This is a genomic window from Streptomyces fulvoviolaceus, assembly GCF_000718165.1.
Lineage (GTDB): Bacteria > Actinomycetota > Actinomycetes > Streptomycetales > Streptomycetaceae > Streptomyces > Streptomyces fulvoviolaceus.
The window spans coordinates 1-55,945 of the sequence record NZ_JOEY01000032.1 but is presented as its reverse complement, the minus strand read 5'-3'; the positions used below and the strand labels follow the sequence as shown (position 1 = coordinate 55,945).

Here is a 55,945-nt window from a genome sequence, read left to right as displayed (position 1 = left end):
AGGGCACGCCGAGCCGGGCGAGCGGATAGGCCGCGGCGGCCTCCGCCTCCCGGCCCTCGTACAGGGCCTGCGCGAACTTGGTCTTCACGACGGCCGGGGCGATCGAGTTGACCCGCACCGTGGGCGCGAACTCGTGCGCCAGCTGCAGCGACAGGTTGATCATCGCGGCCTTGCTGATGCCGTACGCGCCGATGAAGGGCGAGGCGGAGACGCCCGCCACGGAGGCGATGTTGACGATCGCGCCGCCGTTGTCCTTCTGCCAGGCGTGCCAGGTCTTCTGCGCGAAGCCGAGCGCCGAGACCACGTTGGTCTCGAACACCTTGCGGGCGACGTTCAGGTCGAGGTCGGCGATCGGCCCGAACACCGGGTTCGTACCGGCGTTGTTGACCAGGAAGTCGACGCGGCCGAAGGCCTCCACGGTGCGCGCGACGGCCTCGGCCTGGTGGTCCAGGTCGTGCGCCTTGCCGGCGATGCCGATGACACGCTCGGCGCCGAGCTTGTCGACGGCCTCCTTGAGGGCGTCCTCGTTGCGGCCGGTGATGGCCACACGGTCGCCGCGCGCGAGCAGCGCCTCGGCGACGCCGTAGCCGATGCCGCGGCTGGCGCCGGTGACGAGGGCGACCTTGCCGGAGAGTTCAGGCAGTGCAGTCATGTTCCCGTTTCCCTAGTCGAGCGGTCCGCCGGCCACGTACAGCACCTGGCCGGAGACGAAGCCGGCGGCCTCGTTGGTGAAGAAGGCGATCGCGTTGGCGATGTCGTCGGGCTCACCCACGCGCGCGACGGGGATCTGGGTGGCGGCCGCGGCCTTGAACTCCTCGAAGCCCATGCCGACCCGGGCGGCGGTCGCGGCGGTCATGTCGGTGGCGATGAAGCCGGGGGCGACGGCGTTGGCGGTGATGCCGAACTTGCCGAGCTCGATGGCGAGGGTCTTGGTGAAGCCCTGCAGACCGGCCTTGGCGGCGGAGTAGTTGGCCTGGCCGCGGTTGCCGAGCGCGGAGGACGAGGACAGGTTGACCACGCGGCCGAAGCCGGCGTCGACCATGTGCTTCTGGACGGCCTTGGTCATCAGGAACGAGCCGCGCAGGTGCACGTTCAGGACGGTGTCCCAGTCGGAGACGCTCATCTTGAACAGCAGGTTGTCGCGGAGCACGCCCGCGTTGTTGACCAGGATCGTCGGGGCGCCGAGTTCGGCGGCGACGCGCGCGACGGCCGCCTCTACCTGGGCCTCGTCGGAGACGTCCGCGCCGACGGCGATCGCCTTGCCGCCCGCCGCGGTGATCTTCTCCACGGTGTCCTTGCAGGCGGCCTCGTCGAGGTCGATCACGGCGACCGCGCGCCCCTCGGCGGCCAGTCGTACGGCGGTGGCGGCGCCGATTCCGCGCGCTGCGCCCGTGACTACGGCGACCCGCTGCTCAGTGGTGGACATTGCCGATTCTCCTCGCCCTCGAGAAAGTGCGACCGTTTGGTGAGCGACCGCTTAGTACCTTCAGCAGTCGTGACGCTAGAAGCCCTGGCACGCGGTGTCAACGCCACACGTGACTGTGTGATCCATTACCTGACCAGGAGGTCGAGCAGCCGTCCCGTCTCGGCCGCCGGATCGGTGGTCAGCCCGGTGTGCACGGGCCCTGGCTGGACGATCGTGGAGCGGGGCGCGACGATCCAGCGGAAGCGCCGCCCGGCGTCGTCGCCCGCGGCCTGCCCGGCCGCGTCGCCGCCCGCGCAGACACCCTCGACGGCACGGAGCGCCGCGTGCACGCCGGCCACGTCCGCGTCCGGGTCCAGGGCCCGCAGCCGGGCCTCGTCGAGATGGGTGCGCACGCCGACGTAGGACCGGGCGCGGCAGTACACGAGCACCCCGGCGTTGATGCACTCGCCGCGCTCGATCCGGGGCACGACCCTGAGCAGGGCGTACTCGAAGACGTCCCGGTCGTCGCTGCGACCGCCTCGGATGATGTGACGCTCGTTCACTTGATCCCCTCGATCCGCTCGTGGGCGACAGCCGCTCGCGCGAGCAAGGGCCGCGCATAGGCCCGTCGGAGCTCGTCCGGTGTGTCGAAGCCGGGCTCGTCGGCCAGCCACACGTCCGGGATCTCGGCGGTGACCTCGGCGAGGAGTTCCTCGGTGACGAGGGGCGCCAGTTCCCGGGCGGCCCTGGTGACATCCGGCGCGAAGGGTTTCAGGACGTGGTCCGAGGCGTCGTAGGGACGGGCGGCGGAGGCCTCCGCGCCGGGCCAGTTGTGGTGCCAGATCATGGTCGCGCCGTGGTCGATGAGCCACAGCTCGCCCTGCCACCTCAGCAGGTTGGGGTTACGCCAGGAGCGGTCGACGTTGTTCACCAGCGCGTCGAACCAGACGATCCGGCCGGCCTCTTCGGGAGTCACCGAGAAGGCGAGGGGGTCGAAGCCGAGGGCGCCGGAGAGGAAGTCCATACCGAGGTTGGTGCCGCCGCTGGACCTGAGCAGCTCCTTCACCTGCTGGTCGGGCTCGCCGAGTCCCAGGTCCGGGTCGAGGTCGAGCGTCACGAGCCGGGGCACACGGAAGCCGAGCCGCCGCGCGAGTTCCCCGGCCACCACCTCGGCGACCAGCGTCTTACGGCCCTGCCCGGCGCCGGTGAACTTGATGACGTACGTCCCGTGGTCGTCGGCCTCGACGAGCCCCGGCAGCGAGCCGCCCTCACGCAGGGGCGTGATGTAGCGGGTCGCGATGGCTTCCTTGAGCATCGCCCCAGGTTACTGGGGGGTCTCTGAACAACGGGCACTCCGGGCCCGTACCTGAGGGCAGTTCAGAGGTAACCGTCGAAGGGGACGTCAGCATGGCCAGCGAATCGCTTCATCCCGCCTCCGCTCCCAGTCGCCGTACCGTCGTGGCGGCGGTCGGCGCTGCGGGGATCGCCATCACGCTGAACGCGTGCTCGTCGGACGACGGGGCCTCCTCATCCTCCGGCGCCTCCCTCGCGAAGACTTCCGACATCCCGGAGGGCGGCGGCAAGATCTTCAAGGACGAGGGTGTGGTGGTCACCCAGCCCACGGCGGGCGAGTTCAAGGCCTTCTCGTCCAAGTGCACCCACCAGGGCTGCGCGGTGACGGGGGTCACCAACGGGGTCATCACGTGTCCGTGCCACAAGAGCGAGTTCTCGGTGACGGACGGCAGCGTGAAGAAGGGGCCCGCGACCCAGGCACTGCCCGAGGAGAAGATCACCGTGAACGGGGATTCGATCGCCCTCGCGTGAGATGTCAGGCACGTCCCGTGCGCCGCGGCCGCTTGAAGCAGGACAGCACTTCGTCCGTGGTCGCGAGCGTGGCGACCAGAGCGAGGGTGTGGCGGATCATCGCGGGGGTGTAGTCGGAGGGCACCCCCGCGATGGCATCCGTCGGCACGACGGCGGTGTAGCCGCGGTTCACGGCGTCGAAGACGGCGTTCGGGATCGCCACGTTGGCCGACACACCGCTCACGATCAGCGTGCGGCAGCCCAGGTTGCGCAGCAGCGCGTCGACCTCGGTGCCCTGGACGGGCGACAGCCCGTGCAGCCGTCGTACGACGAAGTCCTCCTCGGTGACCTCTATGGGGGCCGCCACCCGGACCGCGGTGGTGCCGGACAGCTGCTGGACGGGGAGGCGTCCGGCGGCACGGAAGAGGCGGGCGTTGCGGCTCGCGCCCCGCCCGTCGGGGCGGCGTTCGGCGATCGCGTGGATCACCTGGACCCCGCTCTCGTGGGCTGCGGCGACCAGCCGCGCGACATTGGCGAGGGCGCCCGAGGAGCGTGCCTCGCGGGCGAGTTCGGGCAGCGCGCTGTCCGGGCCGACGACGCCCTGCTGGCACTCGACGGTGAGCAGGACGGTGCTCTCCGGGGCGAGCAGTTCACTGAGTTGTTCGTACGACGGCACGGTTCCCCCTTGTCGCCCACGGCGTGGAGCCGGTGACAGTAGCCACCATTGCGCCGGGACGGAAGACGACCCATTCTTTTTCTGACGTGATGTCAGAGGATCTCCTCTGACACGACGTGGGAGAAAGAGGGGGCCGCATGACCGTCACTCAGCGCCGGGGCCGGAAGATCATGATGTCGTCCGGTGAACTGGACGAGTTCCTCACCAGCCAGCGCACCTGCCGGGTCGCCACCCTGTCCGCCGACGGCGCTCCGCACGTGAGCACGCTCTGGTTCGCCTGGGACGGCACCTCGATGTGGCTGTACTCCGTCGTGCGCAGCAAGCGCTGGACCGATCTGCGCCGCGATCAGCGGGTGGCCGTCGTGGTCGACACGGGCGAGGAGTACGACGAGCTGCGGGGCGTCGAACTGTCCGGGACGGTGGAGTTCGTGGGCGAGATCCCGCGCACCGGCGAGCTGCGTGCGGAACTCGACGTACCGGAGACGCTGTTCGCCCGGAAGAACTTCGGTCTGGAGGAGATGCCGCACGACGGGCGGCACGCCTGGGTACGGCTGACGCCGTCGAAGATCGTCTCCTGGGACTTCCGCAAGCTGGGGTCGGCGTAGCTCAGCCGAGCTGCTCGCCCACGGCCTGAAGCGCCTTGACCGCCGCCCTGATCGACGGGCGGCGGTCGGCGTCCGCGCGCCAGACGACGTAGACATGGCGGCGCACCCGCTGCTTCAGCGGAACCGTGACGACCCCCGCGGGCACCGGGTGGCGGCCCAGCAGGGGGGCGATGCACACGCCCAACCCGGCGGCGACCAGGCCGAGTTGGGTGTGCGTTTCGGCGGCACGGTGGCCGACGATCGGCTCGATGCCCTTGGAGCGCAGCGTGAACATCAGCCACTCGTGGCAGAACTCACCCTCGCCCCAGGTGATCCACTCGTCCTCGGCGAACTCGGCGAGGTCGACCTCGGCGCGGTCCGCGAGCGGGTGGCCGTCCGCCAACGCCACGTCGGCGGGGTCGTCGAGGATGGGCGCCTTCACCAGGCCGTCCGGCAACGGCATCGGCTTGTTGTACCAGTCGAGGACGACGGCGAGGTCGAGGTCGCCGCGGATCACACCGGCGATGCCGGTCTCGGGTTCCAGCTCGCAGGAGCGCACCCGCAGGGCCGGGTGCTGCGCACGCAGGGCGGCGAGCGCGGTGGGGAACAGCCCGCGCGCGGCCGTCGGGAACGCCGAGAGCCTCAACTCGCCGACGACCTGCCCTCGTTGCGCCTCCAGGTCGGACTGGGCGAGCTCGACCTGGGACAGGATGCGCGCGGCGTGCTCGGCCAGCAGCCGGCCCGCGTCCGTGAGCCGTACTCCCCGGCCGTTCTTGGCGAGGATTTGCTGTCCGACCTCCCGCTCCAGCTTGGACATCTGCTGGGAGACGGCCGACGTCGTGATGTGCAGCCCCTCGGCCGCGCCGCTGACCGAGCCGTGCCGGGCGAGGGCGTCGAGGGTGCGCAGGCGCTCCAGGTTCAACATGTAAGCAATACTACGAGATACCGCGTTTGGAATCTCGATTGTGCTACGAGGTTGGCTGCGAGATCGTCTTCCCCATGAGCACCGTCGCCCCTCCCCGGACCCCCGCCCGCAGCGCCTCCCGCCCCCGCCGCACCCTCGACTGGCGTATCCGCTTCGGCGTGCTCTCGCTGATCTGGGGCTTCAGCTTCCTCCTCATCAAGGTGGGAACCGACGGCTACGCCCCCTTCCAGGTCACGCTCGGCCGACTGGTGTTCGGTACGGCGGTGCTCGCGGCCGCGATGGTGGTGAAGCGGGAGCGGTTCCCTCGCGGGGCGCGGACGTGGGGGCATCTGGCGGTCGCCGCGTTTCTGCTCAACTCGCTGCCGTTCTCGCTGTTCGCGTATGCCGAGCAGACGATCCCGTCGACGCTGGCGGCCATCTGCAACGCGACCTCGCCTCTCTGGGGGATGGCTCTGTCCCTCGTCGCTCTTTCCGAGGACCGGCCGACACGGCTGAAGGTCGCGGGGCTCGGGATCGGCTTCCTCGGGGTTCTGACGGTGCTGGGTGTCTGGCAGGGGTTCCACGGCCTCGACGTCACGGGTACGGCGATGGCGCTGGCGGCCTCGCTCAGCTATCCGATCGGGTGGATCTACGTCCGTCGGACGCTGGCCGGAGCCGGTCGGTCGCATCTGTCGATGACCGGGGCGCAGTTGTTGGCCGCGACGGTTGAACTGGCTGTTGTGACGCCCCTGTTCGCCGGTGCGCCGGCCCGCTTTCCGGTGCTGCCGTTGCTTGCGATCGGTGCACTGGGTGCCTTTGGCACGGGGCTGGCTCTGCTCATCCAGTACGGGCTGGTTGCCGAGGTCGGGCCTACTACGGCCCAGATGGTCACGTACTTCATTCCGGTCATCGCCACGGGGGCGGGTGTTGCCCTGCTGGGCGAGTCGCTGAGCTGGTCGACTCCGGTCGGGGCGGTTGTCGTTCTTGCGGGGGCGGCGCTCACTCAGGTGAGGCGGGGCGCCTAGGGGGGTGGGTGTGTGTGGATTGTCGGCTGCTGCGGGTCGGATGTGGCTGGTCGCGCAGTTCCCCGCGCCCCTTGAGGGCACTGTCGCCGGGCCCGTTTTAGGCGCCGGGCCCGCTACCCAACCTCAGGGGCGCGGGGAACTGCGCGACCAGCCACGACTCACCCGCAGCCGGCACACCGGACCTCCAACGAAGCACTCAAACGTAACGCCGCGCCGGCGAAGGCCCCACCGCCGCCGCCACCGCGTTCGCCAGTGAACCGACCTCGTTCTCCTCCAACGTCGCCACGGTGATCCGAATCCCGGGCGGTGCGCCCATACGGAACCGAGCCCCGGGTGCGACCGCCCACCCCGCATGCAGCAGTCGCGCGACCGCCCCGGTCTCGTCCGGGACCGGGATCCACACGTTCAGGCCGCTGCGGCCGTGGGCCTCGACCCCGCGTTCGGCGAGCGCGTCGATCAGCAGGTCCCGGCGTGCGCGATAGGCGGCCGCCACGGCCGACGTGTCCAGCACGCCGTCGGCCCACAGGCGCGCTACCGCCCGCTGGGTGATGCGGCTGACCCAGCCGGGGCCGAGCCGGTGCCGGCCGCGTACGCGGTCGACGGTGACGGGGTCTCCGGTGAGGACGGCGAGCCGTAGGTCGGGGCCGTACGCCTTGGCCACCGAGCGAACGAAGGCCCAGTGGCGGGTGATGCCCGTGAGGGGGTGCAGCGGGAGGTCGACGATGCCGTGGCCGTGGTCGTCCTCGATGAGCAGGGTTTCCGGGTGCCCCCGGAGTACGGACCGCAGGGCACGCGCGCGCGTGGCGCTCACCGCGGCGCCGGTGGGGTTCTGCGCCCGGTCGGTGACGATCAGGGCACGTGCCCCGGCCTCCAGGACTCGCCGTACGTCGTCGGCGAGTGGCCCCTCGTCGTCCACGCCCACAGGGACCGTGCGCAGCCCCAGCGCCGGGACCAGGTCGAGGAGGCTGCCCCACCCGGGGTCCTCCACGGCGACCGTGTCCCCCGGCTTGAGATGGGCCGCGAGGACCCGCTCGATCACGTCGAGCGATCCGGAGGCGACCGCGAGCGGCCCGTCCGGGACACCCTCGGCATCCAGGCCGGCCCGCGCGAGACGGGCCAACTCCGGGTCCACGGGCGCGTCCCCGTAGAGGACCGGCTCCCGGTCGTTCTGCTCGGCGGCCGCCGCGAACGCGGGCGCGAGCGGCGGCAGCAGCGCCGGATCCGGGTTGCCGTTCGAGACGTCCCGTACGCCCTCGGGCGCCTCGACCCGGATCGACTCGCGCCCCGTGGTCGCCGGCTTGGCGCGCACCCGGCTGCCCCGTCGCCCGGCGGTCTCGATGACCCCGCGCTCGCGCAGGATGCGGTACGCGGCCGCGACCGTGTTGGCGTTCACTCCGAGCTCGACCGCCAACTCCCGCATGGGCGGCAGCACTTGACCCGGCTGCAGCTCGCCCGCACCCACCGCGCGCTCGACGCTCGCCGCAATCTCTGCTGCGCGTCGCCCTTCGATCCGGTATTCTCCTAGCACAAAGAAGATTATGCACTAGTGCAATGGAGATCGCAATGCAGGGGACGACTGAGATCACATCAGCGCCTACCGCCTACACCCCGACCGACCGCACCGTCCCCACGCGCTCCCCCGACCGGGCCTCCCACGACAAGGAACTGGTGCACTCGATACTCGACGAGGCCTACGTCTGCCATCTCGGCTTCGTCCGCGACGGTGCACCGGTGGTGCTGCCCACGCTGTTCGGCCGGGTCGGCGAGCGGCTCTACGTCCACGGCTCGACCGGTTCGCGCCCGCTGCGCATGACGGGCCAGGCCGACCCCGGGCTGCCGGTGTGCCTGACGGTCACACACGTCGACGCGCTGATCCTGGCCCGCTCCGCCTTCCACCACTCGATGAACTACCGGTCCGTGGTGGTGCACGGCACGGCGTACGACGTGACGGACCCCGAGGAGAAGCGCCTCGCCCTCGACGCGCTGGTCGACCACGTCGTACCGGGCCGCTCGCAGGACTCCCGGCCGGCCAACAAGAAGGAGCTGGCCGCCACCGCGGTGATCCGCCTCGACCTGAACGAGGTCTCCGCCAAGCTCCGCACCGGCGGCGTCAACGACGAGCCCGAGGACCTCGCCCTCCCGCACTGGGCCGGCGTCGTCCCGCTGCGCAAGGGCTACGGGACCCCCGTAGGAGACCCCCACCTCGCTCCCGGCACCGACCTCCCCGACTACCTGGCGGTCCCGTGATGCTCATCCATCCCTGGGACGCGCCCCGCGACGACGCCGAGTGGCAACAGTGGCTGTCCGTCCACGACTTCGGGCAGCTCGCCGTCAACGGCCCGCCGGGCGAGCCGCCGTTCGTCCAGCCCCTGCACTTCGCCTACGACCCCGAGCGCGGCGAAGCCCTCACGCACCTCGCGCGGCCCAACCCGCTGTGGAGCGCACTGGAGGCGGACCCGGTCGTCCTGCTGAGCGTGGTCGACGACTACGCGTACGTCACCGGGCCCTGGCAGGCCGAGCCGGACGGCCCGTCCGAACACGGCACGCCGACGAGCTTCTACGCGGCCGTCCAACTCCGCTGCCGGGCCCACCTCGTGGACGACCCGGCCGAGAAGGCCGAGCTCCTCAACCGCCAGGTCGGCCACTTCCAGCCGGAGGGCGGCTCCGCCGAGGTGGCGGTGGGCCAGGTGCCGTACGGGCGGATGTTGTCGGGGATCCGCGGGGTACGGCTCGAAGTGACCGGTGTGCGGGCGAAGTTCAAGTTCGGGGGCAAGCGGTCCGCGGACGTGCGGGGCCGGATCGCGGACGGGCTGGCGGGGCGCGGTGGTCCGCATGACGCGGCGGCACGCGAGCACCTGATGCGTCGCGGCGGAGCGTGAGAGAAGGGGCCCTTCCCACTTCTCGGGCTTTCGAAAGAAGGGCCCCTCTCCGTCATACGAGCACCGGCTCCTGCTCCTCCCCCGCCGCGCTCCGCGCCTCCGTCACCGCGAGTCCCGCGACCGCTCCGAGCATCAGCAGGGTGCCGACCAGCGTGGTCGGCGTGAGCCGCTCCCCGAACAGGACGACGGCGAGTACCGCGGCGCTCACCGGCTCCAGCAGCATGATCACGGACACGGTGGCCGACCGGACGACGACGGCGGCCGCGAAGTAGAGGGCGTACGCGAGAGCCGTGGGGACGGACGCCAGATAGGCCAACAGCACGAGGAGCAGGGCGGGTTGCGTGGTGTGCGGCACCAGACCCTCGGCCAGGGCGAACGGCAGCAGGCAGAGGCTGGTCACCGCGAACGCCCCCACGGACGTACCGGAGGCGTCGCCGTCGTGGCCCCATCGGCGCGTGAGCAGGGTCATCACACAGCACCCGGCCGCCGACAGCAGGCCGAGCGCAACGCCCCACGGGCGTACGGACGCGTCCTCGCCGCCGAGCACCAGCACCCCGAGCCCGGCGAGCGCCCCGGTGACGGCGACGATCCCGCCCCGCCCGAGCCGCTCCCCCAGGGTCAGCCGCGCACCGAGCGCGATGAGGACGGGACCGGCGCCGAGCGTGACGACGGTGGCCACGGCGAGTCCGGTGGCCTGTACGGCCGCGAAATAGGCGGTCTGGAACACCGCGAGCCCGACGCCCGTCACACCGACCCGCAGCGCCTTGCGACGAAGCGGTTCGGTTACGGCCGTACGGGCGCCCGGACGCAGGACGCGCGCCGCGAGCAGCAGCACGAGGCCGGTCGCGCAGCGCCAGAAGGACAGGGCGACGGGGCCCAGGTCACTGACCTGGTAGGCCAGGGAGGCGACCGCGCCCGCGGTACCCCAGGTGGTCCCGGCGATGATCAGGTAGAGGAGGCCTCGCCCGACGGGCAGGCCTGAGACAGCATTCGACACGTGTTCTCTCCGCAGGCGCACAAGGTGCGCAGAAGTTCGGAAAGGACGCCCGCTCGGCGGGGTCCGTGGACTTCTTCTGCGGGCAGCACCGCTCAGCCCGGCGACATGCCGGGCGTGGTTGCCGGAGGGCCCGCCTCAGGCGGCCGGCGGCGGGAGAACGAGTGCGCGGGAATGCATGATCGGCAGCCTAGGCGGCGGTCTCGCGGGCGGACAACTGACTTTCGGGGCCACCGCTCGCAACCGGCTCCGGGGAGCTCTTGGCAGGAGCCGACGACTGCGCGATGAAGGCGCCCGCCAGGACCACCACGCCGCCCACGATCTGCGGCGCCGAGAGGTGCTCGCCGAGCAGGAACCAGGCGAGAACGGTCGCGATGACCGCTTCGAGGCAGGCCACGACGCCGGCGACCTGCGGCGAGAGCCGGCGCACCGACAGCACGCCGGTGACGTAGGCGAGGACCGTGGCGATCAGCACGATCCAGCCGAGCAGGAGGCCGGCCGCGACCGGGGTGCCGTTCATGTCCGCGCTGTCCGCGAGGAGGGACCAGTCCATGGTCCACGGGCGGGCGACGACGGTGAGCACGAGCGTGCCGACGAGCAGACCGTACGCGATGACGCCGAGCGGGTCGGGGGCCTCGGCCCCGGAGTCGCTGCCCTGGTCGGACAGGACGAAGTAGCCGACCTGGCAGCAGGCGGCGCCGAGCGCGAGCAGCAGGCCGAGGGCGTCGAAGCTCAGCCCCGACCAGACCTCGACGACACAGGCGAGCCCGCCGACCGCGAGGACCACGCCGACGGCGGCGGCCCGTGTCACCGGCCGCCGCTGCACGAACCGCACCCAGCCGAGCACGAGGGCGGGCGCGAAGTACTCGACGAGCAGCGCGACCCCGACCGGGATGCGGGAGATCGAGGCGAAGTAGAAGGCCTGCACACCGGCCACGCCGAGCAGTCCGAAGCCGGCGAGCAGGGCGGGCCGGCTGCGCAGCAGGGCGCGGTGGCGCACGGCGAGCGGCAGCATCACGAGGGCGGCGCCCGCCACCCGCAGCCACACCACGTGGAGCGGGTCGAGTCCCGCCTCGATCAACGGCTTGGCCGCGACCCCGGATCCGCCGAAGGCGAGCGCGGACACCAGCGCCAGGCCGAGCCCCACGCTCTTGCCCGCACCACCCTGACTGCTCTCATACGTCTGCACCGGCACATGATGACAGGCGATGACATGACCGTCACCCCCGTTGACACCTGTCTCAACGGCTGGACCACGGCGGCTCTCCCCACAGGCTGCGCGGTGAGCGGTCGTCGATCCGGGCGAACACCTCGTGCGCGTCGATGCCGGCACGGCCGAGCACCTCGACGGCGCGGGACTCGGAGTCCACGAGGATCGCCGCGAGCAGGTCGATACCGCGGGCCGGGCCGCCACCCCGCCGGGCGGCACGCGCACCGGCGTACCCCATCGCGCCCGCGGCCAGCGGGGAGAAGCCCTCGGCCGAGGTCACGACGGGCACGGCGCCGGAGTCCTCGACGGTGCCCTGCCAACGCAGTCCGTAGCCGATGCTGCGCTGCACGAGATAGCCCAGCAGCCGGGCCATCTGCGGTGTGCCCTCGAAGACGGCGGACACCTCGGGGTCGGACTCCAGGAGCGAGTGCAGCAGATGGGCCGTGTCGATCTGCCGGTCCCCGTCCCTGAGCGCCCGGCGGCGGGCACCGGAGACCACCGCTGCCAGCTCTTCACTGAGCCCGGCAGCGCCGTCCGCGCCTGTTGGCGGCACTCCGCCCTGGTCACGGGCGGACTGCCGGGGGATACGGGGTTGCACATCCCCTACCCCATCAGCCCCTTCGGCTCGGGTCATCCCCGGGGGGAAGCATTTTCGCGTCCCACACAGAGTGGACCCCGGCCGCGAAAATCTCCTCCTTGCGGATGAGATCACACCCCTTTCCCCGCTGAGGCGCGCGCCGCCTTGCCGTGCGCCCCGCGCGCAACCGCAGTGCGCCTCGGCTCGTCCAAAAAAGACGTGGAGAGCAGGTGCTGGCTGGTGGCTCTGCCGGCCGTCGACGGCAAGCAGTACGTCTACCGGGTGTACGCCCCGGAGGACGCGCTGCTCGCCGACCTGTTCTGGGAGGCGTGGCACTGCCACGACGAGAGCGCCTTCCCGCGTGCGTGGGATCTGTTCGACGCGGCGGTGATACGGCGGGTCGCCTGAACGGCCGGCCGGGCCCGTCTCCCCACCTCTCCACACTTTCTGACGGTTCATCAGCATTGAATGTTCCAGGCCCTGCGGCTACGTTCCGCGACACCGAAGCCCGAGTCGAAGAGGTGGTCGCATGGCCGAGATCAGCGCGGAGGCACGTATCGGGGCACCGGCCGAGAAGGTGTGGGCCCAGCTCACGAACTGGCCCGCGTACGGGGACTGGAACGCCACCCACACCAGCTTCCCCAAGGGCGGCCCCACGGCCCTCGAAGTGGGCGGGACCTTCCAGGAGAACATGAAGCTCATGGGGTTCCCGGCCGAGGTCGAGTGGACCATCGCGGAGCTGGAACCGGCACGGGTGTTCGCCATCCAGGGCAAGGGCCCGATGGCCGTGAGCGTCGCCACGCGCTACACGCTCACACCGGACGGCGACGCCACCACGGTCCGCATCGACGGCGAGTTCACGGGCGCCGCGGTCTCGCTGATGGCGGGCAAGCTCAAGGACTCGGGGACCGCCGCGCTCAACGAGTCGCTGCGCAAGCTGGCCGGGCTGGTGTCCTGACCCACGGGCACACGAAGGACCGACGGACACACGAAGGCGCCCCGCGGATCACTCCACGGGGCGCCTCTCACCGCCGTACGACATGACTGCCGTACGACTGCTGTCAGCCCTCATCGGCAAGGATGAGGTACAGCTTCTTACGGGCTTCGTTGATGACGGTGAGCGCCTTCTCGCGCTGCTCCTTGCTGCCGGTCTTCCAGACCTGGCCGAAGGCCTCCATCAGACCGAAGCCGGCCTGCCGGATCTCGCCGAGAGCCTCGAAGTCGATGCCGCGGGAGGCTTCCTCCCAGGGCGCGTCCGGGCCCTCGTCGGCCGCGGTACGGCCGGCGTCCGTGAGCGAGAAGAGCTTCTTGCCGCCCTCGCTCGCGCTGATGATCAGGCCCTCGTCCTCCAGCAGCTGGAGGGTGGGGTACACCGAGCCTGGGCTGGGCTTCCACGCCCCGCCGCTGCGCTCGGCGATCTCCTGGATCATCTCGTAACCGTGCATCGGCCGGTCCTTGAGCAGGGCCAGGATCGACGCGCGCACATCGCCGCGCCGCGCCCTCCCCCGCGGTCCGCCGCGGCCCCTCGGGCCCCAGGGGCCCGGACCGAAGCCCGGTCCGCCGAAGCCGGGACCACCCGGCCCGCCCGGCCCGAAGGGGCCGAAGGCGCCACGCAGAGCCTCGACGCCATCTCGGCCCCGACGACCCGCACCACCGTGTCCACGTTCGAATCCATGGGAACGCATCGCAATCACTCCATTCCATCGTTGATCTGTCGCGATGCGTCAACGATATATCGGAACAGTTCGCAAGGCAAGCCCCCTGGCTCAGGGCTGCGGCTCCGAAATGGGTCCAGCGGCCCGGAATTGGCCTTGTCCTGCGGCTTCACCGAACCCGTAGCGTCGCGGGCATGCAGATCCGAATCGTCGACGCCTTCACCGACCGCCCCTTCGCCGGCAACCCGGCCGGCGTCCTTCTCCTCGACGCCTTCCCGGACGACAACCGGCTCCAGAACATCGCCCTCGAGGTCAACCACGCGGAGACGGCCTTCGCCCACCGTCTGCCCGAGGGCGGCGAGGCCGACTGGGCGCTGCGCTGGTTCACCCCGGCGACCGAGGTGAACATGTGCGGGCACGCGACGCTCGCGACGGCCCACGTCCTGCACACCACCGGCGCCCACGAGGGCCCCGTACGGTTCGCCACCCGCAGCGGCGTCCTCATCGCGACACCCGGCGAGGACGGCTCGATCACCCTGGACTTCCCGACGGCCCCGCTCACCCCGGTCGAGCTCCCGGACGGGGTCGCCGAGGCCTTGGGCGCCGAGCCACTGACCGCCTTCGACACCGGCCCGAACATCGGCGACCTGCTGGTCGAACTCGCCGACGAGAAGACGGTCCACGCCCTGAACCCGGACCACAAGGCACTGGCCGCCCACTCCGAGCGCGGCATCATCGCCACCGCCCGCGCCGAGGACCCCGCGCTGGGCTACGACTTCGTCTCCCGCTGCTTCTTCCCGAACGTCGGCATCGACGAGGACCCGGTCACCGGCAGCGCCCACACGGCGCTCGCCCCCTACTGGTCCGAGCGCCTCGGCCGCACCGAACTCACCGGCCTGCAGGCCTCGCCCCGCTCCGGCCGCGTCCGCACCGAGCTGCGAGGCGAGCGCACGCTGCTCGGCGGTCGCGCGGTGACCGTCATCGAGGGCGAGCTACTGGCCTGAGACATGCCGCCGGCGGCTCACGCCGTCGGCAGCCAGCCCACCTTCCCGGCCAGCAGCGCGTAGCCCACGAACGCCCCGATGTCGAGCAGGGAATGCGCCACCACCAGGGGACCCACCCGACCCCAGCGCCGGTACAGGTACACGAACACCACACCCATGACCATGTTGCCGACGAAGCCGCCGATGCCCTGGTAGAGGTGGTAGCTACCGCGCAGTACGGAACTGGCCACCAGCGCGGTGCCCGGCGTCCAGCCCAACTGGTGCAGCCGGCGCAGCAGATAGCCGACGACGATCACCTCTTCGAGGATCGCGTTCTGCATCGCCGAGAGGATCAGGACGGGGTACTTCCACCACACCTCGGGCAGCGCCTCGGGCACCACGGTGAGGTTGAAGCCGAGGCCCCGGGCGGCCAGGTAGAAGGCGATTCCGGTGCTGCCGATGACGGCCGCGACTGCGGCTCCGCGGCCGAGGTCGGGCCAGGGCCGGGTGCGGTCGAAGCCGAGGGTCCTGAGGCCCTGCCCCTCACGCAGCAGGAAGTGCGCGACGAGCATGACGGGCACCAGGGCCGACGCGATCCCGAAGAGCTGCCAGGCAAGATCAAGCCACGGACGGCCCGGCGCGGCCGAGGCGTTGAGGGTCGCCGCCTGATCCTTGAGACCTCCCGGTTTGGTGACCGATCCGACAAAACTGATCAGGGCGGACACACCGCTCGCACCTAGCGAAAGCCCCAGAACGAGCAGCGTCTCGTCACGAAGAATCCGTCGCGAGGGCCCCTCCTGGGGAAAAGAATCGGCCACCGGCCCCGCCTCGTCCTGCACACCTGCCTCCAGTTGAGCAATCCCGCCTCATCCCCACCGTCGCCCCGCTAGGGTCTCGAAAGAAGTTACGAAGATCGTGCGCGACAGGCCGTCGGGGGGACGGACGCCGTACGGGGCGTACCTCCCCTTTTCCTGCCATATACGGCCGCGTTCCGGCACGAGCGTCGACAGGGAGGGGCTCCACCGTCATGGGACGTCACAGCTTGCCCGATCAGTATGGGGCGGGCGGCAGCGACCCCCGTCCACGCGCGCGCCGCCGCACCGTGGCCGTCGCGACGGTGCTCGTCCTCGCCGTCGCCGGCGGTACCGCGGCCGCCGTCCAGGGCGGACTGCTCTCCTTCGGCTCCTCCTGCCAGGACGACCCGGTGCGGCTGAAGGTCGCCGCCTCCCCGGACATGGCTCCGGCCCTGGAGACCGCGGCGAAGCGGGCCCACGACCAGAACCTCACCTCCGACGGCCGCTGCCTCGACGTCACGGTGACCGGGCACGAGTCGTACAAGGTCAGGGACACCCTCATGGCCGGGAAGAAGCCGGACGCGCAGGTCTGGGTGCCGGACTCCAAGGTGTGGGTGGACCAGATCTCCGAGGACGCCGGCGCGACGGAGGTGGCCCGGGTCGGCACCATCGCCTCCACCCCGCTCGGGATGGCGATGGTGCCCAAGGCAGCGAAGTCGCTGGGCTGGCCGAACAAGACGTACAACTGGATCGAACTGGCCGGCGCGGCCCTGCAGGGCGACTCCCTCAAGCTCGGTGCGGCCGATCCCGCGCGCAGCGCGACCGGGCTGCTCGCCCTCACCCAGCTCACCAGCGCCGCAGGTCAGGTCGAGGGCGGGGACACGCAGGCCGCGGCCATGATGAAGACGCTCTCGCAGCGCACCTCGGACAGCGACACCCAGGTGCTGGACACGCTGCCGCGCGACTCCTCGGGCACGGAGCAGGGCAATCCGAAGCGCAATCAGGCACTGATCCTTTCCGAACAGGCGGCCTTCGCGTACAACTCGTCGGCCGACGGCGGGGGCAGCCTGGACTTCTTCTATCCGAAGGACGGCTCACCGCGACTCGACTACCCGTACGCCCTCGTCGACGAGCAGAAGCTCACGACCGACGAGAGCCGGGCCGCGATCCGGTTCATGACCTTCCTCGGCCGGCCGGAGCAGCAACAGCTGCTGACGGACCAGGGGTTCAGAACCTCCGACGAGCAGGTGTCGCGCACGCTGGTCGCCAAGGCCGGCGGCAAGAACCCGCAGCCGTACACGGACGCCGCCGTCGAACCCGCCTCGGCGGCCTCGCTCCAGGAGGCCCTCGGCACCTGGACGATCACAGTGCAGAGCGCGCGGATCACCACGGTCGTGGACGCCTCCTCCTCCATGTCGGAGTCCGTGCCGGGCACCGGCCGGTCCCGGATGGACGTCACCAAGGCCTCGCTCCTGCAGGCCCTGGCCACGTTCACGCAGGAGGACCAGATCGGCCTGTGGGAGTTCTCCACCGAGCTGGACGGCGACAAGGACTACCGCGTCCTCGTGCCGACCGAACGACTCGGCGACAGCACGAGCGACGGCACCCAGCGGGACCGCCTGTCGGCGGCGTTCGGCAGCCTCGAGCCGGTCCCGAACGGCGCCACCGGCCTGTACGACACCACCCTCGCCGCGTACAAGGCGGCCACGTCCTCCTACGCCGAGGGCAAGTTCAACGCGCTGGTCGTCCTGACCGACGGCGTCAACCAGGACCCGGGCAGCATCTCGCGTTCGGCCCTGATCAGTCAGCTGGAGAAGCTCACCAACCCCGAACGCCCCGTGCCGCTCATCGTGATCGCCGTGGGCCCCGACGCCGACAAGGCGGAGGCCGAGCAGATCGCGCGGGCGACCGGCGGCTCCGGCCAGCAGGTCAACGACCCGGCGCAGATCCACACGGTCATCCTCAAGGCGATCGTGGCGGCGGGAGCGCAGGGCAACCAGGGCTGACCCATCGGTTCACCCCAGCGGCACCGGTTCCGGCAGTCCCACCGGCCAGGTGTGCACCGGCTCGCCCTGGTGCATCAGCTCGCTGTAGCGCCGGGTCGTGGCGGCCAGTGCCGCCTCCCGCGAGAGCCCCGACTCCAGGGCCCGGTGGAAGGTGGCGGCCTGCCAGGACGCGCCGTTGGCCCGGCGCCGGCACCGCTCCTCGATCACCCCGAGGTACAGGTCCCGGTCGGCGGCCTCGACGCCCCATGCCTGGAGCCCGGCCTCGGCGAGCGGCAGCAGTTCGTCGCGTACGAGGCTCACGGCGTCGACCTCGGTCGTGCCGCCGTACCGGCCGCGCCGGGGCCAGGTGAAGCGGGCGTCGATGCCGTGGCGGCAGGCGGCGTCGAAGTTGGCGGCGGCCGCCGCGAACGGCAGCCGGGTCCACACCGGCCGCGGCTCCTCGGCGAGGGCGCGGACCAGGCCGTAGTAGAAGGCCGCGTTGGCGATGACGTCGGTGACGGTGGGGCCGGCGGGCAGCACGCGGTTCTCGACGCGCAGGTGCGGGACGCCGTCGGCGATGCCGTACACCGGGCGGTTCCAGCGGTACACCGTGCCGTTGTGCAGGACGAGTTCGGCGAGTTTGGGGACGCCGCCCTCGTCGAGGACCTCCAGCGGATCCTCGTCGTCGCAGATCGGCAGGAGGGCCGGGTAGTAGCGCGCGTTCTCCTCGAAGAGGTCGTACGCCGAGGAGATCCACCGCTCGCCGAACCAGGTGCGGGGCCGCACTCCCTGGGCCTGGAGTTCGGGCGGGCGGGTGTCGGTGGACTGCTGGAACAGCGGGGGCCTGGACTCGGACCACAGCTCGCGGCCGAACAGGAAGGGCGAGTTGGCGCCCACGGCGACCTGGGCGGCGGCGACGGCCTGGGCGGCGTTCCACACGTCGGCGAAGCGGGCCGGGGTCACCTGGAGGTGCAGCTGCACCGAGGTGCAGGCGGCCTCCGGGGCTATCGACTTCGAGGTGCAGGTGAGGCGCTCCACGCCGGCGATGTCGAGGAGGAAGTCCTCGCCACGGGCGGCCACGATCTGGTCGTTGAGCAGGGTGTAGCGGTCGACGTCGGAGAGGTTGGAGGAGACCAGGTCGTCCCGGTCGAGGGTCGGCAGAATGCCGATCATCAGGATTCCGGCGTCGAGCTCGCCCGCCTTTCGATGGGCATATGCCAGCGAGGTGCGGAGTTCCTCGGCGAGCCGGTCGAATACCCGCCCGCCCAATCGGTGTGGGGCTATGTTGACTTCCAGGTTGAACATGGCGAGTTCTGTTTGGAAATCTCGACTTGCGATGCGCTCGAGTACTTGCGCATTCAGCATTCTCGGCATCCCGTCGGTGCCGACGAGATTCAATTCGATCTCCACCCCCATGAGGTTCTTCGGCCGATCGAACCGCTGCTCCGCCAGCAGCCGCTCCAGTCCCGCCAGGCACTGCCGGAGCTTGTCGCGGTAGCGCTGGCGATCGGACAGATCGAACCGACCTGCCACGACCTTCTCCCCCATCGAAGCGTCCCTCCTCGGATGGGCGGACCACAGGGCCTGTCCGGCCCCCGGATCCGGCCCTGGCGTCCCGGGTCAGGTGGGATGATGCCCAGCCGGGACGATCGATAACGTCCCGCTCCGGTCCGGTGCCCGCTACTCTGTCGGACGTGACCGGAGGCACATTCACGGGGCATGGGGCCCGGTGCAGTTTCGAGTGCCCCGGGGAACTCGTGAAAAACGCCGACGAGAATTGGCCGACCGCCTGCGTGGCATTTTTCGAGGTCATCGCCGCACACCCCGCTCGGAATCGGGATGATTCCCACGAATCGCCGACCGAATGGACCCTTGCCCGACTCATGAGAAACGGCTAGACGAAACACTGTCTGAACACATGTCGTATAAACTCCGCGAACAAGCCAGAGGGGTGGCGCTCGCGGTCCTGGATCCAGCCGTCAGGTGACGTACGGCAGATCTCACCCGTACCTCGCGCCACCGGACCCGACCCCCGCCTCTCTGACCCCGTGAGCTGACAGCGCCGTCCGCCCCCGCCCCGCCCTCGCGCCACCGTGCCTGTCGAATGAGAGGCGACCCACCATGCCGCTGCATGTACCCCCGGCTCCCACGCCCGCCCTTCGCTCCGTCCTGACTGCGCTCGGTTCACCCACCGCGGTCCGCGAGGCCCGAACACCCTCCCTGTTGCGCGCCCAGGGACCCGCCACGCCCGAACTCCCGCTGCCCGTACACGTACTGGACGAGATCACGCCCGCGGGCACCTCCGCCACCCGGCTGGCCGGGTGGCGTTTCCTGATCCGCTGCGGCGACCGCGCGGTGGCCGCGGCCGAGACCATGCTGACCCCCGACGGCTGGGCGTTCTCGCACTTCTTCGAGGGCCCGTACATCGCGTCGACCGAGCGTGCGCTGCGCCACGCGGAGAACATGAAACAGCCCTACCAGCCCCGTCTGCTGTCGGTCCCGGGCCTCTACATGCTCACGCTCTGGCTGCACGGCGACTGCACCTCGGACGGCGCCTCCGGCCACCCCGCCGCCACCGACCTGCTCGTCCCGCTGGCGCCGGCACCGCCCGGCATCGCCGCCCACCGCCCGCACCGGGTCGCCGAACTGCTCCCGGTACTGACCCATCGGGTGACTCCCGCACCGCTGCTCGGCTCGCCCGCCTGAGATCCCACGTCGCGTCGCCTCTCGTACCCCGCCCCGAATTCCGGGTAGCGGGGTACGACGCCGTTTCCGGCTTCATTAGGCTCATGCTGAGATTTCGAGAACTCCATTCGCTCGTACGAGCGCTTTATGGCTCGTACGAGCCAATCCGTGCCCTGCTCCCCGAACGAACTAGCCCCATCCGGCCACCGCGAACCACCCGAAGTGACAGTCCAGTTGAGATGAACCGTCCGGGCGGGTGACGCGTCATCAACCTGTGAGAAGCGGTGCTGCTAAATCCCTGCGGATTGACGCCCGTGGGGCAACACTGGGTTCGGACCGACTTATCACAACGGGGGGCGGCCATGAACAACGCTTCAAGCCGCGGGACAGACACGACAGCCATCTCACAACTCACGACAGAGCGAAAGATCCCATCAATGTGCCAGCACCAGCCACCGTGTCCGACAGCCGACTCCGCCGACCGGGAATCCGCCCGACTTCTGGCGGCCCACCCGGAACAGGGATGGAGCCTGCTGTGCAACGGCGTTCTGCTCTTCGAGGACACCGGTGAGCTCCTGCCCGACGGCCAGATCATCGCCCCGCACCGCCCGCTCGTGCAGGTGATGACGGCCGCCTGAGCGGCACCGGGCGCGGCTCGACCCACCGCCCGGGTACACGAGGGGCCGGCTCGCAGCGACGACTGCGCACCGGCCCCGACGCATGTCCGGGGGCGGTCACTCCCTGTAGCACCTTGAGCCACACGCCGTTCCCCGCGTCGGCCTCTTCCCAGGGCCACTGGTTTTCCGGAAGACTCCTGGAAGTTTCGGAGAGGGGTCCGGTGCGGTAGGACCGTCGACGGAGGTGGGGGAAGTGACAGCAGAGGAGACCCGCAGCAAGGTCACCATCACGGAGATCGCCCGGCAGGCCGGGGTCTCGGTGCCGACCGTGTCGCGGGTCGTCAACGGCCGGTCCGACGTGTCGCCGCGGACCCGGGCCAGGGTCGAGGACCTGCTGCAACGACACGGCTACCGCAAGCGCCCCGCGGCCCCCGGCACCCGCGCCGCGCTGCTCGACCTGGTCTTCAACGACCTCGACAGCCCCTGGGCGGTGGAGATCATCCGGGGTGTCGAGGAGGTCGCCCACGCGGCCGGCGTCGGCACCGTGGTCTCCGCGATCCACGGACGCTCCGGCGACGCCCGCGAATGGATGCGCAACCTGCGCGCCCGGGCCTCCGACGGGGTCATCCTCGTCACCTCGGACCTGGAACCGGTCCTCCACGACGAACTGCGTGTCCTCGGCGTCCCGTTGGTGGTCGTCGACCCGGCCGGCTCCCCCGCCCTCGACGCCCCCACCATCGGCGCCGCCAACTGGGCGGGCGGCCTCGCGGCCACCGAGCACCTGCTGTCGCTGGGCCACCGCAGGATCGGCCTCATCGCCGGGCCACCCCGACTGCTGTGCTCCCGGGCCCGTTTCGACGGCTACCGCGCTGCCCTGGAGGGCGCCGGCCTCACGGTCGACGACTCCCTGGTCGTCCCCGGCGACTTCCACCCCGAGTCGGGGTTCGACGGCTGCAACGCGCTCCTGGACCTGCCCGAACCGCCGACCGCCGTGTTCGCGGCCAGCGACCAGATGGCCCTCGGCGCGATCGAGGCGCTCAGGCGACGCGGTCTCAGGGTGCCGGAGGACCTGAGCCTGGTGGGTTTCGACGACCTTCCGGAAGTCCGCTGGTCGGCTCCGCCACTCACCACCGTGCGCCAGCCGCTCGCCGACATGGGCAAGCTCGCCGTCCGTACGGTGCTCCGGCTGGCCCGCGACGAACAGCCCGACTCGCCGCGCGTGGAGCTGGGCACGGAACTGGTGGTGCGGTCGAGCACCGCACCACCAGCCACTCGATGAGCGCTACTTGAGCGCTTCCCGGATCGCGTAGTACGCCGGCTTCGGCTGAAGCTCCTCGTCCCAGGGCAGCGCGGCACCCTGCCCCTCGAAGAACGCCGGGATCCACGAGTACTTGTCGGTGTAGTCCCAGACCGTGATTCCGACGCACCGGCGCACCGCGAGGCATGCCTCGGTCAAGTCGCCGTACCACTCGGCCTGTTGGGCCAGTTTCTCCTCGGTCGCGGGCAGGATCATCCGGATGTCGACCTCGGTGAGCGAGGTGTCGAGGCCGAGCTTGGAGAAGCGGCGGAGGTTGTCCTCCAGGGTGGTCGGATAGCCGTACTGGAGTGCCAGGTGGGCCTGGAGGCCGATGCCGTCGAGCGGGACGCCCTGCGCCTTCAGCTCCTTGGCCAGGTTGTAGTAGGCATCGCTCTTCGGGCCGACGGCCTCGATGTTGTAGTCGTTGAGGTAGAGCTTGACCTTCGGGTCGGCCTGGCGGGCCCAGCGCAGGGCGTCGGCGATGTAGCCGGGGCCGAGCGTGTTGTAGAAGATCGTCTCGCGGTAGGTGCCGTCCTCGTTGAAGGCCTCGTTGACGACGTCCCAGGCGAAGACCTTGCCCCGGTAGTGCCGTACCTCGGTCTGGATGTGGTTCTTCAGTACGGCCCTCAGCTCGTCGGCCGTCCAGGTGCCGCTCGTGAGCCAGCCGGGCAGCTGGCTGTGCCAGACGAGCGTGTGCCCGCGCACCTTCTGGTGGTTGGCCCGGGCGAGGTTGACGATCTCGTCGCCGTTGGTCCAGTCGAAGACGCCCTGCTGGGGCTCGGTGGCGTACCACTTCATGCCGTTGCCCGGCGTGATCTGGTCGAACTCGCTGCCGAGGATGGCCTTGTACGGCTCGTCGACGAGCTCCGGGTTGTCGGTGGCGCTGCCGAAGTAGCGGCCGTGGCGCTGGGCGAGGTCGGCGAGGGTGGGCTGCTGCTGCCCTGCCTGGGCGGTGGGGCCGGTGGCGACCCCCGCGGCGACCAGGACGGCGGCGAGAGCGCCGGCGAGTCTCAGACGGTTCTTGCGCATGGTGCGACTCCTCACGTGCGGTTGTGTGGGCGAGCCGTACGTCCGCGGGCGCGGGTCATCCCTTGGTGGCGCCGGCGGTGAGGCCGCCGACGAGCTGGCGCTCGGCGACCGAGTAGAAGGCGAGGGCGGGGACCATGGCCAGGACGAGGTAGGCGAAGACGCGCGCGTACTCCGCCGAGTACTGGCCCTGGAACTGCTGGACGCCGATGGGGAGGGTCCACCACGTGTTGTCGGTGAACACCAGCAGCGGGAGCATGAAGTTGTTCCAGCTGGTGACGACGGCGAGCACCGAGACCGTGCCGAGCGCGGGCCGCGCCATGGGCAGCAGCACCCGCCAGAAGAACCCGAAGGAACTGCACCCGTCGAGGGTGGCGGCCTCCTCCAGCTCACCGGGGATCTCCCGGAAGAAGGCCCGCAGGATGATGATCGTCATCGGCAGCCCGAAGGCGGCCTGCGGCAGGATCACGCCCAGCGGGTTGTCCAGCAGTTCCAGGGAGCGCAGCAGCAGGAACAGCGGCAGGGCCGCCACCGCGAAGGGGAACATCAGCCCCAGCGTGAAGAAGGTGAACAGCACCTCCCGCCCCCGGAAGGCGAACCGGGCGAAGGAGAACGCGGCGAGCGCGGACACCGCGACCACGAGCACGGTCGTACCGATCGCGATCAGGGTGCTGTTGCCGAGCAGCTTCCAGAAGTCGCTCCCGCCGAGGATGTCGGTGTAGTTGCCGGTCAGCCAGTGCTTCGGCAGGCCGAAGGGGTTGCTGGAGAGCTCGTCCGTGGACTTGAAGCCGGACAGGACGGCGTACACCAGGGGGAGGACCATCACCGCGCCGACGGCGACGAGGATCAGGTGCAGAGGCAGGGTCCGTGCGGTCTTGCGGGCGGTCACTTGCCGTCCCCCCTCATCGTCGTGGTGGCCCCTTCGAGGTCGCGGCGGAGCACGAACCGCTGGTAGGCGAGGGCGAAGACGAGGCAGATGCCGAACATGACCACGCTGATCGCGCTGGCGTAGCCGACCTGGTAGCGCTTGAAGCCGTACTGGAACATGGTCACGGCCATGGTCTCGGAGTGATGGTCGGGGCCGCCCTGGGTGGTCACCCACACCAGGTCGAAGAGCTGGATCGACCCGATGACGGCCAAGAAGACGCTGATGCGCAGGGTGGGCGCGAGCAGCGGCAGGGTGACGTTGCGGAAGCGCTGCCAGGGGCTGGCGCCGTCGATCAGCGCGGCCTCGGTCAACTCGCGCGGGATCGACTGGAGTCCGGCCAGGTAGAGCATCATGTGGAAGCCGAAGTACTTCCACGTCATGACCAGGAAGAGCGTCGCCATGACGTACGAGGGATCGGCGAACCACAGTCCGCCCACGCCGTCGAGCCCGACGGCGCCCAGAAGGTGGTCGGCGAGCCCGTCGTCCGGGGCGAAGACCATGCTGAACAGCACGCCTGTGATCGCCTCGGACAGGACGTACGGCGCGAAGAACAGCATCCGGTAGACGGCCCGGCCGCGCAGCTTCTGGTTGAGCGCCACCGCTAGGGCGAGCGCGAACGGCAGCTGGAACACGAGGGAGAGCACGACCAGGACGAGGCAGCGCCACAGGTCGCCCAGGAAGACCGGGTTGTCGAAGAGGTCGGTGAAGTTGTCCGTGCCGACGTAGTCGGAGGGCATGCCGAAGCCGCCCCAGCGGAAGAAGGCGGCGTACAGCGCGAACACCATCGGCAGCATCACCAGGCCGATGAACAGCACCAGGGCGGGCACCTGGAAGGCGACCGCGGTGAGCCAGTGCAGCACGCGCCGCCGGGCCCGCCCCCGGGCCCTGACCTTTTCCGGGGGCGGGAGATCGGTGCCCTGACCGCTCCGCTTGTCTGCGAGGAACGTGGAGGTCATCGCGGTCTACTGCTCTTCCTTCGCGATCTGCGTGATCGACTGGGTGACCTGCTCGGGAGACTTGGAGCCGGCGATCAGCGCGGCCACGCTGTCGTTGACCTCCTGGCCGACGGCGGGCGCGTACGCCTGGTCGAGATAGAGCTGGAAGCCGGTCGCGGCGTTCAACTGCGCCTGTACGGCCTTGATGTTGGGGTCGGTGATGGCGCTCTCGGCGTTCGGGACCACCGGTATGACGCCGGTCTTCTTGACCAGTTCCAGGTCGGTGGCCTCGGAGGCGAAGAACTTCAGGAAGTCGACGGCCGCCTGCGGGGCGCCTCGGCGCAGGGCGTGCCCGCCGCCTCCGCCGAACACCTCGGTGATGGCGCCCTTGCCGCCCTCGACCGCGGGGAACGGGAAGAAGCCGAGGTCGTCCCCGAGACCCTTGCCGGAGTCGGCCTGCACGGCCGGGGCCCACTGGCCCATGAGCTCCATGGCCGCCTTCCCGTTGCCGACGGCGGCCGCCTGGCCGGTCGGGGTGGAGTAGGCGGCGTTGAGGAAGCCCTTCTGGAACGGCTGGAGGTCGACGAGGGTCTTGAGGTGCGCGCCGGCCTCCACGAACCCGGCGCCCGTGAAGTCCTTGTCGTCGCTGGCCTTCTGCACGGCCTCGGCACCGGCGGTGCGCATCGCGAGGTAGGCCCAGTAGTACATGCCGGGCCACTTCTCCTTGCCGGCCAGGGCGATGGGCGTGATCTTCTTCGACTTCAGCTTGCTCACGGCCTCCAGGAAGGCGCCCCAGGTGGTGGGGGGTTCGCTGATGCCGGCCTGCTTGAAGAGCGCCTTGTTGTACCAGAAGCCGATCATGCCGATGTCGAACGGGATGCCGTAGACCTTGTCGTCGAGGAGGTACGGCTCCTTGGCGACCTCCAGCAGGCCGTCGGCCCACGGCTTGGTCTTGTCGGTGAGGTCCTCGACCAGTCCCGCGTCGACCTGCTGCTTGAGGACACCGCCGCCCCAGGTGTGGAAGATGTCGGGGAGCTTGCCGGAGGCGATCAGCGCCGTCATCTTCGACTTGTAGGCGTCGTTCTCCAGCTGGACGATCTTTATCTTCACCTTGGGGTTCTGGCCCTCGAACTTCTTGGCGAGGCCGGCCCAGACGCCCTTCGCCGGCTCGGTGGTCGAGATGTTCCACCACTCGATGGTGGTCGTCCCGTCGGACGACTCTCCGTCCGAGTCGCCGCCGCAGCCGCTCAGTGCCGTCATGCCCAGACCGGCCGCGGCGGACGCCGCCAGAAAGCCGCGGCGGGACAGTGCCGGGTCGCCCATGATGCGCTCCTTGGGTACGGGACGGAGCCGTCATTGGCCGTCCTGTGGACCGAAAGTTTCGGAGTTGATCCAGAAAGCTTCGCTGTTGCCGCACCCTAGAGACAGCTGCCAAACGGTGGCAACCCCTTGTACGCGGGCAATGTTGAGGGAATCCGCCCCCAAGTTGTTCCGGAAAGCGGCTCGTTCAGGAGCCCGCGGGCAGGTACTCGAACCAGTCGAAGGACGCGCTGCCCTCCGTGACGTACATGCCGATCACCCGGCCGGTGAAGCCGCCGGCGACCTGCGTGGACAGGTAGCGGCCGTCGAGTTCGGCCAGGGGTACGCCGTCGATTCCGAGAGCGAGCACGTCAGGGCCCCCGGCGCGGAGTCCGGGCGCGTCCTCGCCGGTCGGGGACACCAGGTCCCGCGTGCGGATCTCGACGGTCAGGGTGACGGGGCCGGGCGCGACCGGCTGCCGTGCGAGGCACTGCCGTACCGGCCCGATCCGGGCGATCACACTCGCCTCTCCCCCGGCGACCTCGAGGTCGTAGTGGTGGGCCTCGTCCATGCGAACGGACAGGCCGGCGCGGCCTGTTGCGGATTGCAGACGTGCCGCGATCCGGCAGTCGGGGTGCTGCTGGCGGCGCCCGACGAAGGTGTGGCCCGGCCGGTCGAGGCTGTCGCCCGTGGCGTGCAGGGTCAGGTGTCCGGGCCGTTCGGCGAGCGACCAGGAGCGGTCGGGCCTGCTGCGCGGGGAGATCCAGTACGGCGCCAGGTGCGCGGCGTCGAAGTCGTCCCGGTCCGGCGGGAGTTCGACGGGATGCCAGGCCGCCGGCGCCGGGTGCCGCTGCTGCACCGGGCCGACCCGCGGCCAGCCGTCCACCCACTCCACCGGCGTCAGGAACGTCTCCCGCCCCAGGACATGGAACTCCGGGAAGAAGCCCCGCGGACGGGTCCCCAGCAGCACCATCCACCAGGTGCCGTCGACCGCCTGGACCAGGTCGGCGTGGCCGGTGGACTGGATCGGCAGGTCGGTACTGCGGTGGGAGAGGACCGGGTTGGCCGGCGCCGGTTCGTAGGGGCCTCGCGGGGAACGGGCGCGGGCGACGGACACGCTGTGGCCGTGCGCGGTGCCGCCCTCGGCCAGCATGAGGTACCACCAGTCGCCGACGCGGTGGAGGTGCGGGGATTCCGGGTGCTGCATCCCGGTACCGGACCACACCGGAAGGGGTCCCTCCAGGACCTTCCCGGTCGCCGGGTCGATCCGCGCCACCCGCACCCCGGCGACGGCACACCAGCAGGAACCGTCCTCGTCCCAGGCCAGGTCGGGGTCGATCCCGGGCAGGTCGATCCACACCGGGTCGGACCACGGCCCCTCCGGCCGCTCGCTGGTGACGAGGAAGTTGCCGCCGGCGCCGACGGTGGTGGTGATCATGTAGAAGCGGCCGTCGTGATACCGGAGGGTGGGGGCGTAGATGCCGGCGGAGGCCGGGACGTCGTCCGGCAGCTCCAACTGCCCCGGCCGGTCCAGGACGTTGCCGATCTGCCGCCAGTGCACGAGGTCCCTGCTGTGGAAGAGCGGGACGCCGGGAAAGTACTCGAAGCTGGAGCAGACGAGGTAGTAGTCCTCGCCCACTCGGCACACGCTCGGGTCGGGGTGGAAGCCACCGATGACGGGATTGTCGTAGGTCAGCATGTGCGTCAGCCCTCCGGGAAACCGTCCGAAACATTCGGTCTTGTTGGCGAACATTACGAAGGGGACTGTACGAGGATGCCGGAACGGTGTCAGCCCCGGCGGACCGCGCGGATTTCAGGCGTCGAGAATGTCGACCGCGGTGCGGAGGAGCCGGGCCGTGCGGCCCGGGGTGTTCGGCCGGGAACCGATCGGAGGGCTCGGGGTCTTCGGCGCAGAGGGTGTCCGCCACGGGACGCCTCCGGTGGTGAGCGAGCCCCTGGGCAGCCTCACCGCGCTGTGCCGCGCCGCCGACGAAACCCGGCGGCGGAACGCCGAGTTGTGGCCGGTGCCGGCCTGGCGGCCGCCGGGCGGGGAACTCGCGGCGCGCCGCTCACGGGCCTCGTGCCCGCTCGTTCCCCCCCAGCGACTCCAGAGCTGGATGTCGACGGTCGAAATCACCTCGATCCCCGCCGCCAGCAGCTCCTCCACGTCGTGCCACCGCTTGGCGTTGCGCGAGCCGGGGATGGTGCTGTGCGGCAACTCGTCGACGAGCGCCACCTGGGGGCGCCGGGCGAGGACGGCGTCGATGTCCATCTCCTCCAAGACGGCGTCCCGGTACGCCAGTTCCGGGTGCGCGATCTACTCCAGGCCGTGCGGCATCACCTCGATGCGCGGCCGGCCGTGGTGCTCCACGAACGCGACCACGCAGTCGGTGCCGCGTTCCACCCGCCGGTGCGCCTCGGACAACATCGCGTACGTCTGGCCGACGCCCGGTGCCGCACCGCGGTGGATCCGAAGCCTGCCGCGTGCCATGTTCACCCTTCGAAGCGGTAACCCATGCCGGGTTCGGTGATGAGATGGCGGGGGTGCGAGGGGTCCGCCTCCAACTTGCGGCGCAGTTGGGCCATGTAGACCCGCAGGTAGTTCGTCTTGTTGCTCTGGGACACCCCCCAGACCTCCTGGAGCAGGTACTTCTGTGTGACGAGCCGGCCCGGGTTGGTGACCAGGATCTCCAGCAGGTGCCACTCCGTCGGGGTGAGGCGCACGTCGCGGGTGCCGCGGACGGCCTTCTTGGCGAGCAGGTCGATCGTGAAGTCGTCCGTCTCCACGCGCGTCGTCTCGGGGGCGAGCGGGTTCTCCTCGGTACGGCGGACCGCGGCCCGCAGCCGGGCCATGAGCTCGTCCATGCTGAACGGCTTGGTGACGTAGTCGTCGGCCCCGGCGTCCAGCGCCGCCACCTTCTCGTCGGAGGCCCGGCGGGCCGACAGCACCAAGATCGGCACCCGGCTCCAGCCGCGCAGCGCCCTGATCACGTCGACGCCGTCCATGTCGGGCAGGCCGAGGTCGAGTATCACCACGTCGGGTTGGCGGGCGGCCGCCAGGCGGAGGGCCGTCGCCCCGTCGGGGGCCGCGTCCACTCCGTACCGGCGCGCCTGCATGTTGATCACGAGGGCCCGTACAAGCTGCGGGTCGTCCTCCACCACCAGCACCCGCGTCATGGGTGTGCGCCTTTCATGTCGTCGGCTTCATCGGCAACATCGGCGTCATGGCGGCGGGAGCCGGCGGTACCGGAGGGTTTCTCCCGCCGTCGGCTCCCGCTCCTCGCGTCGCGTAACGCCATCAGCTCTTGGCCACGAGTGCCTTGAGCGCGATGTTGAGTTCCAGCACGTTCACCCGGGGCTCGCCGATGAAGCCGAGCGTGCGCCCCTCGGTGTGGTCGTCGACCAGCTTCTGCACCTGCGCGACGGACAGATGGTTGCGCTCGGCGACCCGGTGGACCTGGATGTCCGCGTACTGCGGGGAGATGTCCGGGTCGAGGCCGGAACCGGAGGAGGTGACCGCGTCGGCGGGTACCTGGGACGGCTTGACCGTGTAGCCCGCGGCGGAGTTCTCCTTGACGACCTTGGCCTTGGCCTCCTTCACCCACTTGATGAGCTCGGGATTGTCACCGGAGCGGTTGGTGGCGCCGGACAGGATCAGCTTGTACCGCGTGTTGACCGAGTTCTCGCCCAGTCCGTCGGCCGGCCGGGGCTGGAAGTAGTCCAGGCTGTAGCCCTGTTGACCGATCAGCGAGGAACCGACGACCTTGCCCTCGTACGTGATCTCGGAGCCGTTCGCCTTGTTGTTGAACAGCGCCTGGGCCACACCTGTGACGGCGAGCGGATAGATGACGCCTGTGAGCACGGTCAACACCAGCAGCGCACGCAGGCCCGCCCCGAGCAACCGGACGGTGTTCGATACGGAGTTGTTCATGGCCTTCAGCCGATCCCGGGGATGAGGGAGATGAGCAGGTCGATGAGCTTGATGCCGATGAAGGGCGCGACCAGCCCGCCGATGCCGTAGATCGTGAGGTTGCGCCGCAGCATCTTGTCGGCGCTCACCGGTCGGTACTGCACACCCCTCAGGGACAGCGGCACGAGCGCGATGATGATCAGCGCGTTGAAGATGACCGCCGACAGGATCGCGGAGTCCGGCGAGGACAGCCCCATGATGTTGAGCCTGTCCAGGCCCGGGTAGACCGCCGCGAACAGCGCCGGGATGATCGCGAAGTACTTCGCGACGTCGTTGGCGATGGAGAACGTCGTCAACGCGCCCCGGGTGATGAGGAGTTGCTTGCCGATCTCCACGATCTCGATGAGCTTCGTCGGGTTCGAGTCGAGGTCGACCATGTTGCCGGCCTCCTTGGCGGCCGACGTACCCGTGTTCATCGCCACGCCGACGTCCGCCTGAGCGAGCGCGGGCGCGTCGTTCGTGCCGTCACCGGTCATCGCCACGAGCTTGCCGCCCGCCTGCTCCCGCTTGATGAGGGCCATCTTGTCCTCGGGAGTGGCCTCCGCCAGGAAGTCGTCGACGCCCGCCTCCTCGGCGATCGCCTTGGCCGTCAACGGGTTGTCACCCGTGATCATGACGGTCTTGATGCCCATGCGGCGCAGCTCGTCGAACCGCTCCCGCATGCCCTCCTTGACGACGTCCTTGAGGTGGATGACGCCCAACACCCGTGCTCCGTCGGTGTCTTCGACGGCCACCAGCAGCGGAGTGCCACCCGCCTCCGCGATGCGGTCGGTCAACTCCTGTGCGTCCGGCGCGACTTCGCCGCCCCGCTCCCGCACCCAGGCGACGACCGATCCGGCCGCACCCTTACGGATCCCGCGTCCGTCGACATCCACGCCCGACATCCGGGTCTGGGCGGTGAAGGCGATCCACTCGGCGCCGACCAGCTCGCGCTCCCGCAGCCCGTACTTCTCCTTCGCCAGTACGACGATGGAGCGGCCCTCCGGCGTCTCGTCGGCCAGCGACGACAGCTGGGCGGCGTCGGCGACCTCGGCCTCCGTCGTCCCGTTCACCGGCGCGAACTCGGAGGCCTGGCGGTTGCCGAGGGTGATGGTGCCGGTCTTGTCGAGCAGCAGCGTGGAGACGTCACCGGCGGCCTCGACCGCGCGGCCCGACATCGCCAGGACGTTGCGCTGGACCAGGCGGTCCATGCCCGCGATGCCGATCGCGGAGAGCAGGGCGCCGATGGTGGTGGGGATGAGGCAGACCAGGAGGGCGACCAGCACGACCATCGTCAGGTGCGTGCCCGCGTAGTCCGCGAACGGCGGCAGCGTGGCCACCGCCAGCAGGAAGACGATCGTCAGCGACGCGAGCAGGATGTTCAGCGCGATCTCGTTCGGCGTCTTCTGCCGGGCCGCGCCCTCGACGAGGCTGATCATCCGGTCGATGAAGGTCTCGCCGGGCTTCGTCGTGATCTTGATGACGATCCGGTCGGAGAGGACCTTCGTACCGCCGGTGACGGCCGAACGGTCGCCGCCGGACTCCCGGATGACCGGGGCCGACTCGCCGGTGATCGCCGACTCGTCCACGGACGCGACGCCCTCCACGACGTCACCGTCGCCGGGGATGATGTCGCCGGCCTCGCAGACGACCAGGTCACCGATCTTCAGCTCGGTGCCCGGCACCTGCTCCTCGACACCGTCCTCGAGCAGCCGCCGCGCCACCGTGTCGGTCTTGGCCTTGCGCAGGGTGTCCGCCTGCGCCTTGCCGCGGCCCTCGGCGACGGCCTCCGCCAGGTTGGCGAAGACGACGGTCAGCCACAGCCAGGCGCTGATCGCCCAGCCGAACCAGTCGCCCGGGTCCTTGAAGGAGAAGACCGTGGTCAGCACGGACCCGAGGTACATCGCTGTGCGGCGCCCGGGTCGGAGTGCCTGTGGACATCTCTTCGCTTTCCGTACGAGTGGTCATGACGCCAGCCCCTCGGCCAGCGGCCCCAACGCCAGGGCCGGGAAGTACGTCAGACCGGTGATGATGAGGATCGCGCCCACCAACAACCCGGTGAACAGCGGCTTTTCGGTGCGCAGGGTGCCCGCCGTGACCGGCACCGGCTTCTGCTCGCCGAGCGATCCGGCCAACGCCAGCACGAACACCATCGGCAGGAAGCGGCCGAGCAGCATCGCGATGCCCAGCGTGGTGTTGAACCACTGCGTGTCCGCGTTCAGACCGGCGAAGGCCGAGCCGTTGTTGTTGGCGGCGGACGTGTAGGCGTACAGGATCTCGGAGAAGCCGTGCGCCCCGCTGTTGGTCATCGAGTTGCCCGGAGTGGGCAGTGCCATGGCCGCGGCGGCGAGGATCAGCACCAGCGCCGGCGTGATCAGGATGTAGCAGGCCGCCAGCTTGATCTCACGGGTGCCGATCTTCTTGCCCAGGTACTCGGGCGTACGGCCGACCATCAGACCGGCGATGAACACCGCGATGATCGCCATGATCAGCATGCCGTAGAGGCCGGAGCCGGTACCACCGGGCGCGATCTCGCCCAGCATCATGCCGAGCATGGTGATGCCGCCGCCGAGACCGGTGAAGGAGGAGTGGAAGGAGTCGACCGCGCCGGTCGAGGTGAGGGTCGTGGACACGGCGAAGATCGACGAACCGCCGATGCCGAACCGGACCTCCTTGCCCTCGTAGGCGCCGCCGGCGAGCTGGAAGGCCGGGCCGTGGTGGGCGAACTCGGTCCACATCATCAGGGCGACGAAGCCGAGCCAGATGGTGCCCATGGTCGCGAGGATCGCGTAACCCTGCTTCACCGAGCCGACCATGATCCCGAAGGTGCGGGTCAGGGCGAACGGGATGACCAGCAGCAGGAAGATCTCGAAGAGGTTGGTGAACGGCGTCGGATTCTCCAACGGATGGGCGGAGTTGGCGTTGAAGTAGCCGCCGCCGTTGGTGCCGATCTCCTTGATGGCCTCCTGCGAGGCGACGGCACCGCCGTTCCACTGCTGCGAGCCGCCCATGAACTGACCCACTTCATGGATCCCGGAGAAGTTCTGAATGGCACCGCAGGCCACCAGCACGACCGCCGCGACGAAGGCCAGCGGCAGCAGGATGCGGGTGACCCCGCGCACCATGTCGGCCCAGAAGTTGCCGAGTTCACCGGTCCGGGACCTGGCGAACCCGCGTACGAGCGCCACCGCGACCGCGATGCCGACCGCGGCGGAGACGAAGTTCTGCACGGCCAGACCGGCGGTCTGCACGACGTGGCCCATGGCCTGCTCGCCGTAGTACGACTGCCAGTTGGTGTTGGTGACGAAGGAGACCGCGGTGTTGAACGCCTGGTCCGGGTCGATCGCGGAGAAGCCCAGCGAGCCGGGCAGGACGCCCTGTATCCGCTGGAGCAGATAGAGGAAGAGGACCCCTGCCGCCGAGAAGGCGAGCACGCCGCGCAGGTACGCGGTCCAGCGCATCTCGGTGTCGGGGTTGGCACCGATGCCCTTGTAGATCCACTTCTCGACACGCCAGTGCCTGTCGGAGGAGTAGACCTTGGCCATGTGGTTGCCGAGGGGGATGTAGGCGAGGGCCAGCGCGCCGATGAGGGCGAGCAGCTGCAGGACGCCTGCGAGTACGGGACCCATGGCTGCTCTCAGAACCTCTCAGGGAAGATCAGGGCGAGGACGAGATAGCCCAGCAGGGCGACGGCCACGACGAGGCCGACGATGTTCTCGGCGGTCACAGCTTGGTCACCCCCTTGGCTACGAGAACCACCAGCGCGAAGAGCGCGATCGTGGTGACGACGAAGGCCAGATCGGCCATCGTGAGCTCCTGGAGTGAGGTTCGGCCGGACAGGGACGATTAGAGGAAACAGCGCTGGTGGCCGGATTCGACGGCCGTTGACGGGTCCCTTACGGCGCTCCGCGGCCCTTTGACGCGTCTCTAACGGCGACGAGAGGGGCGTCACCCGGCGAGCAGGTCGCCGCCCGCGGACCGGTCGGCGATGCGGGCGGCCCGCCGGATGAGCGTGGCGCCCTCCGGCCCGCCGGTCAGGGCAACCAAGACGCGCTCCCGCGTCTCCCACACGGCGCCGATCGCGTGCTCGGCCCGGTAGCTGTTGAGTGCCTCGTCGACCCGGTCGGCCGTCCACAGCAGCGCCGACTGCCGCAGCGCGGTCAGGTCGCCGGGCCGGAAGTAGCCGGCGAGGGCCCCGTCGATCTTCTCCGGGGCGTAGATGTCGCCGTGCGCCATGCGGCCGCGCAGACCCTCGGGCGGGATGTAGACGAACTCGACCTGAACACACCCGATCAGGCGTCCGACAAGCCCGACCGAGCCTCGATCCAAGCCTGCGTCACCGTCCTCTGCGGGCAGAGGAGGCACCGCACGCCATAACACTGGGTGTCCGCTCCTGACGGATGCCGGCTCCTCCCCCATACGACCCGGTCCGGGCCGAACCGCCCCACAGGCTCCCTTCTTGCCATGCCGTCGACATCGACACGGCAGGTCTTAACGGAAGCTTGACGCCCGCACCCCCTTCATCCATGGGCCCTGACGTCACTCTCCGCTTACGCTGGTCCCGCCGTCCGCGTGATGGCCGGAACCACACGCTGAGCCGCACATCAGGAGCACGCCGATGGCCACCACCGAACATCCCCCGCCCAGTCGCCTGCGCTCGTGGATGCTGGAGGGCCTCTCCGACATGGGCAAGGGCACCGCCCATCAGGCACCGCGCGCCGAACCGGAGCCCGCCCACAAGGGCCAGCGGTGGTGGCGGGTCATGTGCCTCACCGGCGTCGACTACTTCTCGACCCTCGGCTACCAGCCGGGCATCGCCGCCCTCGCGGCCGGCCTGCTCTCCCCCATCGCGACCATCGTGCTCGTGATCGTCACCCTGGCCGGCGCCCTGCCCGTGTACCGGCGGGTGGCCGAGGAGAGCCCCCGCGGCGAGGGCTCGATCGCGATGCTGGAACGGCTGCTGTCCTTCTGGAAGGGCAAGCTGTTCGTCCTCACCCTGCTCGGCTTCGCCGCCACCGACTTCCTGATCACCATCACGCTCTCCGCGGCCGACGCCTCGACCCACCTCGTCGAGAACCCGCACCTGACCAGCGCCCTGCACGACAAACAGATGCTGATCACCCTGGTCCTCGTGGCCCTGCTCGGCGCGGTGTTCCTCAAGGGCTTCCTCGAGGCGATCGGCGTCGCCGTCGTGCTCGTGGGCATCTACCTCGCTCTGAACGTCGTCGTCGTGATCGTCGGCCTGTGGCACGTCATCACCGCCGACCACGTGATCACCGACTGGTCGAGCGCCCTGACCACCGAGCACGGCAACGTCTTCGTGATGATCGGCGTGGCCCTGATCGTCTTCCCGAAGCTCGCGCTCGGCCTCTCCGGCTTCGAGACCGGCGTCGCCGTCATGCCGCACGTCGAGGGCGACCCGGGCGACACCGAGGAGAAGCCGACCGGCCGGATCCGGGACACGAAGAAGCTGCTCACCACCGCCGCCGTGATCATGAGCTGCTTCCTGATCGCCACCAGCTTCATCACCACGCTCCTGATCCCGGAGAAGGAGTTCGAGTCGGGCGGCCAGGCCAACGGACGCGCCCTCGCCTTCCTCTCCCACGAGTACCTGGGCAGCGCCTTCGGCACGGTCTACGACGTCTCGACGATCGCCATCCTCTGGTTCGCCGGCGCCTCCGCGATGGCCGGCCTGCTCAACCTGATGCCCCGCTACCTGCCCCGCTACGGCATGGCCCCGCACTGGGCACGCGCCGTCCGCCCCATGGTCATCGTCTTCACCCTGGTCGCCTTCCTGGTCACCTGGATCTTCGACGCGGACGTCGACGCCCAGGGCGGCGCCTACGCCACCGGCGTGCTGGTGCTGATCAGCTCAGCAGCGATCGCGGTGACCATCGCGGCCCGCAAGGCAGGCCAGCGGAACTGGACCATCGCCTTCGCGGTGATCTCGGTGGTCTTCCTCTACACGACCGTCGTGAACGTCATCGAGCGCCCCGACGGCGTGAAGATCGGCGCCTGCTTCATCGCCGGCATCGTCCTCGTGTCCCTCCTCTCCCGCCTGGCCCGCGCCTTCGAGCTCCGCGTGACCAGCGTGACGCTCGACGACATGGCGGAACGTTTCATCCGGGACATGGCCAGCCGCAAGATCCGGTTCATCGCCAACGAGCCCGACCAGCGGGACAAGACCGAGTACCGCGAGAAGATCGAGCAGATCCGCGAGGACAACGACTTCGCCGGCGAGGACTTCGTCTTCGTCGAAGTCACGGTCCTCGACCCCTCGGAGTTCGAGGCCGGCCTGACGGTACGCGGCGAGGTCCTGCACGGCCGCTACCGCGTCCTGACCCTGGAGTCCTCCTCCATCCCCAACGCCCTGGCCGCCTTCCTCTTCGGCCAGGGCGAGGTCGCCCCGGTCACCCGAGAGGTCCTGCGCGAGGCGGAACCGGACCGCGCCCGCAGGCCACGCGTCCACACCGGCTGAGGACGGCGGCCGACCGAGGCATCGGCGGCGTCGTCAGCATCGCGTCAAGATGCCGCCGTACGACTTCAGAGGACCGTCAGCGGCGGGCGCCCGCGGCGTCATCTCGGCCTACCGTCGGCTCATGCGAGGGACCGGACCGCCGAACCCGACCGGTGACCGCCACTGGCGTGGCAGCGCCCGGTTCGCGACGGGCTGCGCGCTCACCTTCGCCGCCTTGACCCTGCTCCTCGACTGGGACGCGGGCACCCTGACCCCACCCCGCACGCTGCTCTGGCTCGCCCTGTCGGCGGCGCTCTTCGCCGTCCTGCTGCCCCCGAAGGTCACCGCGGGCCCCGGCTGGCTCGCCGTACGCAGTCCCCTACGCCGCCGCACGATACGCACGGACGCGCTGGTCGCCGTACGCCAATACGACGGCATCTCCTCGCACTTGGTCCTGCGGGACGCCTTCGGCGACCGGCTAGAACTGGACTCCCGCGTGCTCGTCGCGAACCCGCTGCTGTGGCATGAAGTGGACACAGGCGTACGGCGCTCGGTCGCCCTCGGCACGCTGCGCCAGGGAACGGACGTCCTCAGGCGACTCGGTCACGAGATCGACGACGAGACCGCCCGGTCGGCACTCAGGGCCTCGGGGATCTCCTGAACAACCCGCGCCGCGGCGGCCGCACCACGACCTCGCCATAGCTCAGGCGGCCGCCGATCTCCACGCGCAGGACGACCGGGACGCCGGGGTCGCCGACCGGACGCCTCTTCACCCTGCCGAAGTCGATCACCAGGGAGTCGGTGTCCACCACCACGCCCGGCCGGGTCAACAGCCGCAGAGTCCCGGTCCGCATGTCGAGGTCGATGCGCAGGGTGTCATGGGTGATGACGGCCTGGGTGAAGTCGAGCGTGACATCACCCAGGGACGACTCCACCTCCAGCCGCCGCGGCACGACCCAGCCGTCGCCCCGCGACGCCGAAGCACCCTGTTGCTCGATCCGGACGACGTCCTTGACCTCGGCCACGACCCCGCCCGACACCGCCGGCAGGTCCGCCGTGAGGCCGGCGAGCTCGTCCAACGTCCGTGCGGACAGCGCGACTTCAAGACGCTCATCGAGCTCCTCTGCGGTCAGTCGGCCGTCGCCTGCGGCGATGCGCAGCACGTCCACGACGCGATCCCGGTCCGCGTGCGAAGCCCTCAGTTCGAGCGACCCGTCCCCCTGCGACGATCCATCGGGCATGCCGTCACCCCTCCCCGAGACCTCCCCGAGGTCTCTCCGACCGAACTGACGCTATATCGCGTCACACCCGACGGCCAACCCCATACCCGCCACCGCCTCCGGCACCCCTATCGTGACCGGCATGCAGTCCTACACGATCGGCCAGGCAGCACGACTGCTCGGCGTGAGCCCCGACACCGCGCGCCGCTGGGCGGACGCGGGCAGGGTGGAGACCCACCGCGACGACAGCGGGCGCCGCGTCATCGACGGACAGGCCCTGGCCGCGTTCTCGGTCGAACTCGCCAAAGCCGGAAGCACCGAGGAGGACACCCCGCACACCTCGGTCCGCAACGCCTTCGCCGGCATCGTCACCGCGATCAAACTCGGCGACGTCGCGGCCCAGGTCGAGATCCAGGCCGGCCCGCACCGACTCGTCTCCCTGCTCACCCGCGAGGCCGTCGAGGAACTGGGCCTGGAGGTCGGCATGGAGGCCACCGCCCGCGTGAAGTCGACGAACGTCCACATCGACCGCACCTGACCCACGGCGACCACCACTCCCGTACGAACGCACATGCGGCCCCCTGCCAGCACTTACCCCGGCTCATGCGATGCCACAGGAGACTTACGCCTTGCATATGCGTCAGAATGATCGACGTATCGGAAAGGGCCGACGGCCTCTTCCCCGTTGACGTGAGAGGGAGTGGACCCGTGATGACCCGTTCCGCGCACCGAACCCGCCGGACGCTGCAGGTGGCCGGTGCGGGAGCAGCCGCCCTGCTCGCCCTGACCGCCTGCTCCTCCTCCGACTCGGACTCCGGTTCCGCCAAGTCCGGCTCCTCGTCCTCCGCCTCGCCGAAGCTCTCCGGCACGGTGACCGTCTTCGCCGCCGCCTCGCTCCAGGAGAGCTTCACTACGCTGGGCAAGGAGTTCGAGAAGGAACACCCGGGCACGAAGGTCACCTTCAGCTTCGGCGGCAGCGACACCCTCGCCGCCAGCATCACGAGCGGCGCCCCCGCGGACGTGTTCGCCTCTGCCAGCCCCAAGACGATGAAGATCGTCACCGACGCCGGTGACGCCTCCGGCACGCCCGCCACCTTCGTCCGCAATCAGCTGGAGATCGCCACCCTGCCGGGCAACCCCGACAAGATCTCCTCGCTCAAGGACCTCACCAGGTCCGGCCTGAAGGTCGTGCTGTGCGACAAGGAGGTGCCGTGCGGCGCCGCCGCCCAGACGGCCCTGGAGGCGAGCAGCCTCAAGCTCACCCCGGTCTCCTACGAGCAGGACGTCAAGGCCGCCCTGACCAAGGTCGAGCTGAAGGAGGCCGATGCGGCAGTCGTCTACAAGACGGATGTTCAAGCGGCCGGTGACAAGGTCGAGGGCGTGGAGTTCCCCGAGTCCGCCGACGCCGTCAACGACTACCCGATCGCCCTGCTGAAGAACGCTCAGAACACCGAGACGGCCGAGGCGTTCATCGAGCTGGTGAAGTCCACCGAGGGCCAGAAGGTCCTGACCGAGGCCGGGTTCCTCAACCCGTGACCCCGACCGACAAGCCCGGCGCCGCGGCCGACACCCTCCAGGGCGGCCCGCGGCGCGGGCGCGTCCGGACGAACCGCCGCGGGGTTCCGCTGCCCCTGCTGTTGCCCGCGCTGATAGGCCTGGCGTTCCTCCTCCTGCCCCTGGTCGCCCTGCTCGTACGAGCCCCGTGGAGCACCCTCCCCGATCAACTGACGAGCGCCGAGGTATGGCAGGCCCTGCGCCTGTCGCTGGTGTGCGCCACGGCCGCAACCGCCCTCAGCCTGGTCATCGGCGTCCCGCTGGCCTGGCTGCTGGCCCGCACGGACTTCCCCGGCCGCGGCCTGGTCCGCGCCCTGGTCACTCTGCCCCTCGTCCTGCCCCCGGTGGTCGGGGGCGTCGCCCTGCTGCTCGCCCTCGGCCGCAACGGCCTCGTCGGCCAGTGGCTGGACTCCTGGTTCGGCATCACGCTCCCCTTCACCACGGCGGGCGTGATCCTCGCGGAGACCTTCGTGGCGATGCCGTTCCTCGTCATCAGCGTCGAGGGCACGCTGCGCGCCGCCGACCCCCGCTATGAGGAGGCGGCCACCACCCTGGGCGCCTCCCGCTTCACGGCATTCCGCCGCGTCACCCTCCCCCTCATCGCCCCGGGCATCGCGGCAGGCTCCGTCCTGGCCTGGGCCCGCGCCCTCGGCGAGTTCGGCGCGACTATCACCTTCGCGGGCAACTTCCCGGGCCGCACCCAGACCATGCCCCTCGCGGTCTACCTGGCCCTCCAGAACGACCCGGCAGCCGCAATCGCCCTCAGCCTGGTCCTGCTGGCGGTCTCGATCGCGGTCCTGGCAGGCTTGCGGGACCGCTGGATGACGGCGTCATGAGGGTGCGCCGTGCGGCTGCATCCACACACGGATCCCACACGATCGAGTCCACGCACGGCAGCCGTACAGCAGCGAGAGCACACGCCACCGCGCCCGCCCACCGCCGGCCGCCACCGGGGCTCATCCCCCACCGCGACCACGCACCGGCAGCCGCCGATGGCGCTCACTCCCCACAGGGGCCACCCGCACCCGACAACGAAAGTTGTACGGGTGGTGCGGGTGAGAACCCAAACCCGGCCGAAGGCCGGGTGCCCCCAACGCACCCGCAGCCGCACCCGCAGCCGCGCCGAAGGACACACACCCCATGACCGACCAAGACGTCGCCAAAGAAGACGCACCCGGCGAAGGCCTGGACGCCCACCTGGTCATAGACCACGGCACCTTCCACCTGGACATCACCCTCACCGCCGCCCCCGGCGACGTAGTAGCCCTGCTCGGCCCCAACGGCGCCGGCAAAACCACAGCCCTACGCGCCCTGGCCGGCCTCACCCCCCTCACCGACGGCCACCTGAAACTGGACGGCACCACCCTCGACCGCACACCCCCCGAGTCCCGCCCGGTCGGCGTCGTCTTCCAGGACTACCTCCTCTTCCCCCACCTCACCGCCCTCGACAACGTGGCGTTCGGCCCCCGCTGCCAGGGCGCGACCAAGGCAGAGGCCCGCGCACAGGCCACCAAGTGGCTGGACCGCATGGGCCTCACCGCCCACGCCGGCGCCAAGCCCCGGCGCCTCTCCGGCGGCCAGGCCCAGCGCGTAGCCCTGGCCCGCGCCCTGGCCACCCACCCCCGACTGCTGCTCCTCGACGAACCCCTCGCAGCCCTCGACGCCCGTACCCGCCTCGACGTACGGGCCCAACTCCGCCGTCACCTCGCGGAGTTCGAGGCGGTGGCCGTCCTCGTCACCCACGACCCCCTGGACGCCATGGTGCTCGCCGACCGCCTGGTCGTCGTGGAGCACGGCCGCGTGGTCCAGGAAGGCACCCCCTCCGACATCGCCCGCCACCCCCGCACGGACTACATCGCCCAGCTGGTAGGCCTGAACCTCTACCGCGGCCAGGCCGAGAACCACACCGTCCACCTCGACGCCGGCCCCGCCATCACCACCACGGAGGACCTCTCCGGCCCGGCCTTCGTGGCCTTCCCCCCGTCCGCGGTGACCCTCTACCGGGACCGCCCCACCGGCTCCAGCGCCCGCAACCTCTGGCACTGCGAAGTGGCCGGCCTGGAGACCCACGGTGACCAGATCCGCGCCGACCTCACCGGCGAACTCCCCCTCGCCGCCGACCTCACCACAGTCGCCGCGGCCGAACTCGACCTGCACCCGGGCGCACCGGTCTGGGCGACGGTGAAGGCGACGCAGACCCACGCATACCCGGCGTAAGCCACCCCCGGCCCTAAGTTGATGCCCATGACTCTGAGCATCCGCAACCAGCTCCCCGGCACCGTCACCACCATCACCCCCGGCGAGGTGATGGCCTCCGTCGGCATCCGTCTCGCGGGCGGCCAGGACCTCACCGCGGCGATCACCCTGGAGGCCGTCAGGGACCTCGCGCTCACCCCGGGCTCGGCCGTCCGGGCCCTGGTGAAGTCGACGGAGGTGTCCCTCGCCACCGGCCGCGTCGAGGGCCTCTCCATCCGCAACCAACTCCCGGGCACCGTGCGGGACATCGCCACCGGCGGCGCCATGGCCGCGGTGAAAGTCGCCGTCGAGGGCGGCGACCTGACCGCGGCGATCACGAAGGACGCCACGACCGACCTCGCCCTGTCACCCGGCACACCGGTCGTCGCCCTGATCAAGTCGACCGAGGTCTCACTCGCGACCGCGTAGAACAACCGCATAAGACAAAGGGGCCCCGCCGAAGCGGGGCCCCTACGCGGCAGATCAGTCCTCGTACGCGTCCAACGGCGGGCACGAGCACACCAGGTTCCGGTCACCGAAGGCCTGGTCGATCCGGCGCACCGGCGGCCAGTACTTGTCCGCGACCGAGACACCGGGCGGGAAGACGGCCTCCTCACGCGTGTAGGCGTGCTCCCACTCCCCGCCCAGCGCGGCAGCGGTGTGCGGCGCGTTCCGCAGCGGGTTGTCGTCGGCGGGCCACGCACCGGAGCCGACCTTCTCGACCTCCCCGCGAATCGCGATCATCGCCTCGCAGAACCGGTCGAGCTCGATCAGGTCCTCCGACTCGGTCGGCTCGATCATCAGCGTCCCGGCCACGGGGAACGACATCGTAGGCGCGTGGAACCCATAGTCGATGAGCCGCTTGGCGATGTCGTCCACGCTCACCCCGGTCGCCTTGCTGATCGGCCGCAGATCGATGATGCACTCGTGCGCGACCAGCCCGCCCGGACCGGTGTAGAGCACCGGGTAGTGCGGCTCGAGCCGCTTGGCGATGTAGTTCGCGGAGAGCACCGCCACCTGCGTGGCGCGCTTGAGCCCCTCGCCACCCATGAGCCGCACGTACGCCCACGAGATCGGCAGGATCCCCGCGGAACCCCAGGGCGCGGCCGAGATCGGCCCGACACCCGTCTCGGGCCCGGCCGCGGGCTGCAGCGGGTGGTTCGGCAGATACGGCGCGAGGTGCGCACGCACACCGACAGGCCCAACCCCCGGACCGCCACCGCCGTGCGGAATGCAGAAGGTCTTGTGCAGGTTCAGGTGCGAGACGTCACCGCCGAAGTGCCCCGGCTTGGCCAGCCCCACCAGGGCGTTGAGGTTGGCCCCGTCGACGTACACCTGCCCGCCGGCCTCGTGCACCTGGGCGCAGATGTCGGCGACGTGCTCCTCGAACACCCCATGTGTCGACGGGTACGTGATCATCAGCACCGACAGCTCGTCGCGGTACTGCTCGATCTTCGCCCGCAGGTCCTCGACATCGATCTCGCCGTCCTCGGCGGTCTTCACGACGACGACCTTCATGCCGGCCATGACGGCACTGGCGGCGTTGGTCCCGTGCGCGGACGAGGGAATCAGACACACAGTCCGCTGCTCGTCCCCGTTGGCCCGGTGGTATCCGCGTACGGCGAGCAGCCCGGCCAACTCGCCCTGCGAACCGGCGTTGGGCTGCAGCGACACGTTGTCGTACCCGGTGACCTCGGCGAGCCGCTCCTCCAGCTCACGGATGAGCGTGAGGTAGCCCTGCGCCTGCTCGGCGGGCGCGAAGGGGTGCAGCTGCCCGAACTCGGGCCAGGTGACCGGCTCCATCTCCGTGGTCGCGTTGAGCTTCATGGTGCAGGAGCCCAGCGGGATCATGCCGCGGTCGAGCGCGTAGTCACGGTCGGCCAGCCTGCGCAGGTACCGCAGCATCGCGGTCTCGGAACGGTGCTGGTGGAAGACGGGGTGCGTCAGGTACTCGTCGCCACGCAGCAGCGCGTCCGGCAGCGCCTCCCCGGTCGCCGCGTCGAGCGCCTCGATGTCACCCTCGACCCCGAACGCGTTCCATACGGCGCCCAGTTGGGCCCGAGCGGTGGTCTCGTCACAGGCGATCGACACGTGGTCGGCGTCCACGAGGTGCAGGTTGACCCCGTTCTCCCGCGCGCCGCCGACCACCTCGGCGGCCTTGCCCGGCACCCGTGCAGTCAACGTGTCGAAGTAGGCACCGTGCACGACCTCGACGCCACCGGCCTTGAGCCCCTCGGCGAGGATCGTGGCGTACCGGTGCGTCCGCCGCGCGATGCCCTTCAGCCCCTCGGGCCCGTGGTAGACGGCATACATGCCGGCCATCACGGCGAGCAGCACCTGGGCGGTGCAGATGTTGCTGGTCGCCTTCTCCCGGCGGATGTGCTGCTCACGCGTCTGCAGCGCGAGCCGGTACGCCGTGTGCCCGTCGGCGTCCACGGACACACCCACGAGCCGCCCGGGCAGGCTGCGCGCGAACTTCTCGTGTACGGCCATGTATCCGGCGTGCGGCCCACCGAAGCCCATCGGCACACCGAAGCGCTGCGTCGTACCGACCGCGATGTCCGCACCGAGTTCACCCGGGGACTTCAGCAGCGTCAGCGCGAGCAGATCGGCGGCGACGGTCACGAGCGCGCCGAGCTCGTGCGCCTGGTCGATGAGCGGCTTGATGTCCCGTACGGCACCGGAGGCACCCGGGTACTGGATCAGAACGCCGTTGATCTCACGCCCGGCGACCTCGGCCGGAATCCCGTCGCTGAGGTCGGCGACCACGACCTCCACACCCGCCGGCTCGGCCCGGGTCTCGATCACGGCGATGGTCTGCGGCAGCGCGTCCGCGTCGACGAGGAACAGACCCTTCTTGTTCTTGCCCATCCGCCGGGACAGCGCCACGGCCTCGGCGGCGGCCGTGCCCTCGTCGAGCAGCGAGGCGCCGGAGGTCGGCAGCCCGGTCAGCTCGGCGACCATGGTCTGGAAGTTCAGCAGCGCCTCGAGACGGCCCTGCGAGATCTCCGGCTGGTACGGCGTGTAGGCCGTGTACCAGGCCGGGTTCTCCATGACGTTGCGCAGGATGACGGGCGGGGTGAAGGTGCCGTAGTACCCGAGCCCGATCATGGAGTCGAGAACCTGGTTCCGGTCGGCCAGTGAACGCAGCTCGGCCTGCACCTCGGCCTCGGTACGCGCACCCGGCAGGTCCAGCGCGTCGGCGTTCTTGATCACATCCGGGACCGCGGCGGCGGTGAGCTCGTCCAGTGAGCCGTAGCCGACCTGCGCGAGCATCTTGGCCCGCGCCTCCTGGTCGGGCCCGATGTGGCGCTGCTCGAACGGGATTCCCTGTTCGAGCTCGGCGAGCGGAATGCGGTGGGCTGTCATTGCGGAGGCCTCCTGGTCTGACGCGACCTTCGAGGGGCACCCCGGCACGGGTACCCCGACGGCCTCCCCCTCTGTCATCTCAACCTGAGAGCTTCACCGGGCCGCCCGAAGGTGCCCGGCTTTCACCGTCGGTGAGAGCGGAAGCCATCGACACCCGCCCTGCTTTCCAGAGTGACCTCGTCCGTGCGGTACATGGGCCTGAGAGATTCTGGGGAGGATTTGCTCCTTCGGCGCCTCCGGATGGTGTCCGGAGGACTCTCCCGCACGGGGTCAGCAGCCGCTGTCAGCCTACCAGCGAGCCCAACACCCGAGCCTTCGAGTGGCCGCCTTCTCCAATCTGCTCTTTTGTAGTGCTTACGGATGAGTTGCGACCAAGTGGAGGGTCCCGTGCAGACCGACATCGATCCCCGCAACCTGATCGGCCGCAAGGCATTCGACCGCGACGGCACCAAGATCGGCACCATCGACGAGGTCTACCTCGACGACGCGACCGGAGTGCCGGAGTGGGCGGCCATACGCACCGGCCTGTTCAGCAGGGACGCCTTCGTGCCCCTGGAGCCCAGCGAACTGGTCGAGGGCACCCTGCACGTCCCCTTCGACCGTGCCCTGATCAAGGACGCCCCCGATTTCGGCGTCGGCCGCCACCTCTCCCCCGAGCAGGAACTGCAGCTTTACCACCACTACGGTCTCGATGTGGCCCCTCCTCCGCCGTTCCCGGACCATGACTTCGGGAAGCTGGCGGGCACGGACGAGGCCTGAGCCGGCGGCCCCTCCGGGTCGTCGGGTCTTCGCGCCACCAGCGGCAGTGGATCGGCCGCCTCCAGGTCCGGGTCGTCGACCCGGAAGGTCCGCACCCGCCCCGGCTCCGAGTCGGGCGTCTCGAACCGCACGGTGACCCTCCCGAGCCCACTGCCCTGCACCCACCCGTGCCCGTGCTCGGCATGCCGTACATCGTGCCCCGCGACCCACCGCCGCTCGGCCGGCGCCTTCTCTTCCTCGGCGGGCGCGTGTGCCGCCTCCTCCACCGGATGCTCGGCCAGCTCCCCCGCCGCCTGCGCGAACAGGTCCTCCTGCGTGTAGTCGGCCAGCCCGCTGACGCCGACCCCGAGCAGCCGTACGCCGCCCGTGGTATCCACCGAGTCCAGCAGCCGGGCTGCCGCCTCCCGCACCACCGCCGGATCGTCCGTGGGCCCGCGCAGCGTCTCGGACCGGGTCAGCGTGGAGAAGTCGTACCTGCGCACCTTCAGCACGATGGTCCGCCCGGACAGCCCGGCGCCCCGCAACCGCTGCACGCACCGGTCGGCCAGCCGCTGCACCTCCAGCCCCACCCGGATCCGGTCGTGGATGTCCACGTCGTAGGTGTCCTCGACCGAGACCGACTTCGTCTCCCGCTCGGCCACCACCGGCCGCTCGTCGTGCGCCAGCGCCATGGCGTACAGCGCGTGCCCGTGGGCGTTCCCCAGCAGCCGCACGAGCTCGTCCTCGCCCGCCTCGGCGATCTCGTCGACCGTGTGGATCCCGGCCCTCCGCAGGTGGTCGCCGGTCGCCGGTCCGACCCCCGGCAGCGTCCGCACCGACATCGGCGCGAGCATGGCCCGCTCGGTCCCCGGCTCGATCACGACCAGCCCGTCGGGCTTGGCCTGCTCTGAGGCGATCTTCGCGAGCATCTTGCAGGCGGCGAGACCCACCGACCCCGTCAGCCCGGTGACCGCCCGTATGTCGGCGCGCAGCTTCGCCCCCGCCAGCCGCGCCGACGCTTCGTCCCAGGCCGCTTCCCCGGCCTCCAGGTCCACGAACGCCTCGTCCAGGCTCAGCGGCTCCACCAGCGGCGACAGCGCCCGCAGCAGCCCCATCACCTGCTCGCTGATCGACCGGTAGAACCCGAAGCGGGGCACGAGGTACGCGGCGTTCGGCGCCAGCCGCCGGGCCTGGGCCATGGGCATCGCCGAATGGACACCGAACACGCGAGCCTCGTAGGACGAGGTGGCCACCACCCCGCGCGGCCCGAGCCCGCCCACCACGACGGCCTTCCCTCGCAGGCTCGGCTTGGACGCCTGCTCCGCCGAGGCGAAGAAGGCATCCATGTCGAGATGCAGGATCGTGGGCGCGGTTCTCACATCTCCGATGCTGCCCTACGCCACTGACAATGCCCCGGTACGGCTCCTGAGCGGACCCTCAGACGGCCCGGTTGCGCCGCCGCGCCAGCTCGTCCGCGGGGTTGTTCCCGACGAGGGTCTCCCCTGTGTCGATCCGCTCCCCGTGCAGCTGCGACAGCGCGCTCTCGACGTCCCGCCACACGACACCCACGGCGATCCCGAAGATGCCCTGGCCGCCCTGGAGCAGTGCGTGGACCTCGTCGGGCGAGGTGCACTCGTAGACCGTGGCGCCATCACTCATAAGCGTCATGCGCTCCAGGTCACGGAAACCGCGCTCCCTGAGGTGCTGAACCGCGGTGCGGATGTTCTGCAGCGACACACCCGTGTCGAGGAACCGCTTGACGATCTTCAGGACCACGACGTCCCGGAAGCTGTACAGCCGCTGCGTCCCCGACCCGTAGGCCGGCCGCACACTCGGCTCGACGAGCCCGGTGCGGGCCCAGTAGTCCAGTTGCCGATAGGTGATGCCGGCGGCCGCACACGCCGTCGGGCCGCGATAGCCGATCTCCTCGGACGCCATGGACGTCGCCCCTCCGCTGCTCGGCACGGCCGCCGGTCGCTGCGGAGCGTGATCGGCCGCGCTGCCGTGAAGCGGGTACGGACCACTGTCCCCGAGACTGCGTCCCGGGGCACCCCCAGCCGTACCGTCGCCGCTGCTTCTCACGCCGACCTCCGTCCTTGACCTGCCTTCTCGACGGTAGGCAGTCACCAGGGGTGCGTCAACGATCGCCACACTCGGCACGCCGAGTGATAATCACCCTAGGAGTGGTTTCCCGTACCCAACCGCGGGGAAAGGCTAGCCGAATGCGCTCGGAGCGGGCCGCAGGACGCTCTCACTCGCCGCTGGCAAATGCCGGCATTTTCACTGACTGCTGGTGCCGAAGTCCTCGGGCGAGATCTGGTCGAGGAACTCGCGGAACTTCTCCACCTCGTCCTCCTGCTCGTCCGGGATCGCGATGCCGGCGTCGTCGAGGACTCCGTCGCTGCCGTAGATCGGCGTCCCGGTGCGCAGGGCCAGCGCTATGGCGTCGGACGGACGCGCGCTCACCTCGACCCCGCTGGCGAAGACCAGCTCCGCGTAGAAGACACCCTCCCGCAGGTCCGTGATGCGCACTTCGGTGAGCTCCTGGCCGACGGCTTCCAGCACGTCCTTGAACAGGTCGTGGGTCAGCGGTCGTGCGGGGGCCATGCCCTGCTGCGCGAAGGCGATCGCTGTCGCCTCCCCCGGCCCGATCCAGATGGGGAGGTAACGGTCGCCTCCCACTTCACGCAGGAGCACGATCGGTTGGTTGGAGGGCATTTCGACCCGGACACCTACGACATCGAGCTCGTTCACACAGCAACCCTAGGCCGTGCCCGGGACGTTTGGGTAGTCGGGCCGGAAACGGGGGCGCCGATCCTGTCTCACGGGCGGGCCCGCCTCAGGGCAGCCGCACACCGAGGGCCGTCTGCACGAGCGCCGCGTGCAGCTTCACCGTGAGACCCGCCATTTCCTTCGTACGGGCCTCCGCATGGGCCCTGGTCTGTGGGTTGCGGTGGCGCTTGAGCGGAGCCACCACCTGGTCCACCAGCCCCGCCTCACGGTCGGCGGCAGCCTTCATCGCCCGCAGGTGCCGCGGCTCGATGCCGAAGCGCCCCAGCTCGACCACGAGCGCGGCCACGGTGACCGCCTCCGCGTCATAGGCCCCGTCCGGAAGGGGAGTGATCAGCCCGTACGACTCCCACTCCTCCAGCTCCGGTGCCTCGATCTCGGCGGCGGCGAGCAGCTCGTCCCGTCCGATCCGGGCCGCAGTGGGCCCGTCGGAGACCTCCAGTGCCGTCTCACCGTCCCGCTGACGGCCCACCGCGGGCAGCGCGACGGCCTCGCCGCGCTCCATGGCGTCCAGGTGCTCACGGATCACCTTGAGCGGCAGATAGTGGTCCCGCTGCATTCTCAGTACGTGGCCGAGCCGCTCGACGTCCTCCGGGCTGAACTTGCGGTATCCCGAGGGGGTGCGCTGCGGCTCGATGAGCCCCTCCGACTCCAGGAAGCGGATCTTGGAGATGGTGACTTCGGGGAACTCCTCGCGCAGCACGTTCAGCACCGTGCCGATGCTCATCAGCCCACTGTCCGCGGCGGTGGTGCCGTGCCCGGCACCACCGCTCGGTGTTTGAAGCATGGACCTTCTCCGGGGGAGGGTCAGTAGCCCCGCTGGCTCGCGTAGAAGACCAGCCGGTACTTGCCGATCTGCACCTCGTCACCGTTGTTCAGAGCGACCTGGTCGATCCGCTCACGGTTGACATACGTGCCGTTCAGACTGCCCACGTCGGCCACCGTGAACGAGCCGTCCTGACCGCGGCGGAACTCCACGTGCCGACGGGAGACCGTGACATCGTCGAGGAAGATGTCGCTCTGCGGATGACGTCCGGCCGTGGTCAGCTCGCCGTCCAGGAGGAAGCGGCTGCCCGAGTTCGGGCCCCGGCGCACGACCAGCAGGGCGGAGCCCAGCGGCAGCGCGTCGACGGCCGCCTGTGCCTCCGGAGAGAGCGCCGGCATCTGCGTCTGGCCGGTGACCTCGGCGTCGTAGGCCTCGAGGCCGGAGATGGAGATCGTGGACGTCGTCTCGGACGGACGCTCGGGCGTGGCCCCGGCCCGCAGCGGCGCGCCGCAGTTCGAGCAGAAGCGGCTGTTCTCCGCGTTGCGGTTACCGCACCTCGTACACACCAGGGCCGACATGGAAAACTCTCCACCCGTACTTGAGGTTGACGGTTGCCCGAAACCTATGCCGCCGGACTGGGCAGGGTCAACAGACGGCGCGCCCTGACCTCCGGAAATGTCACCGCCCGGACCAGCGACCTGGTCCCGGAACAGCGGGCGCTGGCCTTCCGCATCAGGCTGTGCGCGATGGCGAGCGGTCGCATTGTCGCTGCCCTCTCGCGCGCTCTTGCCGAACAACTTCGCAAACAACTTCACGGGCGATTCCCCTTGACCGAAACAGACCCGCCCGTGGGGCAGGACGAACCCTGATTGAACACACCGGTCGACCCGGACATCCTCACAACGTCCGTATCCACCAGACAGTTTCCACCACGCACCACCCATTCGGTGCGCCGACCCCCCGCAACCTCATGCCCTCGCCGGTTGCCCCCCATGCACCCCCGGTTCACTGGGAGGACGACCGAGCGTAGTCAGGCCGCTTCGCCGCTCGCAAGGCGTCCACGACGATCTTGTCCGACCGCTCGACGGTAACGGTGGCCTGCTCCTTCTCAAGAGTCTGCACCACGCCTCCAGGAATGTTGAGCGCCGGTTCGAGGTCCTGCGGATTGCCGATGACCTTGAAACGATAGGGCGCGGTGATCTTGTTCCCGTCGACGCTGACACTCTTGTCGGAATCCGTCAGATAGGTGCCGGCGACGACCCGCACGCCGTTCACCTGGATCGCCTCCGCACCGGCCGCGCGGAGCTCCTGGATCGCGTCGAGCAGCATGTCCGCCTCGACCGTCCCCTTCGTGTCCTCGATGGTCATCGTGATGCCGGGACCCTGCGCAGCCACCGTGCCCGCCAGAATGCCGAGCTGCCTCTCCTTCTCGACCGTCTGCTTGCGGGCCTCCTCGGCCTGGTCCGAGCTGTTCTCCAGCTCGTCGCGCTGCTTCTCGAGCCCCTGCTTCTCGTCTTCAAGACGCTGCGTACGGTCATCCAGTTCATCGAGGATGCGCACGAGATCTTCCTGCCTCGCACCACGCAGGGCACTGTCGCTGTCGCTGTTCGACGCCACCTGGACGGCCAGGCCGAAGCCCAGGCCGAACAGCAGCACGGCGACGATGAGTTGGGCCCTGGTGACCCGAGGCGGCCACAGGCCCTGAACCAACCGCTGCCGACCGGTCAGCCCGGGCTCCGCCTCGGGGACCGCGGCCTCCTCGGCGGGGGGCGCCGCGGGCCTCTCATCGGGCAGTTCCTTGCGCAGCCTGTTGCCGGGGGTCTCTTCCTCGTCGCTCATCGGCCTCACGCCCGGAACACGTGCCGACGGATCGCCGCGGCATTCGAGAAGATACGGATCCCGAGGACGACGACGACACCGGTGGACAGCTGGGCGCCCACGCCCAACTTGTCGCCCAGGAAGACGATCAGCGCGGCCACGACCACGTTGGACAGGAACGACACGACGAAGACCTTGTCGTCGAAGATGCCGTCGAGCATGGCCCGCAGGCCCCCGAAGACAGCGTCGAGTGCCGCCACCACGGCGATCGGCAGATAAGGCTCGACGACCGCCGGAACCTCAGGCCGGACCAACAGTCCGGCCACGACTCCCACGACGAGGCCCAGTACGGCGATCACGATGTGCCCTTCTCAGTTCTCGGCTCTGCTGTACGTACGATCACACTCGGTGCGGCGGGCAGCCGGAGGTCGTCCTCCACGGAAATACTGGTCCGGATTCCGTAGTTCTCCTGCAGGGCGTTGAGATACAGCCCGTCGGCACTGTTCTGGAACCTGGTGCTCAGCCGCTGCCCGTCCCCCACCGCCAGCACCGTATAGGGCGGAACCAGCGGCTTGTTGTCGACCAGTATCGCGTCACCGGCGGCCCTGATCGCCGACAGGGCCGTCAGCCGCTGTCCGTTGACCGAGACGGCCTCGGCACCCGACTCCCACAGCCCGTTGACCACACGTTGCATGTCCCGGTCGCGCACCCGGCCGGTGTCGGAGAATCCCGACGTCTCACGCGGGTCTCCGCCGCCGCCCGTCGACGCTTCCTTGGCGTCGTTCACGACGAGCTTCACACCGGGACCATGTACTTCCACTGCGCCCGAGAGGATGCCCACGAGCTCCGACTGGTCACTGCCGCCGCTCTGCCTGAGCGCCTCACGCTGCCGCGAACTCACGTCGTCGCGCAGCTTGTCGACGCTGTTCTCGAGCTTGTCCGCCGCCGTGGTCTCCCGGTCGATGCGGTCGATCAGCTCCTCGCGCTCCTTGGCGACGACAGGAGCGGCCACTCGCGCCTGTGCCGCCCCGACGGTCACGACCAGAGCGGCGAGCACCAGGCCGGCTGCCAGACCGAGCTTCGCCCGCAGTGTCCTGGGCATGCCGCCGGTGCCCGCTGCCTTCTTCCGCTCGGCCGCCTCGGCGTATCCGTCGTCGAGGCTGTGGTCCATGACATTGGTGAGCAGCGACATGGAGGCGTCCGGGCGCGACGGGCGCGTGGGGGTGCTCCGAACGGGGGGCTGCTGCGGCATGCCGCACATCGTCCCACGTCGTGACCACTACCTCCGAATGGCCCCACCGGCGTGCCGGACAGGCCCCCTTGGGGGGGCCTGTCCGGCACGCGCGCGTACTGCGTGGTTCAGCGCCCGGCGCTGTCCACCACCGCCGACCACTCGTCGAGCAGAGCCTGCGCGGACGCGTCGTCCGGCCCCTCCGCCCACAGGTGCGTGACCGCCTCGGCCGGATCGGGCAGAACCATCACCCAGCGCCCGTCGGTCTCCACGACCCGTACACCGTCGGTCGTGTCGACAAAGCGATCTCCGGCCTCTTCCACGACCCTCCGCATCACAAGCCCCTTGACGGCCCACGGGGTCGCCAGGTCCCTCTTGAGGACATGCGCCCGCGGAATGCGCGCATCGATCTGGCTGAGCGTGAGCTGCGTCCGCGCCACCAGGCCGATCAACCGCACGAAGGCCGCCGCGCCGTCGAACACGCCGCTGAACTCCGGAATGATGAAACCGGCCTTGCCGTCGCCTCCGAAGATCGTCGAGTCGTCACGTCCGACCCGTGTCAGATCGTCGGGCGAGGTCGTCGTCCACTCCACCTGTGTGCCGTGGTACGCCGCCACCTGCTCGGCGATCCGCGTGGTGGTCACCGGCAGCGCCACACGGCCGCTGCGCCGTTCCGCGGCGACCAGGTCGAGCATGACGAGCAGTGCGCGATCGTCCTCGACGATCCGCCCCTTCTCGTCGACCAGCGACAGCCGCTCGCCCACGGGGTCGAACCGCACACCGAACGCGGCCCGCGCGGACGCCACGATCTCTCCCAGCCGCACCAGTCCCGACCGCCGGGTGTCCGCGGTCTCCGTGGGCCTGGACTCGTCGAGACCGGGATTGATGGTCAGCGAGTCCACACCGAGCTTGCCGAGCAGGCTGGGCAGCACAAGACCGGCACTGCCGTTCGACGCGTCGACGACGACCTTGAGCCCCGACTCGGAAATGCCCGTCGTATCGACGTTCCGCAACAACGACCCGGTGTACGAATCGAAGACACTGGCCGGGAAGTGCAGATCCCCGATCTCGCCCGGGAAGGCCCGCCGGTACTCCTGCCGCGCGAACACCCGGTCCAACTTCCGCTGACTGGCCTGCGAAAGGTCGGCGCCCTGGCTGTCGAAGAACATGATGTCCACGGAATCCGGCACCCCGGGCGTGGTCCGGATCATGATCCCGCCGGCACTGCCGCGAGCGGTCTGCTGCCGCGCCACGGGCAGCGGTACGTTTTCCAGGTCGCGTACGTCGATGGCACTGGCCTGCAGCGCGGAGATCACGGCCCGCTTGAGTGCGCGTGCACCACGGGAGTGGTCACGGGCCGTGGTGACGGTCGAGCCCTTCTTGAGCGTGGTCGCGTAGGCGCCGGCAAGACGCACGGCCAGCTCGGGCGTGATCTCCACGTTCAGGATCCCGGACACACCGCGAGCGCCGAAGAGGTGTGCCTGCCCCCTGGACTCCCAGATCACCGAGGTGTTGACGAACGCACCGGCCTCGATGGTCTTGAACGGATACACCCGCACGTTGCCCTGCACGATCGACTCTTCACCGATCAGGCACTCGTCACCGATGACGGCGCCGTCCTCGATCCGAGCCGCGCGCATGATGTCGGTGTTCTTTCCGACGACACAGCCCCGCAGATTGCTGTGCTGCCCGACGTACACGTTGTCGTGCACGACAGCCTTGTGCAGAAAGGCCCCGGTCTTCACGACGACGTTCGAGCCGATGACGGTGTGCTCGCGGATTTCAGCGCCGGCCTCGACCTTGGCGTAGTCACCGATGTAGAGCGGTCCACGGAGAACGGCGTCGGGATGGACCTCGGCGCCTTCCGCCACCCACACGCCCGGAGAGATCTCGAAGCCGTCGAGATCGACGTCGACCTTTCCCTCCAGGACGTCGGCCTGCGCCTTCACGTAGCTCTCGTGGGTACCGACATCCTCCCAGTAGCCCTCGGCGATATAGCCGTAGATCGGCTTGCCTTCCTTCATCAACTGCGGGAAGACATCGCCGGACCAGTCGACGGAGACATCGGCCTCGACATAGTCGAACACCTCGGGCTCCATCACGTAGATACCCGTGTTCACGGTGTCCGAGAAGACCTGGCCCCAGGTCGGCTTCTCGAGGAAGCGCTCGACCTTGCCTTCCTCGTCGACGATGGTGATACCGAATTCCAGCGGATTGGGCACACGCGTCAGACAGACGGTGACCAACGCACCCTTTTCCTTGTGGAAGTTGATGAGCTCGGTGAGATCGAAGTCGGTCAGGGCATCACCGGAAATTACAAGGAAAGCATCGTCCTTCAACGCCTCTTCGGCGTTCTTGACGCTTCCGGCGGTACCGAGTGGCTTCTCCTCATTGGCATAGCTGAGCTCCATTCCAAGCTCTTCACCGTCACCGAAGTAGTTCTTGACCAGAGAGGCCAGAAACTGGACGGTGACGACGGTCTCGTTGAGCCCATGCCTTTTGAGCAGCCGAAGAACGTGCTCCATGATCGGGCGGTTGGCCACCGGCAGGAGCGGCTTGGGCATGCTTGAGGTCATGGGACGAAGGCGTGTGCCTTCGCCTCCGGCCATCACGACGGCCTTCATGTCGGAAGCGTCCTCCTCTAAAGAGACGACGGTCTAGCCGACTTCACCCGTCCAGATTGTCCCGCACTTTTTCGCCGGGGGCCATCGAGCCGCTACGGCCGTACCAATCGGCGAGTTCAATCGGCCATGGAGTCCGCACGGAGCAGGCGGCGGACTTGTACCACGTAGAGGACTCCTGCCCACCAGTACAGCGTTGTACCCCATCCTGCGAACGCCCATCCGAAAATAGCAGCGAGTGACGAGATCCATCCAGTTCCGTCACTGAGCAGGAGCAGGGGGAAGGCGTACATCAGGTTGAACGTGGCGGCCTTGCCGAGGAAGTTCACCTGCGGGGGTGGATAGCCGTGCCGCCTGAGGATGCCCACCATCACCAGCAGAACCAGCTCTCGCGCAAGAAGTGCAGCGGTCAACCAGATTGGCAGAATCTCGCGCCAGGTGAGACCGAGCAAAGTCGAGAGAATGTAGAGCCGGTCGGCCGCGGGATCCAGAAGCCGGCCGAGGTTGCTGATCTGGTTCCAACGCCGCGCGAGCTTGCCGTCCAGGTAGTCACTGATCCCGCTGAGAAGCAGCACCAGGAGCGCCCAGCCGTCACTCTGCGGCCCCCCGAACTCGGGCCTGAGGATCAGCCACAGGAAGAGCGGTACTCCGAGGAGCCGCGCCATGCTGAGGATGTTGGGGATGGTGAGGACCCGGTCCGTCTGGACGCGGGTCTCCTGGACCTCCACCCGGGAGCCTCCTGTGGGAAACGTGCCTACGATGCTCCCTGACCTTACCCCAACGCAAAAAAGCTCTGGCTCTTGGGCTGCGTGCCCAAGAGCCAGAGCTCTAAAAGGAGTTCGGCGGTGTCCTACTCTCCCACAGGGTCCCCCCTGCAGTACCATCGGCGCTGTAAGGCTTAGCTTCCGGGTTCGGAATGTAACCGGGCGTTTCCCT

The 55,945-nt window shown here is 69.7% G+C and carries 55 protein-coding genes, 1 rRNA gene, 2 pseudogenes and 1 riboswitch (1 of these 59 cut by a window edge); of the genes and pseudogenes, 20 read left to right on the top strand and 38 right to left on the bottom strand.

Annotated elements, in window-relative coordinates; translation table 11 throughout:
- The 4 genes from IG08_RS0131545 to IG08_RS0131530 form a co-directional block, all read right to left on the bottom strand.
- Positions 1-652: the 5' portion of an SDR family oxidoreductase gene (locus IG08_RS0131545; RefSeq protein ID WP_030610161.1), read on the bottom strand. The gene continues 110 nt to the left of window position 1, outside the view; the window shows 652 of its 762 coding nt (coding positions 1-652); the start codon lies at positions 650-652; its stop codon lies off the left edge, out of view.
- 12 nt (positions 653-664) lie between these two features.
- Entirely contained in the window at positions 665-1,426 is a 762-nt protein-coding gene (fabG, locus tag IG08_RS0131540) for a 3-oxoacyl-ACP reductase FabG (protein ID WP_030610159.1), read from the bottom strand.
- A 125-nt stretch (positions 1,427-1,551) separates the two neighbouring features.
- Positions 1,552-1,968, bottom strand: a complete 417-nt coding sequence (locus IG08_RS0131535; RefSeq protein WP_030610156.1) for a DUF3037 domain-containing protein — start codon at positions 1,966-1,968, stop codon at positions 1,552-1,554.
- Positions 1,965-2,720: a HipA family kinase gene (locus IG08_RS0131530; protein WP_030610154.1), complete on the bottom strand. Its 756-nt coding sequence runs from the start codon at positions 2,718-2,720 to the stop codon at positions 1,965-1,967. The genes IG08_RS0131535 and IG08_RS0131530 overlap by 4 nt, the downstream gene beginning before the upstream one ends.
- Before the next feature lie 92 nt (positions 2,721-2,812).
- Between IG08_RS0131530 and IG08_RS0131525 the strand changes: the two genes are divergently transcribed.
- Complete coding sequence (locus IG08_RS0131525; RefSeq protein ID WP_030610151.1) at positions 2,813-3,229, top strand: Rieske (2Fe-2S) protein; 417 nt, start codon at positions 2,813-2,815, stop codon at positions 3,227-3,229.
- A 4-nt stretch (positions 3,230-3,233) separates the two neighbouring features.
- Here the strand turns inward: IG08_RS0131525 and IG08_RS0131520 are convergent, their stop codons facing one another.
- Positions 3,234-3,884, bottom strand: coding sequence for a cysteine hydrolase family protein (locus tag IG08_RS0131520; RefSeq protein ID WP_030610148.1), 651 nt, complete (start codon positions 3,882-3,884; stop codon positions 3,234-3,236).
- 137 nt (positions 3,885-4,021) lie between these two features.
- On the opposite strand from IG08_RS0131520, the gene IG08_RS0131515 reads away from it, so the two are divergent.
- Positions 4,022-4,489, top strand: coding sequence for a pyridoxamine 5'-phosphate oxidase family protein (locus IG08_RS0131515; protein WP_030610145.1), 468 nt, complete (start codon positions 4,022-4,024; stop codon positions 4,487-4,489).
- Position 4,490: 1 nt separating this feature from the next.
- Here IG08_RS0131515 and IG08_RS0131510 read toward each other — a convergent pair whose 3' ends face one another.
- Entirely contained in the window at positions 4,491-5,393 is a 903-nt protein-coding gene (locus tag IG08_RS0131510; protein ID WP_030610143.1) for a LysR family transcriptional regulator, read from the bottom strand.
- A 74-nt stretch (positions 5,394-5,467) separates the two neighbouring features.
- Here IG08_RS0131510 and IG08_RS0131505 point away from each other — a divergent pair, with 74 nt between their 5' ends.
- Positions 5,468-6,397 (top strand): DMT family transporter, encoded by a 930-nt coding sequence (locus IG08_RS0131505; protein ID WP_199820933.1) that lies wholly within the window; start codon positions 5,468-5,470, stop codon positions 6,395-6,397.
- A gap of 196 nt (positions 6,398-6,593) precedes the next feature.
- Here the strand turns inward: IG08_RS0131505 and IG08_RS0131500 are convergent, their stop codons facing one another.
- Positions 6,594-7,925 carry an aminotransferase class I/II-fold pyridoxal phosphate-dependent enzyme gene (locus IG08_RS0131500; RefSeq protein ID WP_030610135.1) on the bottom strand — a complete coding sequence of 444 codons (1,332 nt, stop codon included), beginning with the start codon at positions 7,923-7,925 and terminating at the stop codon, positions 6,594-6,596.
- A gap of 35 nt (positions 7,926-7,960) precedes the next feature.
- Between IG08_RS0131500 and IG08_RS0131495 the strand changes: the two genes are divergently transcribed.
- Together IG08_RS0131495 and IG08_RS0131490 are read left to right on the top strand one after the other, a co-directional pair.
- Positions 7,961-8,644, top strand: coding sequence for a pyridoxamine 5'-phosphate oxidase family protein (locus tag IG08_RS0131495; RefSeq protein ID WP_030610132.1), 684 nt, complete (start codon positions 7,961-7,963; stop codon positions 8,642-8,644).
- Positions 8,644-9,276 (top strand): FMN-binding negative transcriptional regulator, encoded by a 633-nt coding sequence (locus IG08_RS0131490; RefSeq protein ID WP_030610129.1) that lies wholly within the window; start codon positions 8,644-8,646, stop codon positions 9,274-9,276. Before IG08_RS0131495 ends, IG08_RS0131490 begins: the two co-directional genes overlap by 1 nt.
- Before the next feature lie 52 nt (positions 9,277-9,328).
- On the opposite strand, the gene IG08_RS0131485 is transcribed toward IG08_RS0131490, so the two are convergent.
- The 3 genes from IG08_RS0131485 to IG08_RS0131475 form a co-directional block, all read right to left on the bottom strand.
- The gene (locus IG08_RS0131485; RefSeq protein WP_030610126.1) at positions 9,329-10,273 is read right to left on the bottom strand and encodes a DMT family transporter; all 945 of its coding nucleotides are present in this window, start codon (positions 10,271-10,273) and stop codon (positions 9,329-9,331) included.
- A 187-nt stretch (positions 10,274-10,460) separates the two neighbouring features.
- Positions 10,461-11,465 (bottom strand): EamA family transporter, encoded by a 1,005-nt coding sequence (locus IG08_RS0131480; protein WP_030610123.1) that lies wholly within the window; start codon positions 11,463-11,465, stop codon positions 10,461-10,463.
- A gap of 46 nt (positions 11,466-11,511) precedes the next feature.
- On the bottom strand, positions 11,512-12,078 hold the full coding sequence (locus IG08_RS0131475; protein WP_043455733.1) for a Clp protease N-terminal domain-containing protein: 567 nt from the start codon (positions 12,076-12,078) through the stop codon (positions 11,512-11,514).
- Positions 12,079-12,297: 219 nt separating this feature from the next.
- Between IG08_RS0131475 and IG08_RS59330 the strand changes: the two genes are divergently transcribed.
- On the top strand, positions 12,298-12,465 hold the full coding sequence (locus IG08_RS59330) for a hypothetical protein (protein WP_106981059.1): 168 nt from the start codon (positions 12,298-12,300) through the stop codon (positions 12,463-12,465).
- Positions 12,466-12,586: 121 nt separating this feature from the next.
- Entirely contained in the window at positions 12,587-13,015 is a 429-nt protein-coding gene (locus IG08_RS0131465; protein WP_030610118.1) for a type II toxin-antitoxin system Rv0910 family toxin, read from the top strand.
- Between the two features lie 103 nt (positions 13,016-13,118).
- On the opposite strand, the gene IG08_RS54615 is transcribed toward IG08_RS0131465, so the two are convergent.
- Entirely contained in the window at positions 13,119-13,742 is a 624-nt protein-coding gene (locus IG08_RS54615; RefSeq protein ID WP_030610116.1) for a PadR family transcriptional regulator, read from the bottom strand.
- A 164-nt stretch (positions 13,743-13,906) separates the two neighbouring features.
- Here IG08_RS54615 and IG08_RS0131455 point away from each other — a divergent pair, with 164 nt between their 5' ends.
- The gene (locus IG08_RS0131455) at positions 13,907-14,716 is read left to right on the top strand and encodes a PhzF family phenazine biosynthesis protein (protein ID WP_030610101.1); all 810 of its coding nucleotides are present in this window, start codon (positions 13,907-13,909) and stop codon (positions 14,714-14,716) included.
- Between the two features lie 17 nt (positions 14,717-14,733).
- On the opposite strand, the gene IG08_RS0131450 is transcribed toward IG08_RS0131455, so the two are convergent.
- The gene (locus tag IG08_RS0131450) at positions 14,734-15,534 is read right to left on the bottom strand and encodes a CPBP family intramembrane glutamic endopeptidase (RefSeq protein ID WP_030610098.1); all 801 of its coding nucleotides are present in this window, start codon (positions 15,532-15,534) and stop codon (positions 14,734-14,736) included.
- Between the two features lie 188 nt (positions 15,535-15,722).
- Between IG08_RS0131450 and IG08_RS0131445 the strand changes: the two genes are divergently transcribed.
- On the top strand, positions 15,723-17,495 hold the full coding sequence (locus tag IG08_RS0131445; RefSeq protein WP_030610095.1) for a substrate-binding and VWA domain-containing protein: 1,773 nt from the start codon (positions 15,723-15,725) through the stop codon (positions 17,493-17,495).
- 9 nt (positions 17,496-17,504) lie between these two features.
- On the opposite strand, the gene IG08_RS0131440 is transcribed toward IG08_RS0131445, so the two are convergent.
- Positions 17,505-19,022: a glutamate-cysteine ligase family protein gene (locus IG08_RS0131440; protein WP_030610092.1), complete on the bottom strand. Its 1,518-nt coding sequence runs from the start codon at positions 19,020-19,022 to the stop codon at positions 17,505-17,507.
- A 573-nt stretch (positions 19,023-19,595) separates the two neighbouring features.
- Here IG08_RS0131440 and IG08_RS0131435 point away from each other — a divergent pair.
- The 3 genes from IG08_RS0131435 (at position 19,596) to IG08_RS0131425 (ending at position 22,055) form a co-directional block, all read left to right on the top strand.
- Entirely contained in the window at positions 19,596-20,180 is a 585-nt protein-coding gene (locus IG08_RS0131435; protein ID WP_030610089.1) for a hypothetical protein, read from the top strand.
- 416 nt (positions 20,181-20,596) lie between these two features.
- Complete coding sequence (locus IG08_RS0131430) at positions 20,597-20,797, top strand: DUF5999 family protein (RefSeq protein WP_030610086.1); 201 nt, start codon at positions 20,597-20,599, stop codon at positions 20,795-20,797.
- 223 nt (positions 20,798-21,020) lie between these two features.
- Complete coding sequence (locus IG08_RS0131425; protein ID WP_420823298.1) at positions 21,021-22,055, top strand: LacI family DNA-binding transcriptional regulator; 1,035 nt, start codon at positions 21,021-21,023, stop codon at positions 22,053-22,055.
- A 3-nt stretch (positions 22,056-22,058) separates the two neighbouring features.
- Here IG08_RS0131425 and IG08_RS0131420 read toward each other — a convergent pair whose 3' ends face one another.
- The 12 genes and pseudogenes from IG08_RS0131420 to IG08_RS0131355 all read right to left on the bottom strand — a co-directional run.
- Complete coding sequence (locus IG08_RS0131420) at positions 22,059-23,102, bottom strand: endo-1,4-beta-xylanase (protein ID WP_030610073.1); 1,044 nt, start codon at positions 23,100-23,102, stop codon at positions 22,059-22,061.
- Between the two features lie 55 nt (positions 23,103-23,157).
- Entirely contained in the window at positions 23,158-23,922 is a 765-nt protein-coding gene (locus tag IG08_RS0131415) for a carbohydrate ABC transporter permease (RefSeq protein WP_234343020.1), read from the bottom strand.
- 62 nt (positions 23,923-23,984) lie between these two features.
- On the bottom strand, positions 23,985-24,983 hold the full coding sequence (locus tag IG08_RS0131410; RefSeq protein WP_030610070.1) for a carbohydrate ABC transporter permease: 999 nt from the start codon (positions 24,981-24,983) through the stop codon (positions 23,985-23,987).
- Between the two features lie 6 nt (positions 24,984-24,989).
- On the bottom strand, positions 24,990-26,285 hold the full coding sequence (locus tag IG08_RS0131405) for an extracellular solute-binding protein (RefSeq protein WP_030610066.1): 1,296 nt from the start codon (positions 26,283-26,285) through the stop codon (positions 24,990-24,992).
- Positions 26,286-26,469: 184 nt separating this feature from the next.
- Positions 26,470-27,960: a glycoside hydrolase family 43 protein gene (locus tag IG08_RS0131400; RefSeq protein ID WP_030610064.1), complete on the bottom strand. Its 1,491-nt coding sequence runs from the start codon at positions 27,958-27,960 to the stop codon at positions 26,470-26,472.
- 414 nt (positions 27,961-28,374) lie between these two features.
- Positions 28,375-28,752, bottom strand: a pseudogene (locus tag IG08_RS60770) (histidine kinase); the annotation flags it as partial.
- 2 nt (positions 28,753-28,754) lie between these two features.
- The gene (locus IG08_RS0131385) at positions 28,755-29,438 is read right to left on the bottom strand and encodes a response regulator (protein ID WP_030610058.1); all 684 of its coding nucleotides are present in this window, start codon (positions 29,436-29,438) and stop codon (positions 28,755-28,757) included.
- Between the two features lie 121 nt (positions 29,439-29,559).
- On the bottom strand, positions 29,560-30,192 hold the full coding sequence (locus IG08_RS0131380; protein ID WP_030610054.1) for a potassium-transporting ATPase subunit C: 633 nt from the start codon (positions 30,190-30,192) through the stop codon (positions 29,560-29,562).
- Positions 30,193-30,197: 5 nt separating this feature from the next.
- Entirely contained in the window at positions 30,198-32,114 is a 1,917-nt protein-coding gene (kdpB, locus tag IG08_RS54610) for a potassium-transporting ATPase subunit KdpB (RefSeq protein WP_420823297.1), read from the bottom strand.
- 60 nt (positions 32,115-32,174) lie between these two features.
- A complete protein-coding gene (gene kdpA / locus IG08_RS0131370; RefSeq protein ID WP_030610051.1) occupies positions 32,175-33,839 on the bottom strand; it encodes a potassium-transporting ATPase subunit KdpA in 1,665 nt (554 codons plus the stop codon).
- Between the two features lie 8 nt (positions 33,840-33,847).
- Positions 33,848-33,937, bottom strand: coding sequence for a K(+)-transporting ATPase subunit F (kdpF, locus tag IG08_RS56445; protein ID WP_016434100.1), 90 nt, complete (start codon positions 33,935-33,937; stop codon positions 33,848-33,850).
- 227 nt (positions 33,938-34,164) lie between these two features.
- A pseudogene (locus IG08_RS0131355) lies at positions 34,165-34,479 on the bottom strand (histidine kinase); the annotation flags it as partial.
- 349 nt (positions 34,480-34,828) lie between these two features.
- Here IG08_RS0131355 and IG08_RS0131350 point away from each other — a divergent pair.
- The gene (locus tag IG08_RS0131350; protein ID WP_030610046.1) at positions 34,829-36,688 is read left to right on the top strand and encodes an APC family permease; all 1,860 of its coding nucleotides are present in this window, start codon (positions 34,829-34,831) and stop codon (positions 36,686-36,688) included.
- A gap of 121 nt (positions 36,689-36,809) precedes the next feature.
- Entirely contained in the window at positions 36,810-37,328 is a 519-nt protein-coding gene (locus tag IG08_RS0131345) for a hypothetical protein (RefSeq protein ID WP_030610043.1), read from the top strand.
- Here the strand turns inward: IG08_RS0131345 and IG08_RS0131340 are convergent.
- The gene (locus IG08_RS0131340) at positions 37,306-37,908 is read right to left on the bottom strand and encodes a DUF1707 SHOCT-like domain-containing protein (protein ID WP_030610041.1); all 603 of its coding nucleotides are present in this window, start codon (positions 37,906-37,908) and stop codon (positions 37,306-37,308) included. The two genes, IG08_RS0131345 and IG08_RS0131340, sit on opposite strands and share 23 nt — an antisense overlap.
- Positions 37,909-38,029: 121 nt before the next feature.
- Here IG08_RS0131340 and IG08_RS0131335 point away from each other — a divergent pair, with 121 nt between their 5' ends.
- The 5 genes from IG08_RS0131335 (at position 38,030) to IG08_RS0131315 (ending at position 42,105) form a co-directional block, all read left to right on the top strand.
- Positions 38,030-38,425, top strand: a complete 396-nt coding sequence (locus IG08_RS0131335; protein WP_030610038.1) for a TOBE domain-containing protein — start codon at positions 38,030-38,032, stop codon at positions 38,423-38,425.
- Between the two features lie 173 nt (positions 38,426-38,598).
- On the top strand, positions 38,599-39,423 hold the full coding sequence (gene modA / locus IG08_RS0131330; protein WP_030610035.1) for a molybdate ABC transporter substrate-binding protein: 825 nt from the start codon (positions 38,599-38,601) through the stop codon (positions 39,421-39,423).
- Positions 39,420-40,277 carry an ABC transporter permease gene (locus IG08_RS0131325; RefSeq protein ID WP_030610032.1) on the top strand — a complete coding sequence of 286 codons (858 nt, stop codon included), beginning with the start codon at positions 39,420-39,422 and terminating at the stop codon, positions 40,275-40,277. Before modA ends, IG08_RS0131325 begins: the two co-directional genes overlap by 4 nt.
- 304 nt (positions 40,278-40,581) lie before the next feature.
- A complete protein-coding gene (locus IG08_RS0131320) occupies positions 40,582-41,658 on the top strand; it encodes an ABC transporter ATP-binding protein (protein ID WP_030610029.1) in 1,077 nt (358 codons plus the stop codon).
- 27 nt (positions 41,659-41,685) lie between these two features.
- Positions 41,686-42,105 (top strand): TOBE domain-containing protein, encoded by a 420-nt coding sequence (locus IG08_RS0131315; protein ID WP_030610026.1) that lies wholly within the window; start codon positions 41,686-41,688, stop codon positions 42,103-42,105.
- A 54-nt stretch (positions 42,106-42,159) separates the two neighbouring features.
- Here IG08_RS0131315 and gcvP read toward each other — a convergent pair whose 3' ends face one another.
- The gene (gene gcvP / locus IG08_RS0131310) at positions 42,160-45,045 is read right to left on the bottom strand and encodes an aminomethyl-transferring glycine dehydrogenase (RefSeq protein WP_030610023.1); all 2,886 of its coding nucleotides are present in this window, start codon (positions 45,043-45,045) and stop codon (positions 42,160-42,162) included.
- Positions 45,046-45,221: 176 nt separating this feature from the next.
- Positions 45,222-45,318, bottom strand: a riboswitch (glycine riboswitch).
- 114 nt (positions 45,319-45,432) lie between these two features.
- Here gcvP and IG08_RS0131305 point away from each other — a divergent pair.
- Entirely contained in the window at positions 45,433-45,804 is a 372-nt protein-coding gene (locus IG08_RS0131305) for a PRC-barrel domain-containing protein (protein WP_030610020.1), read from the top strand.
- Here the strand turns inward: IG08_RS0131305 and IG08_RS0131300 are convergent.
- From IG08_RS0131300 to rrf, 11 genes are all read right to left on the bottom strand, one after another.
- Positions 45,726-47,162 (bottom strand): DNA polymerase IV, encoded by a 1,437-nt coding sequence (locus IG08_RS0131300; RefSeq protein WP_030610017.1) that lies wholly within the window; start codon positions 47,160-47,162, stop codon positions 45,726-45,728. The two genes, IG08_RS0131305 and IG08_RS0131300, sit on opposite strands and share 79 nt — an antisense overlap.
- Positions 47,163-47,220: 58 nt before the next feature.
- Positions 47,221-47,865 (bottom strand): MerR family transcriptional regulator, encoded by a 645-nt coding sequence (locus tag IG08_RS0131295; RefSeq protein ID WP_078655825.1) that lies wholly within the window; start codon positions 47,863-47,865, stop codon positions 47,221-47,223.
- Positions 47,866-48,063: 198 nt separating this feature from the next.
- Positions 48,064-48,537 (bottom strand): bifunctional nuclease family protein, encoded by a 474-nt coding sequence (locus tag IG08_RS0131290; protein WP_004002801.1) that lies wholly within the window; start codon positions 48,535-48,537, stop codon positions 48,064-48,066.
- An 85-nt stretch (positions 48,538-48,622) separates the two neighbouring features.
- Positions 48,623-49,360 carry a transcriptional regulator FtsR gene (gene ftsR / locus IG08_RS0131285; protein ID WP_030610011.1) on the bottom strand — a complete coding sequence of 246 codons (738 nt, stop codon included), beginning with the start codon at positions 49,358-49,360 and terminating at the stop codon, positions 48,623-48,625.
- 20 nt (positions 49,361-49,380) lie between these two features.
- Complete coding sequence (locus IG08_RS57555; RefSeq protein ID WP_078655824.1) at positions 49,381-50,283, bottom strand: FHA domain-containing protein; 903 nt, start codon at positions 50,281-50,283, stop codon at positions 49,381-49,383.
- A gap of 61 nt (positions 50,284-50,344) precedes the next feature.
- Positions 50,345-51,178 (bottom strand): DUF881 domain-containing protein, encoded by an 834-nt coding sequence (locus IG08_RS0131275; RefSeq protein WP_030610006.1) that lies wholly within the window; start codon positions 51,176-51,178, stop codon positions 50,345-50,347.
- A gap of 5 nt (positions 51,179-51,183) precedes the next feature.
- Positions 51,184-51,516, bottom strand: coding sequence for a small basic family protein (locus IG08_RS0131270; RefSeq protein WP_003988855.1), 333 nt, complete (start codon positions 51,514-51,516; stop codon positions 51,184-51,186).
- Entirely contained in the window at positions 51,513-52,349 is an 837-nt protein-coding gene (locus tag IG08_RS0131265; protein ID WP_030610003.1) for a DUF881 domain-containing protein, read from the bottom strand. The genes IG08_RS0131270 and IG08_RS0131265 overlap by 4 nt, the downstream gene beginning before the upstream one ends.
- 167 nt (positions 52,350-52,516) lie before the next feature.
- Positions 52,517-55,012, bottom strand: a complete 2,496-nt coding sequence (locus IG08_RS0131260) for a mannose-1-phosphate guanyltransferase (protein ID WP_030610002.1) — start codon at positions 55,010-55,012, stop codon at positions 52,517-52,519.
- A 116-nt stretch (positions 55,013-55,128) separates the two neighbouring features.
- Positions 55,129-55,737 (bottom strand): cardiolipin synthase ClsA, encoded by a 609-nt coding sequence (gene clsA, locus IG08_RS0131255; protein WP_030609999.1) that lies wholly within the window; start codon positions 55,735-55,737, stop codon positions 55,129-55,131.
- Between the two features lie 109 nt (positions 55,738-55,846).
- A 5S ribosomal RNA gene (gene rrf / locus IG08_RS56030) occupies positions 55,847-55,945 on the bottom strand; the annotation flags it as partial.

Excerpts from the sequence above, each read along its gene's own strand:
- IG08_RS0131525 (WP_030610151.1), top strand. The coding sequence starts at position 2,813 with ATGGCCAGCGAATCGCTTCATCCCGCCTCCGCTCCCAGTCGCCGTACC.
- IG08_RS57555 (WP_078655824.1), bottom strand. The coding sequence starts at position 50,283 with ATGGGTGGTGCGTGGTGGAAACTGTCTGGTGGATACGGACGTTGTGAG.
- IG08_RS54615 (WP_030610116.1), bottom strand. The coding sequence starts at position 13,742 with ATGCGTTCCCATGGATTCGAACGTGGACACGGTGGTGCGGGTCGTCGG.
- gcvP (WP_030610023.1), bottom strand. The coding sequence starts at position 45,045 with ATGACAGCCCACCGCATTCCGCTCGCCGAGCTCGAACAGGGAATCCCG.
- IG08_RS0131350 (WP_030610046.1), top strand. The coding sequence starts at position 34,829 with ATGGCCACCACCGAACATCCCCCGCCCAGTCGCCTGCGCTCGTGGATG.
- ftsR (WP_030610011.1), bottom strand. The coding sequence starts at position 49,360 with ATGCTTCAAACACCGAGCGGTGGTGCCGGGCACGGCACCACCGCCGCG.
- IG08_RS0131445 (WP_030610095.1), top strand. The coding sequence starts at position 15,723 with ATGGGACGTCACAGCTTGCCCGATCAGTATGGGGCGGGCGGCAGCGAC.
- fabG (WP_030610159.1), bottom strand. The coding sequence starts at position 1,426 with ATGTCCACCACTGAGCAGCGGGTCGCCGTAGTCACGGGCGCAGCGCGC.
- IG08_RS0131420 (WP_030610073.1), bottom strand. The coding sequence starts at position 23,102 with ATGCGCAAGAACCGTCTGAGACTCGCCGGCGCTCTCGCCGCCGTCCTG.
- IG08_RS0131320 (WP_030610029.1), top strand. The coding sequence starts at position 40,582 with ATGACCGACCAAGACGTCGCCAAAGAAGACGCACCCGGCGAAGGCCTG.
- IG08_RS0131380 (WP_030610054.1), bottom strand. The coding sequence starts at position 30,192 with ATGAACAACTCCGTATCGAACACCGTCCGGTTGCTCGGGGCGGGCCTG.
- IG08_RS0131345 (WP_030610043.1), top strand. The coding sequence starts at position 36,810 with ATGCGAGGGACCGGACCGCCGAACCCGACCGGTGACCGCCACTGGCGT.
- IG08_RS0131440 (WP_030610092.1), bottom strand. The coding sequence starts at position 19,022 with ATGGGGGAGAAGGTCGTGGCAGGTCGGTTCGATCTGTCCGATCGCCAG.
- IG08_RS0131275 (WP_030610006.1), bottom strand. The coding sequence starts at position 51,178 with ATGAGCGACGAGGAAGAGACCCCCGGCAACAGGCTGCGCAAGGAACTG.
- IG08_RS0131530 (WP_030610154.1), bottom strand. The coding sequence starts at position 2,720 with ATGCTCAAGGAAGCCATCGCGACCCGCTACATCACGCCCCTGCGTGAG.
- IG08_RS0131495 (WP_030610132.1), top strand. The coding sequence starts at position 7,961 with ATGCAGGGGACGACTGAGATCACATCAGCGCCTACCGCCTACACCCCG.
- kdpB (WP_420823297.1), bottom strand. The coding sequence starts at position 32,114 with ATGTACCTCGGGTCCGTGCTGACCACGGTCTTCTCCTTCAAGGACCCG.
- IG08_RS0131335 (WP_030610038.1), top strand. The coding sequence starts at position 38,030 with ATGCAGTCCTACACGATCGGCCAGGCAGCACGACTGCTCGGCGTGAGC.
- IG08_RS0131405 (WP_030610066.1), bottom strand. The coding sequence starts at position 26,285 with ATGGGCGACCCGGCACTGTCCCGCCGCGGCTTTCTGGCGGCGTCCGCC.
- IG08_RS0131515 (WP_030610145.1), top strand. The coding sequence starts at position 4,022 with ATGACCGTCACTCAGCGCCGGGGCCGGAAGATCATGATGTCGTCCGGT.
- IG08_RS0131415 (WP_234343020.1), bottom strand. The coding sequence starts at position 23,922 with ATGGTCCTCCCCCTGGTGTACGCCGTCCTGTCCGGCTTCAAGTCCACG.
- IG08_RS0131465 (WP_030610118.1), top strand. The coding sequence starts at position 12,587 with ATGGCCGAGATCAGCGCGGAGGCACGTATCGGGGCACCGGCCGAGAAG.
- IG08_RS0131455 (WP_030610101.1), top strand. The coding sequence starts at position 13,907 with ATGCAGATCCGAATCGTCGACGCCTTCACCGACCGCCCCTTCGCCGGC.
- IG08_RS0131260 (WP_030610002.1), bottom strand. The coding sequence starts at position 55,012 with ATGAAGGCCGTCGTGATGGCCGGAGGCGAAGGCACACGCCTTCGTCCC.
- modA (WP_030610035.1), top strand. The coding sequence starts at position 38,599 with ATGACCCGTTCCGCGCACCGAACCCGCCGGACGCTGCAGGTGGCCGGT.
- IG08_RS0131510 (WP_030610143.1), bottom strand. The coding sequence starts at position 5,393 with ATGTTGAACCTGGAGCGCCTGCGCACCCTCGACGCCCTCGCCCGGCAC.
- IG08_RS0131490 (WP_030610129.1), top strand. The coding sequence starts at position 8,644 with ATGCTCATCCATCCCTGGGACGCGCCCCGCGACGACGCCGAGTGGCAA.
- IG08_RS0131435 (WP_030610089.1), top strand. The coding sequence starts at position 19,596 with ATGCCGCTGCATGTACCCCCGGCTCCCACGCCCGCCCTTCGCTCCGTC.
- kdpA (WP_030610051.1), bottom strand. The coding sequence starts at position 33,839 with ATGGGTCCCGTACTCGCAGGCGTCCTGCAGCTGCTCGCCCTCATCGGC.
- IG08_RS0131265 (WP_030610003.1), bottom strand. The coding sequence starts at position 52,349 with ATGTCGCTGCTCACCAATGTCATGGACCACAGCCTCGACGACGGATAC.
- IG08_RS0131340 (WP_030610041.1), bottom strand. The coding sequence starts at position 37,908 with ATGCCCGATGGATCGTCGCAGGGGGACGGGTCGCTCGAACTGAGGGCT.
- IG08_RS0131430 (WP_030610086.1), top strand. The coding sequence starts at position 20,597 with ATGTGCCAGCACCAGCCACCGTGTCCGACAGCCGACTCCGCCGACCGG.
- IG08_RS0131410 (WP_030610070.1), bottom strand. The coding sequence starts at position 24,983 with ATGACCTCCACGTTCCTCGCAGACAAGCGGAGCGGTCAGGGCACCGAT.
- IG08_RS0131505 (WP_199820933.1), top strand. The coding sequence starts at position 5,468 with ATGAGCACCGTCGCCCCTCCCCGGACCCCCGCCCGCAGCGCCTCCCGC.
- IG08_RS0131385 (WP_030610058.1), bottom strand. The coding sequence starts at position 29,438 with ATGACGCGGGTGCTGGTGGTGGAGGACGACCCGCAGCTTGTACGGGCC.
- IG08_RS0131315 (WP_030610026.1), top strand. The coding sequence starts at position 41,686 with ATGACTCTGAGCATCCGCAACCAGCTCCCCGGCACCGTCACCACCATC.
- IG08_RS0131400 (WP_030610064.1), bottom strand. The coding sequence starts at position 27,960 with ATGCTGACCTACGACAATCCCGTCATCGGTGGCTTCCACCCCGACCCG.